The 57,133-nt window shown below is 71.9% G+C and carries 52 protein-coding genes and 5 tRNA genes (2 of these 57 cut by a window edge); 37 read left to right on the top strand and 20 right to left on the bottom strand.

Annotated elements, in window-relative coordinates:
• The 5 genes from ABD347_RS29435 to cimA form a co-directional block, all read left to right on the top strand.
• Positions 1–431, top strand: partial view of an urease subunit alpha gene (locus ABD347_RS29435; RefSeq protein WP_344366888.1) — the end only. The gene continues 1,252 nt to the left of window position 1, outside the view; 431 of the gene's 1,683 nt are visible here — the last part of the coding sequence; the start codon falls outside the window, past its left edge; it ends in the stop codon at positions 429–431.
• A gap of 13 nt (positions 432–444) precedes the next feature.
• On the top strand, positions 445–1,461 hold the full coding sequence (locus ABD347_RS29430) for an agmatine deiminase family protein (RefSeq protein WP_344366886.1): 1,017 nt from the start codon (positions 445–447) through the stop codon (positions 1,459–1,461).
• A gap of 115 nt (positions 1,462–1,576) precedes the next feature.
• Positions 1,577–2,074: a hypothetical protein gene (locus tag ABD347_RS29425; RefSeq protein WP_344366884.1), complete on the top strand. Its 498-nt coding sequence runs from the start codon at positions 1,577–1,579 to the stop codon at positions 2,072–2,074.
• Positions 2,071–2,703: a TetR/AcrR family transcriptional regulator gene (locus tag ABD347_RS29420; RefSeq protein WP_344366883.1), complete on the top strand. Its 633-nt coding sequence runs from the start codon at positions 2,071–2,073 to the stop codon at positions 2,701–2,703. Before ABD347_RS29425 ends, ABD347_RS29420 begins: the two co-directional genes overlap by 4 nt.
• A 281-nt stretch (positions 2,704–2,984) precedes the next feature.
• Positions 2,985–4,619, top strand: a complete 1,635-nt coding sequence (cimA, locus tag ABD347_RS29415; protein WP_344366881.1) for a citramalate synthase — start codon at positions 2,985–2,987, stop codon at positions 4,617–4,619.
• 55 nt (positions 4,620–4,674) lie between these two features.
• Here the strand turns inward: cimA and ABD347_RS29410 are convergent, their stop codons facing one another.
• From ABD347_RS29410 to ABD347_RS29400, 3 genes are read right to left on the bottom strand one after another with little or no spacing between them, the layout of a single operon-like run.
• Positions 4,675–5,010 carry an STAS domain-containing protein gene (locus ABD347_RS29410; RefSeq protein WP_344366879.1) on the bottom strand — a complete coding sequence of 112 codons (336 nt, stop codon included), beginning with the start codon at positions 5,008–5,010 and terminating at the stop codon, positions 4,675–4,677.
• Positions 5,004–6,290: a PP2C family protein-serine/threonine phosphatase gene (locus tag ABD347_RS29405; protein WP_344366877.1), complete on the bottom strand. Its 1,287-nt coding sequence runs from the start codon at positions 6,288–6,290 to the stop codon at positions 5,004–5,006. The genes ABD347_RS29410 and ABD347_RS29405 overlap by 7 nt, the downstream gene beginning before the upstream one ends.
• Positions 6,287–7,093: an alpha/beta fold hydrolase gene (locus ABD347_RS29400; RefSeq protein ID WP_344366875.1), complete on the bottom strand. Its 807-nt coding sequence runs from the start codon at positions 7,091–7,093 to the stop codon at positions 6,287–6,289. Before ABD347_RS29400 ends, ABD347_RS29405 begins: the two co-directional genes overlap by 4 nt.
• A gap of 83 nt (positions 7,094–7,176) precedes the next feature.
• Between ABD347_RS29400 and ABD347_RS29395 the strand changes: the two genes are divergently transcribed.
• On the top strand, positions 7,177–8,520 hold the full coding sequence (locus tag ABD347_RS29395; RefSeq protein WP_344366873.1) for a hypothetical protein: 1,344 nt from the start codon (positions 7,177–7,179) through the stop codon (positions 8,518–8,520).
• A gap of 435 nt (positions 8,521–8,955) precedes the next feature.
• On the opposite strand, the gene ABD347_RS29390 is transcribed toward ABD347_RS29395, so the two are convergent.
• Entirely contained in the window at positions 8,956–9,702 is a 747-nt protein-coding gene (locus ABD347_RS29390; RefSeq protein ID WP_344366872.1) for a transglutaminase domain-containing protein, read from the bottom strand.
• Positions 9,703–9,789: 87 nt separating this feature from the next.
• Between ABD347_RS29390 and ABD347_RS29385 the strand changes: the two genes are divergently transcribed.
• The 3 genes from ABD347_RS29385 (at position 9,790) to ABD347_RS29375 (ending at position 12,837) form a co-directional block, all read left to right on the top strand.
• A complete protein-coding gene (locus ABD347_RS29385) occupies positions 9,790–10,929 on the top strand; it encodes an acyltransferase family protein (RefSeq protein ID WP_344366870.1) in 1,140 nt (379 codons plus the stop codon).
• A 153-nt stretch (positions 10,930–11,082) separates the two neighbouring features.
• Complete coding sequence (locus tag ABD347_RS29380) at positions 11,083–11,943, top strand: D-alanyl-D-alanine carboxypeptidase family protein (RefSeq protein WP_425575792.1); 861 nt, start codon at positions 11,083–11,085, stop codon at positions 11,941–11,943.
• Between the two features lie 120 nt (positions 11,944–12,063).
• Positions 12,064–12,837 (top strand): class I SAM-dependent methyltransferase, encoded by a 774-nt coding sequence (locus ABD347_RS29375; RefSeq protein ID WP_344366868.1) that lies wholly within the window; start codon positions 12,064–12,066, stop codon positions 12,835–12,837.
• Here the strand turns inward: ABD347_RS29375 and ABD347_RS29370 are convergent.
• Positions 12,821–13,423, bottom strand: a complete 603-nt coding sequence (locus tag ABD347_RS29370; RefSeq protein ID WP_344366867.1) for a YceI family protein — start codon at positions 13,421–13,423, stop codon at positions 12,821–12,823. The two genes, ABD347_RS29375 and ABD347_RS29370, sit on opposite strands and share 17 nt — an antisense overlap.
• 209 nt (positions 13,424–13,632) lie before the next feature.
• Between ABD347_RS29370 and ABD347_RS29365 the strand changes: the two genes are divergently transcribed.
• Positions 13,633–14,145 (top strand): hypothetical protein, encoded by a 513-nt coding sequence (locus tag ABD347_RS29365; protein WP_344366866.1) that lies wholly within the window; start codon positions 13,633–13,635, stop codon positions 14,143–14,145.
• A 231-nt stretch (positions 14,146–14,376) separates the two neighbouring features.
• Here the strand turns inward: ABD347_RS29365 and ABD347_RS29360 are convergent, their stop codons facing one another.
• Complete coding sequence (locus ABD347_RS29360; RefSeq protein ID WP_344366865.1) at positions 14,377–15,633, bottom strand: glycoside hydrolase family 64 protein; 1,257 nt, start codon at positions 15,631–15,633, stop codon at positions 14,377–14,379.
• A gap of 394 nt (positions 15,634–16,027) precedes the next feature.
• Between ABD347_RS29360 and ABD347_RS29355 the strand changes: the two genes are divergently transcribed.
• From ABD347_RS29355 to ABD347_RS29340, 4 genes are all read left to right on the top strand, one after another.
• A complete protein-coding gene (locus ABD347_RS29355) occupies positions 16,028–18,436 on the top strand; it encodes a polysaccharide lyase 8 family protein (RefSeq protein WP_344366864.1) in 2,409 nt (802 codons plus the stop codon).
• A gap of 112 nt (positions 18,437–18,548) precedes the next feature.
• On the top strand, positions 18,549–20,900 hold the full coding sequence (locus tag ABD347_RS29350; protein WP_425575791.1) for a polysaccharide lyase 8 family protein: 2,352 nt from the start codon (positions 18,549–18,551) through the stop codon (positions 20,898–20,900).
• Between the two features lie 154 nt (positions 20,901–21,054).
• The gene (locus tag ABD347_RS29345) at positions 21,055–22,638 is read left to right on the top strand and encodes an acyl-CoA carboxylase subunit beta (RefSeq protein ID WP_344366860.1); all 1,584 of its coding nucleotides are present in this window, start codon (positions 21,055–21,057) and stop codon (positions 22,636–22,638) included.
• 12 nt (positions 22,639–22,650) lie between these two features.
• The gene (locus ABD347_RS29340) at positions 22,651–22,848 is read left to right on the top strand and encodes an acyl-CoA carboxylase subunit epsilon (protein WP_344366858.1); all 198 of its coding nucleotides are present in this window, start codon (positions 22,651–22,653) and stop codon (positions 22,846–22,848) included.
• A gap of 156 nt (positions 22,849–23,004) precedes the next feature.
• On the opposite strand, the gene ABD347_RS29335 is transcribed toward ABD347_RS29340, so the two are convergent.
• From ABD347_RS29335 to ABD347_RS29300, 8 genes are all read right to left on the bottom strand, one after another.
• Positions 23,005–23,586, bottom strand: a complete 582-nt coding sequence (locus ABD347_RS29335; protein WP_069978110.1) for a GTP-binding protein — start codon at positions 23,584–23,586, stop codon at positions 23,005–23,007.
• Entirely contained in the window at positions 23,567–24,142 is a 576-nt protein-coding gene (locus ABD347_RS29330; RefSeq protein WP_344366856.1) for a DUF742 domain-containing protein, read from the bottom strand. The genes ABD347_RS29335 and ABD347_RS29330 overlap by 20 nt, the downstream gene beginning before the upstream one ends.
• Positions 24,143–24,239: 97 nt before the next feature.
• On the bottom strand, positions 24,240–24,653 hold the full coding sequence (locus tag ABD347_RS29325; RefSeq protein WP_006127847.1) for a roadblock/LC7 domain-containing protein: 414 nt from the start codon (positions 24,651–24,653) through the stop codon (positions 24,240–24,242).
• Between the two features lie 10 nt (positions 24,654–24,663).
• Positions 24,664–27,882 carry a sensor histidine kinase gene (locus ABD347_RS29320; protein WP_344366854.1) on the bottom strand — a complete coding sequence of 1,073 codons (3,219 nt, stop codon included), beginning with the start codon at positions 27,880–27,882 and terminating at the stop codon, positions 24,664–24,666.
• Between the two features lie 341 nt (positions 27,883–28,223).
• The gene (locus tag ABD347_RS29315; protein WP_344366853.1) at positions 28,224–28,811 is read right to left on the bottom strand and encodes a GTP-binding protein; all 588 of its coding nucleotides are present in this window, start codon (positions 28,809–28,811) and stop codon (positions 28,224–28,226) included.
• Positions 28,792–29,199, bottom strand: coding sequence for a DUF742 domain-containing protein (locus ABD347_RS29310; RefSeq protein WP_344366851.1), 408 nt, complete (start codon positions 29,197–29,199; stop codon positions 28,792–28,794). Before ABD347_RS29310 ends, ABD347_RS29315 begins: the two co-directional genes overlap by 20 nt.
• A 121-nt stretch (positions 29,200–29,320) precedes the next feature.
• Entirely contained in the window at positions 29,321–29,734 is a 414-nt protein-coding gene (locus ABD347_RS29305) for a roadblock/LC7 domain-containing protein (protein ID WP_064070344.1), read from the bottom strand.
• Between the two features lie 9 nt (positions 29,735–29,743).
• On the bottom strand, positions 29,744–33,433 hold the full coding sequence (locus ABD347_RS29300) for a sensor histidine kinase (protein WP_344366849.1): 3,690 nt from the start codon (positions 33,431–33,433) through the stop codon (positions 29,744–29,746).
• 586 nt (positions 33,434–34,019) lie between these two features.
• On the opposite strand from ABD347_RS29300, the gene ABD347_RS29295 reads away from it, so the two are divergent.
• The 9 genes from ABD347_RS29295 (at position 34,020) to ABD347_RS29255 (ending at position 38,310) form a co-directional block, all read left to right on the top strand.
• Positions 34,020–34,202 carry a hypothetical protein gene (locus ABD347_RS29295; protein ID WP_344366847.1) on the top strand — a complete coding sequence of 61 codons (183 nt, stop codon included), beginning with the start codon at positions 34,020–34,022 and terminating at the stop codon, positions 34,200–34,202.
• A gap of 79 nt (positions 34,203–34,281) precedes the next feature.
• Positions 34,282–35,070: a fumarylacetoacetate hydrolase family protein gene (locus tag ABD347_RS29290; RefSeq protein WP_344366845.1), complete on the top strand. Its 789-nt coding sequence runs from the start codon at positions 34,282–34,284 to the stop codon at positions 35,068–35,070.
• Positions 35,063–36,535, top strand: a complete 1,473-nt coding sequence (gltX, locus tag ABD347_RS29285) for a glutamate--tRNA ligase (protein ID WP_344366843.1) — start codon at positions 35,063–35,065, stop codon at positions 36,533–36,535. Before ABD347_RS29290 ends, gltX begins: the two co-directional genes overlap by 8 nt.
• 468 nt (positions 36,536–37,003) lie before the next feature.
• Complete coding sequence (locus tag ABD347_RS29280; protein ID WP_344366842.1) at positions 37,004–37,723, top strand: HAD family hydrolase; 720 nt, start codon at positions 37,004–37,006, stop codon at positions 37,721–37,723.
• A gap of 89 nt (positions 37,724–37,812) precedes the next feature.
• Positions 37,813–37,884 (top strand) — tRNA-Gln (locus ABD347_RS29275).
• A 39-nt stretch (positions 37,885–37,923) separates the two neighbouring features.
• A tRNA-Glu gene (locus ABD347_RS29270) sits at positions 37,924–37,996 on the top strand.
• Positions 37,997–38,056: 60 nt separating this feature from the next.
• Positions 38,057–38,129 (top strand) — tRNA-Glu (locus ABD347_RS29265).
• Positions 38,130–38,145: 16 nt separating this feature from the next.
• Positions 38,146–38,217 (top strand) — tRNA-Gln (locus ABD347_RS29260).
• Positions 38,218–38,237: 20 nt separating this feature from the next.
• A tRNA-Glu gene (locus ABD347_RS29255) sits at positions 38,238–38,310 on the top strand.
• A gap of 137 nt (positions 38,311–38,447) precedes the next feature.
• Here the strand turns inward: ABD347_RS29255 and ndgR are convergent.
• Entirely contained in the window at positions 38,448–39,164 is a 717-nt protein-coding gene (gene ndgR / locus ABD347_RS29250) for an IclR family transcriptional regulator NdgR (RefSeq protein WP_017947593.1), read from the bottom strand.
• Between the two features lie 188 nt (positions 39,165–39,352).
• Here ndgR and leuC point away from each other — a divergent pair, with 188 nt between their 5' ends.
• The 4 genes from leuC (at position 39,353) to ABD347_RS29230 (ending at position 42,820) form a co-directional block, all read left to right on the top strand.
• Complete coding sequence (gene leuC, locus ABD347_RS29245) at positions 39,353–40,777, top strand: 3-isopropylmalate dehydratase large subunit (protein WP_344366839.1); 1,425 nt, start codon at positions 39,353–39,355, stop codon at positions 40,775–40,777.
• Between the two features lie 6 nt (positions 40,778–40,783).
• Positions 40,784–41,377: a 3-isopropylmalate dehydratase small subunit gene (leuD, locus tag ABD347_RS29240; protein WP_344366837.1), complete on the top strand. Its 594-nt coding sequence runs from the start codon at positions 40,784–40,786 to the stop codon at positions 41,375–41,377.
• A gap of 388 nt (positions 41,378–41,765) precedes the next feature.
• Positions 41,766–41,993, top strand: a complete 228-nt coding sequence (locus ABD347_RS29235) for an SCO5555 family protein (protein WP_344366835.1) — start codon at positions 41,766–41,768, stop codon at positions 41,991–41,993.
• Between the two features lie 140 nt (positions 41,994–42,133).
• Positions 42,134–42,820: an HU family DNA-binding protein gene (locus tag ABD347_RS29230; protein WP_344366833.1), complete on the top strand. Its 687-nt coding sequence runs from the start codon at positions 42,134–42,136 to the stop codon at positions 42,818–42,820.
• 86 nt (positions 42,821–42,906) lie between these two features.
• On the opposite strand, the gene ABD347_RS29225 is transcribed toward ABD347_RS29230, so the two are convergent.
• Both ABD347_RS29225 and cofC read right to left on the bottom strand, forming a co-directional pair.
• Positions 42,907–43,110 (bottom strand): hypothetical protein, encoded by a 204-nt coding sequence (locus tag ABD347_RS29225; protein ID WP_344366831.1) that lies wholly within the window; start codon positions 43,108–43,110, stop codon positions 42,907–42,909.
• 10 nt (positions 43,111–43,120) lie between these two features.
• Positions 43,121–43,759 carry a 2-phospho-L-lactate guanylyltransferase gene (gene cofC / locus ABD347_RS29220; protein ID WP_344366920.1) on the bottom strand — a complete coding sequence of 213 codons (639 nt, stop codon included), beginning with the start codon at positions 43,757–43,759 and terminating at the stop codon, positions 43,121–43,123.
• A gap of 273 nt (positions 43,760–44,032) precedes the next feature.
• Between cofC and ABD347_RS29215 the strand changes: the two genes are divergently transcribed.
• From ABD347_RS29215 to ABD347_RS29205, 3 genes are all read left to right on the top strand, one after another.
• On the top strand, positions 44,033–44,785 hold the full coding sequence (locus ABD347_RS29215) for a lysophospholipid acyltransferase family protein (RefSeq protein ID WP_344366829.1): 753 nt from the start codon (positions 44,033–44,035) through the stop codon (positions 44,783–44,785).
• Positions 44,782–45,819, top strand: a complete 1,038-nt coding sequence (locus tag ABD347_RS29210; protein WP_344366827.1) for an NAD(P)H-dependent glycerol-3-phosphate dehydrogenase — start codon at positions 44,782–44,784, stop codon at positions 45,817–45,819. The genes ABD347_RS29215 and ABD347_RS29210 overlap by 4 nt, the downstream gene beginning before the upstream one ends.
• A 65-nt stretch (positions 45,820–45,884) precedes the next feature.
• Positions 45,885–47,033 carry a D-alanine--D-alanine ligase family protein gene (locus ABD347_RS29205; protein WP_344366825.1) on the top strand — a complete coding sequence of 383 codons (1,149 nt, stop codon included), beginning with the start codon at positions 45,885–45,887 and terminating at the stop codon, positions 47,031–47,033.
• A 115-nt stretch (positions 47,034–47,148) separates the two neighbouring features.
• Here ABD347_RS29205 and ABD347_RS29200 read toward each other — a convergent pair whose 3' ends face one another.
• On the bottom strand, positions 47,149–47,640 hold the full coding sequence (locus ABD347_RS29200) for a DUF3515 domain-containing protein (protein ID WP_344366823.1): 492 nt from the start codon (positions 47,638–47,640) through the stop codon (positions 47,149–47,151).
• 20 nt (positions 47,641–47,660) lie between these two features.
• Positions 47,661–47,894 (bottom strand): Lrp/AsnC family transcriptional regulator, encoded by a 234-nt coding sequence (locus ABD347_RS29195; protein WP_028802415.1) that lies wholly within the window; start codon positions 47,892–47,894, stop codon positions 47,661–47,663.
• Between the two features lie 203 nt (positions 47,895–48,097).
• On the opposite strand from ABD347_RS29195, the gene ABD347_RS29190 reads away from it, so the two are divergent.
• Entirely contained in the window at positions 48,098–49,060 is a 963-nt protein-coding gene (locus ABD347_RS29190; protein WP_344366821.1) for a thiamine-phosphate kinase, read from the top strand.
• 20 nt (positions 49,061–49,080) lie between these two features.
• Positions 49,081–49,863, top strand: coding sequence for a bifunctional hydroxymethylpyrimidine kinase/phosphomethylpyrimidine kinase (gene thiD, locus ABD347_RS29185; protein ID WP_344366918.1), 783 nt, complete (start codon positions 49,081–49,083; stop codon positions 49,861–49,863).
• 221 nt (positions 49,864–50,084) lie between these two features.
• Here thiD and rpmB read toward each other — a convergent pair whose 3' ends face one another.
• Positions 50,085–50,270 carry a 50S ribosomal protein L28 gene (rpmB, locus tag ABD347_RS29180; protein ID WP_064070327.1) on the bottom strand — a complete coding sequence of 62 codons (186 nt, stop codon included), beginning with the start codon at positions 50,268–50,270 and terminating at the stop codon, positions 50,085–50,087.
• Between the two features lie 241 nt (positions 50,271–50,511).
• Here rpmB and ABD347_RS29175 point away from each other — a divergent pair, with 241 nt between their 5' ends.
• The 5 genes from ABD347_RS29175 to ABD347_RS29155 all read left to right on the top strand — a co-directional run.
• Positions 50,512–52,101 (top strand): DAK2 domain-containing protein, encoded by a 1,590-nt coding sequence (locus ABD347_RS29175; RefSeq protein ID WP_344366819.1) that lies wholly within the window; start codon positions 50,512–50,514, stop codon positions 52,099–52,101.
• A gap of 124 nt (positions 52,102–52,225) precedes the next feature.
• A complete protein-coding gene (locus ABD347_RS29170; RefSeq protein WP_344366817.1) occupies positions 52,226–55,375 on the top strand; it encodes a helicase-related protein in 3,150 nt (1,049 codons plus the stop codon).
• Positions 55,376–55,444: 69 nt separating this feature from the next.
• Positions 55,445–56,029: a 16S rRNA (guanine(966)-N(2))-methyltransferase RsmD gene (gene rsmD / locus ABD347_RS29165; RefSeq protein ID WP_344366815.1), complete on the top strand. Its 585-nt coding sequence runs from the start codon at positions 55,445–55,447 to the stop codon at positions 56,027–56,029.
• A 26-nt stretch (positions 56,030–56,055) separates the two neighbouring features.
• Positions 56,056–56,535 carry a pantetheine-phosphate adenylyltransferase gene (gene coaD / locus ABD347_RS29160; protein ID WP_344366916.1) on the top strand — a complete coding sequence of 160 codons (480 nt, stop codon included), beginning with the start codon at positions 56,056–56,058 and terminating at the stop codon, positions 56,533–56,535.
• Positions 56,536–56,636: 101 nt separating this feature from the next.
• Positions 56,637–57,133, top strand: the 5' end (the start) of a protein-coding gene (locus ABD347_RS29155) for a F0F1 ATP synthase subunit B (RefSeq protein ID WP_344366813.1). The gene runs 559 nt beyond the window's last position; 497 of the gene's 1,056 nt are visible here — the first part of the coding sequence; it begins with the start codon at positions 56,637–56,639; the stop codon falls past the right edge of the window.

Raw genomic sequence — 57,133 nt, 5'->3', positions numbered from 1 at the left:
CGATCGAGGTCGGCAAGCTCGCCGACATCGTGCTGTGGCGGCCCGAGTTCTTCGGTGCCAAGCCGCAGCTCGTCCTCAAGTCGGGCTTCCCCGCCTACGGGGTCGTGGGCGACCCGAACGCCGCCACCGACACCTGCGAACCGCTCGTCCTCGGACCGCAGTTCGGCGCGTTCGGCGCGACGGCCGCCGACATCTCCGTGGCGTTCGTCTCCGGCGCCGCCGCCCAGGCGGGCAACGACCTGATGCCCACCCGCCGCCGCCGGGTCGCCGTGCGCGGCACGCGCGGCATCGGCCCCGGAGACCTGCTCCGCAACTCGCGCATCGGCCAGGTCGCGGTCGACGGCCGCACCGGACTCGTCACCCTCGACGGCGACCCGGTCCGCTCCGACCCGGCCGACTCCGTCTCCCTCAACCGCCTCTACTTCCTCTGAGGACACCCACCCCATGACGACCTTCCGCATGCCCGCCGAATGGGCCCCGCACGAGCGCACCTGGATGGCCTGGCCGGGGCCGAACCCGACCTTCACCAACGACGGCGAACTGCGCGAGGCCCGCGAGGCATGGGCGTCGGTCGCCCGCGCCGTACGCCGCTTCGAGCCGGTGACCGTCGTCCACGCCCCCGGCGACCAGGACTCCGCCCGTGAACTGCTCGGCCCGGACATCGACCTGGCCGAACGGGACCTGGACGACGCATGGATGCGCGACATCGGCCCCACCTTCGTCACCGACGGCCGGGAACTGGCCGCCGTGGACTGGGTGTTCAACGGCTGGGGCGCGGCGGACTGGGCGCGCTGGGAGCACGACTCGAAGATCGCCCGCCATGTCGCGGACCTCGCCGGAGTTGCCGTGCACAGCTCCCCGCTGGTCAACGAGGGCGGCGCCATCCACGTCGACGGCGAGGGCACGGTCCTGCTCACCGACACCGTCCAGCTCGGCCCCGAGCGCAACCCGGAGTGGACGCGCGAGCAGGTGGAGGCCGAGATCCACGCCAGGCTCGGCACCACCAAGGCGATCTGGCTGCCCCGCGGCCTGACCGGCGACTACGGCATGTACGGCACACGCGGCCACGTCGACATCGTCGCCGCCTTCGCCCGGCCCGGTGTCGTGGTCGCCCACACCCAGCCCGACCCGTCCCACCCCGACCACGAACTGTGCAAGGCCAACGTCGACCTGCTGCGCAAGCAGACCGACGCCAGGGGCCGCCGGCTGGAGGTCGTCGAGGTCCCGGCCCCCACGGTCCTCCAAGAGGACGGCGAGTGGGTCGACTACTCCTACATCAACCACTACCTCTGCAACGGCGGTGTGGTGCTGTGCGCCTTCGACGACCCGCGCGACGAGATCGCCGCGGGCATCTTCCGCCGCCTCTTCCCCGACCGCACGGTCACGCTGGTCGACGCGCGGACGATCTTCGCCGGCGGTGGCGGCATCCACTGCATCACCCAGCAGCAGCCGAAGGTCTGACGCCCCGCGACGCGGCCGGGGGCGCGGCGGCCCGCCCGGCCCCACCCCCGCACCCCGGCCGTCGCGGCTGGACGACCGGCGACCGCGCACAGGACGGATCAGGTAGAACATACGGGTGAACGTACTTCTCTGCGTGGCGTGCGGCCGACGTGTGACCGAGCCGGTCCGGCTCCTGCCCGAGGTCCCGGAACGCCCCGGCTACGACGGAACGCCGGGCGACGACGGCCGCCGGCACGCGCCCGCCACCCTGCCGCGCGGGACGTACGCCGTCGACCCCGAGCCGAGCGGGGCCCCGTTCGTGCCCCGCGAGGACCAGGACGAGGACACGTACGAGGGGGCCTATCCGGGCGGGCCGTGGATGAGCGAGGGGAGCGCGCTCCTCGTCGCCGCCGGCCCCCGGAACACCTACGTGCTCCACCCGGACGACGTCGTGGGGCTGGCCCCGCACCCGGACTCCGACCGCCTCGGCGGCTGCTGCGGCCCCACCGGGCACAACGGCGTCAACCGGGTCTGCGGGTGCGGCGCCGAGGTCGCCACCGACTTCGGCGACTGCTACGGACCGTACGAGATCCACTTCGACCCCGGCGCCGTGCGCCCGGGAGCCGCCGTATGACCCCGGCCGCCCGGCGGCGCAACAGCGCGCCGCCGAGGGAGGAACTGCTCGCCGCCGCCATGGCCACCATCGCCGAGCGCGGGCTCGACGGGCTGACCATGGCCGGGCTCGGCCGTGAGGTCGGGATGAGCAGCGGGCACCTCCTCTACTACTTCCGCACCAAGGACGAGCTGCTGCTCCAGACCCTGGAGTGGAGCGAGGGCCGCCTCGGCGCCGAGCGCAGCGCGCTGCTGTCACGACCGGCACCGGTGCGGGAGCGGCTCGGCGCGTACGTCGACCTGTACGTGCCCGACGGCCCGCGCGACCCCCACTGGACGCTCTGGCTGGAGGTCTGGAACCGCTCGCAGAACGCCGACGCCGACGCCCGCGCCCGCCAGGCCGCCATCGAGGGCGCCTGGCACCGCGACCTGGTCGCCCTCCTCGCCGAGGGCATCTCGCGGGGCGAACTGCGCCACGTGGACCCCGACCGCTTCGCGGCCCGCCTGCGCGCCCTGCTCGACGGCTTCAGCGTCCACGTGGCGGTCGGCATACCGGGTACGGGCCGTGCGGCGGTGCTCACCCACGTACGGGAGTTCATCGAGGACACCCTCGCCCCGACGGCCACCGACCCCGGGCCGCCCGCATCGTGAGACCCGGGTCCGACGGCGCTCCCAATTGTGGCAGACTGCCGGCGTGCTTGCTACCACCATGATTATGGGCAGCAGCGCGCCGGTCCGCAGTGGCCACTGAATCGCGGCAGAACCCCCCGCGGCAGTGGACACCGTGTCTCAGACCCGCGCGCAGACCTCTCGCACCCGCGAGGGGTCTTTTCGTTTTCCGGCCCCACCACGGCCGGGGGCGGCGGCGCGCGAGAATGGGGGCAGGTGGAGCCAGCCTTCCGGAGCCACATCCGACAGGAGCCAACACAGTCATGACCACGGAGACCGACAGTCTTCATACCGTCGCCGACGCCGCCGCCGTCGACGACAGCTTCCACGTCTTCGACACGACGCTGCGGGACGGGGCCCAGCGTGAGGGCATCAACCTCACCGTCGCGGACAAGCTGACCATCGCCCGGCACCTGGACGACTTCGGCGTCGGCTTCATCGAGGGCGGCTGGCCCGGCGCCAACCCGCGCGACACCGAGTTCTTCGCCCGCGCCAAGCAGGAGATCCGCTTCCGCAACGCGCGGCTCGTCGCCTTCGGCTCCACCCGCCGCGCCGGCGCCACCGCCGCCGAGGACCCGCAGGTCAAGGCGCTCCTCGACTCCGGCGCCCCCGTCATCACACTGGTCGCCAAGTCGCACGACCGCCACGTCGAGCTGGCGCTGCGCACCACGCTGGACGAGAACATCGCCATGGTCCGCGACACCGTGACCCACCTGCGCGAGCAGGGCCGGCGCGTCTTCGTCGACTGCGAGCACTTCTTCGACGGCTACCGGGCCAACCCGGAGTACGCCAAGGCCGTCGTCCGCGCCGCCGCCGAGGCCGGTGCCGACGTCGTCATCCTGTGCGACACCAACGGCGGCATGCTCCCCGCCCAGGTCCAGGCCGTCGTGGCCACCGTCCTCGCCGACACCGGGGCCCGCCTCGGCATCCACGCCCAGGACGACACCGGCTGCGCCGTCGCCAACACCCTCGCCGCCGTCGACGCGGGCGCCACCCACGTCCAGTGCACCGCCAACGGCTACGGCGAGCGCGTCGGCAACGCCAACCTCTTCCCCGTCGTCGCCGCCCTGGAGCTCAAGTACGGCAAGAAGGTGCTCCCCGACGGGGCCCTGAAGGAGATGACGCGCATCTCGCACGCCATCGCCGAGGTGGTCAACCTGACCCCCTCCACCCACCAGCCGTACGTCGGTGTCTCCGCCTTCGCGCACAAGGCCGGCCTGCACGCCTCCGCGATCAAGGTCGACCCCGACCTGTACCAGCACATCGACCCCGAGCGCGTCGGCAACACCATGCGGATGCTCGTCTCCGACATGGCCGGCCGCGCCTCCATCGAGCTCAAGGGCAAGGAACTGGGCGTCGATCTCGGCGGCGACCGCGCCCTGGTCTCCCGGGTCGTCGAGCGCGTCAAGGAGCGGGAGCTCAAGGGGTACACGTACGAGGCCGCCGACGCCTCCTTCGAGCTGCTGCTCCGCACCGAGGTCGAGGGCCGCGCCCGCCGCTACTTCCGCACCGAGTCGTGGCGCGCGATCGTCGAGGACCGGCCCGACGGCACCCACGCCAATGAGGCCACCGTCAAGCTGTGGGCCAAGGGCGAGAGGATCGTCGCGACCGCCGAGGGCAACGGCCCGGTCAACGCCCTCGACCTGGCCATGCGGGCGGGCCTGGAGCGGATCTACCCGCAGCTCGCGAAGCTGGAACTGGTGGACTACAAGGTCCGCATCCTGGAGGGAAAGCACGGCACCCAGTCCACGACCCGGGTGCTGATCACCACGTCCGACGGCGAGGGCGAGTGGGCGACGGTCGGCGTGGGGGAGAACGTCATCGCCGCGTCCTGGCAGGCCCTGGAGGACGCGTACACCTACGGACTCCTGCGCGCGGGCGTCGATCCGGCCGAGTAGGCCGCGCCGGGCGCCGGCCGGGCCGGTCGGGCGGCGCCGGGGCGGCGGCGTCCGCTCAGGCGCTGTCCGCCTCGGCCCGCTCCGCCGGCTCGATGACGAAGACCTGGTCGAGTCCGACGATGCGCAGGACGCGGAAGGTGGTCTCCGGCACCCCGGTCAGGGCGACGACCGCCCCGGCAGTGGCGGCGACGTTGCGGGCGACGAGGAAGGCAGTGATGCCGCTGGAGTCGCAGAACCGCAGGCCGGCCAGGTTCAGTTCGAGCCGCTGCCCGGGGGTGAGGGTCAGGCCCTCCAGGGTCTTGCGGAACGCGGGGACCGTGTGGAAGTCCAGGTCCCCGTGGATGTCCAGCACGGGGCCGTCGCTGGTCTGCCGTGTCGTGGTGTTCAGCATGGTGAGGATGTCGAGTTCTCTTCAGCGCGGGCGGGAACGCCCAGGGCGAGTATGGCGGTGTCGTCGTCGAGGCCGCTGCCGAAGCTCTCCAGCAGATCGGTGAGGGCCTTGACGGCGGGTTCCGCGGCTGAGGGGGCCAGGGCGGAGGCGTGGGCGAGGAGCTGCTCGTCACCGTACCGCCCGGCCGGGGTGCGGGCCTCGGTCAGGCCGTCGGTGTACAGCACGAGCGTGTCCCCCGGCTCCAGCCGGGCGCGGACGACCGCGATGGGCGGACTGGGCAGGATCCCGATGAGGACGCCGCCGGGGGTGTGGAGGTACTCGGCGGTGCCGTTGTCCCGCAGCAGCAGGGCGGGCGGGTGCCCGCCGCCGGCGAGGGTGATGTCGACCCCGGCGCCCGCCGGGTCCGCGGCTTCGAGGAGCCCGAAGACGACCGTGCAGTAACGGGGGTCGGCCTCCGCGTACCGCTCGCACAGGACCGAGTTGAGGGTGTGCAGCACGGCCTCGGGGTCGGCGTCGTTCATGGCCGCGGCCCGCAGGGTGTAGCGGGCCAGTGAGGTGACGGCGGCGGCTTCGGGTCCCTTGCCGCACACGTCGCCGAGGCAGAAGGCCCAGCGCCCGCCGCCCAGCGAGAACAGGTCGTAGAAGTCGCCGCCCAGGTGGTCGGGGGAGGCGGTGTGGTAATGGGCGGCGGTGTCCAGGCCGGGCACGAGGGGGAGCGACGGGGGCAGCAGGCTGCGCTGGAGGACGGCGACCACCTCGTGCAGGTGCTCACGGCTGCGTTCCGCCTCCCGGTGCGCCTCCTCGGCGGAGCGGCGGGCGCGCAGCAGCTCCTGCTCGTAGGCGCGGCGGTCGCGGGCGTCGGTGACGGTGGTGCGGATCAGCAGGGGTTCCCCGGCGGCGTCGGTCTTGACGGCGGAGGTGATCAGCACGGGCAGCCGGGCACCGTCGGCCGCCTTCAGCTCCATGGCGATCCCGTGGACCTCGCCCTGCATCTGCAGCAGCGGTGCGAAGTGGGTCTCGTGGTAGAGCTTGCCGCCGATCGTCAGCAGGTCGGCGAAACGCCTGCGGCCGACCAGCTCCTCCCGGCGGTACCCCAGCCAGGACAGCAGGGTGCCGTTGACCTTGGCGAGGGTGCCGTTCATCAAGGTGGACAGGTAGCCGCACGGCGCGTTCTCGTACAGGTCCTCGGCGGAGTCCTCCAGCAGCGGGGCGACCGCGGCGGCCTGCTCCGCGAGGCCCTCGGCGGCTTCGGGAGGCGGGTCCGGTTCCACCGGGCTCATCGCTCCACGTCCCTGACGAAGGAGACGATCGCCTCCACGGTGGCCTCCGGCGCGCTGAGCTGGGGGCAGTGTCCCGTGGCGTCCAGGGTGACCAGGCGGCTGCCGGGGATGGCGGCGTGCACATAGGCGCCCACCTCGCGGGGCGCGATCATGTCCTCGGCGCACTCCACGACCAGCGTCGGCACGGCCACCCGGGCCAGGTCGTCCCTGCTGTCGCTCAGGAACGTGGTGCGGGCGAAGACACGGGCGATGGCCGGGTCCGTACGGCAGAAGGCGTTGGTGAGCTCCTCGCCCAGCTCCGGGCGGTCGGGGTTCCCCATGATCATGGGAGCCATCGCGCCCGACCAGCCCAGGTAGTTCGCGTCCAGGGACTCCAGCAGCTCGTCGATGTCCTCCTTGCTGAACCCTCCCCGGTAGCCGTCGTCGTCGATGTAGCAGGGGGAGGGGGTCAGCAGGACGAGCTTGCCGAACCGCTCGGGTTCCCTGGCCGCGGCCAGCACCCCGGCCATCGCGCTCACGGAGTGGCCGACGAACACGGTGTCGTGCAGGCCGAGCTCGCGGCAGACGTCCAGGACGTCCTCGGCGTACCCGTCGAGGGTCGAGTACCGCTCGGCGCTCCATGCCGTGAGGTCCGACCCGCCCGCGCCCACGTAGTCGAAGAGCACCACGCGGAAGTCCTCGGCCAGCGCGGGCGCCACCAGGCGCCACAGGTTCTGGTCGCAGCCGAACCCATGTGCCAGTACGAGAACCGGGCCGTCCTCGCGGCCGATCACCGAAACGTTGTTCCTCCGACGGATGTCCATGCGAGCATCCTCCCATTCGGCTCGGTTCCATTCCTCCGCGCAGTTATGCCCGCTTTACACTCTTTTGGGGTAGCGTCGATGGTATGAGGACCAGGCCGTTCACCCTCCTGTCGGCCCTGGCGGGGCTGACACTGCTGCTGCTCCTGGCCCTGGCCCCCGGCGCGGGGGCGAGGGCCACAGGGCTCCAGGACGCGGCCGAGGCGCTGAAACAGGGCCCGGTGTACGTCCACCCCGACGCCGCCGACCAGCTGCCGAAGGCAGAGGCCGACGCGCTGGCGGACCGGATCAGAAACGCCGACAAACCGGTCTTCGTGGCGGTCCTGCCCGCCACGGCGGAGTTCCCGCGAGAAGGCCTGCTGCAGAACCTGCGCACCCAGACCGGCATCACCGGCCTGTACGGCGTACGCCTCGGCGACGCCTTCGCCGCCGGCGCCGACCGGTCCGTCATGTCGAACCAGGCCGTGCAGAACGTCGTCCAGTCCGTCCGTCAGCCCGGCGTGGACGCCACCACCGAACTGAACAACTTCGTCGACCAGGCCCTCCCGCAGGTACGCGGTGACGCCCCCGGCACCTGGCCCGGAGTCCCCGGTGAAGGCGCCCCCGTCGCCGGGCTGATCGCCATCGGCGCCCTGGCCGCCGCGGGCGGCGCGACCGCCCTCACCGTCAGCCGCCGCAACCGGCGCCTCCGGGAGGAGCAGGAGCAGGAAGCCCTGGACAGGCTCCGGGTCGTCGTCGACGAGGACATCACCGCGTACGGCGAGGAACTCGACCGGCTCGACTTCCACCCCGCCGAGAAGGGCGCCGACGACGCGATGCGCGCCGACTACGAACGCGCCCTCGACTCGTACGACAGGGCCAAGTCCCTGATGGGCCAGGCCCGGCACCCCCATGACGTGCGGGGCGTGACCGAGGCCATCGAGGACGGCCGGTACGCGCTGGCCGTCCTGTCCGCCCGCCGCGAGGGCCGCCCGCTTCCCGAGCGGCGGGCGCCCTGCTTCTTCGACCCGCGCCACGGCCCGGCCGCCACCGAGGTGGCGTGGGCGCCGTCCGGCGGCGCGGTACGCGAGGTGCCGGTCTGCGCGGCGGACGCCGCACGGCTGGCGCAGGGCGAGGACCCCATGACCCGGACGGTGGAGACCGGGTACGGCCGCCGCCCCTACTGGGAGGCGGGGCCGGCGTACGGCCCGTGGGCGGGCGGCTACTACGGCGGCGGTCTCCTGCCCGGCCTGCTGGTGGGCACCATGCTGGGCTCCATGCTCGCCACCCCGGCGTACGCGACGGAGTACGGCGGCGCGGGGTACGAGGGCGGCGACTTCTCGGGCGGCGACTTCAACGCCTCGGACTTCGGCGGCGGCGGGGGCTTCGGCGGCGGCGACTTCGGTGGCGGCGGGGGCTTCGGCGGCGGCGACTTCGGTGGGGGGTTCTGAGACCGGGCGCCGGAGTGCCGGGGCGCCGGGTCACCAGGCCGCGTCGGACGGCCCGGACGGCCCGGACGGACGGCGCCGGGCGACGGGTCGGCGGGCGCGGTGGCGGAGCGGGCGGGGGCCGTCGCGGCGAACGGCGGCCAACGTCGGCGTACGGCGCCTTATGGCGCCGACCGCGTCCGCGGGAGCCGGCCGCCGGCCGGGCAGGCGCGCCCGTGCCGGGCGTCGCCACCCGCGAGTACCTGAGCGCCCCAGGGGGCGCCCGGCGAACCGCGCCCACCGGCGATGGAGCCGGTGGGCGCGCCGCGCCCGCCGCCCGCGTCCGGGAGTGCCCGGCCGCCGGCCGGGCCGTCCGCGGTGACACGGCACTGTCCACCGGGCGGGTGACGGACGTCTTCCCCCGGCGCGGCGGCCGCCGGCCGGGCGGCCCCGGTCACCTCACGCCGGTGTCAGCCGGCCGAGCACCGCGCCCCCGGCCACCCGGGCGGGCAGGCACAGGGTCTGGCCGTGCGCCGCGAACAGCTCGTCACGGGAGGAGAACCGCCCCAGATCCCGCCGGACCACGGCGGAGAGGTCGTACGACGGGCAGCTGTCCGCGCCGCACACCGAGCCGTCCCAGTCCACGGCGGTCGAGGCCAGGGCCTCGAAGAGGGTCCGCGACCCGGTGTTGGTGAAGCCCTCCGGGCTCCGGGCGGCGAGGACGCCGAGGGGCGCGTACAGCTCGGAGACGCTCACCCACGCGCCGCCGACACGGAACTCGGGCCACGCGAGGACCACCGCGTCCGGCACCAGGCGGCGCAGGCGCGGGAAGCGCGGGTACCAGAACGAGCCGTCGACCAGCAGGCCGCGCACGCGGGTGGGAACACCGGCCGCGCGCGACACGGCCTCCAGGACCGCCAGCCGCTGGCTGCACGAACCACGGCCCCGGGCCAGGGTGCGGGAGGCCGGCCGGGTGTCGTTCATGGCGTAGACCGGGCGGACGCGCTCACCGATGAGGCGGTGCGCCGACAGCAGGAGCGCCCGTTCCCCGTCGCCGGTCGCGGCGGACCGCGCGTCGGCCAGCAGCCGCTGGATCCCGGCGTGGTGCCAGTCGAGGACGCGGGTCGCCGACACCGACCCCTCGGCCCCGTTCCCGGGCGCCGGTGGCCTGCGCCTCCACCACGGCGTCAGCAGGGTGCTCGTCATGGCCGGATGCTACGGCACCCGGCCGGGGGCATCGGCACCGGCCGGGCCCCCCGCCGGGCCCGGACGGCCGGACCGCATAATCACGGGATGCGCGCGCCCTTCTCCACCGACCTGACCAGCAGGGACCGGCTCCCCTCCCTCACCGGACTCCGCTTCTGGGCGGCCCTCCTGGTGGTGCTCTACCACCTGTCCCGGCAGGCGGGGGAGCTGCCCGGCATCAGTGAGGCGGTCTGGTACGGGCGCAGCGGCGTGACGTTCTTCTTCGTCCTGTCCGGGTTCGTGCTGGCCTGGACGTACGACGGGAAACGCGTACCGGCGCGGGTCTTCCTGTGGCGCCGGTTCGCCCGGATCTGGCCACTGCTCGCCGCCACCACGGTGCTGTCCGTGGGCGCCTGGCTCGTGCTGGGCAAGGAGGTGTCGGGGAAGGCGGTGGCCGCGTCCCTGCTCCTGGTCCACGCCTGGATACCGGACCCCGTCGTCCTGCGGGGCGGCAACCCGGCGGCCTGGTCGCTCAGCGACGAGGCGTGGTTCTACCTGGCCTTCCCCCTGCTGATGGCGCTCCCCGCCGTACGTTCCCCGCGCGGACGGCGGTGGATCGCGGGCGGGGTCTGCGTGGCCGTCGTGCTCGTGTGGCTGAGCGGCGCGCTGATCACGGACAGCGGCACGCGCGCGTGGGCGCTGGACTACCTGCCCCTGACGCGGACGGCACAGTTCCTGCTGGGCGTGGTGACCGGCCTGGCGGTGACGCGCGGGTGGCGGCCCCCGGCGGGGCTGTGGACCGCGGTGGCACTGGTGGCCGGCTGGCACCTGGCGCTGGTGCCCTGGTCGTGGGCGGTACCGGACGCCCTCTGGTACAGCCCGTACGCCGCCTCACAGTTGCTCGCCACACCGCTCTTCGCCCTGCTGGTCGCCGCGGCGGCGCGGGCGGACCTCGACGGCCGGCCGACCGGCCTCGGCGGTACGCGCTCGGTACGGCTCGGACACTGGTCGTACGCCTGGTACCTGATCCACGAGATCGTGATCCGCCTGTGGCTGGGCCACTTCGGGAAGCCCGTCGGCCTGATCGACACGGCGCTGGTCTGGCTGCTGGTCCTCGCCGCGAGCCTGACCCTGTCGGCGGCCGCCTACCTGTGGGTCGAACACCCGCTGGAGCGGCGGCTGCGGGCAGTGGGGCCACGGGTCGCGGCCGAGCCGATCGCGGCGGGCCGGCTCCGAACCCCTCGCTAGGCCACGGGCGTTCACTCTTTCGGTTGCTTGGGGCCGTTGGCGCGCATCCCCGGGGCCGGCCGGCGTGTCTTGCCGGTAGCGGTCTTCTCCGGCAGCGGTGCCGCGGCTGCACGTACGGGAGTGTCGACTTTGAACAGCAGGAACATCAGCCGTTTGGGTGCGGTGTACGCGACCGTCTGCGCCGTGTCGGCGGTCGGGGCGGGCTCCGCGCCCGCGCAGGCGGCTCCGGTGAGCCCACCGTCGATCACCGCCAAGGGCGGCTTCGCGATGGACGCCGGTACGGGGGCCGCCCTGTTCGCGAAGGGGGCCGACAGCCGTCTGCCCACCGGATCGACGGCCAAGATCATGACGGCTCAGGTGGTCCTCTCGCAGAAGAACCTGGACCTGGACCGGAAGGTCACCGTCCAGATGGCTTACAGCGACTACATCGTGGCGAAGACCGCCTCGTCGGCGCGGCTGATCGTGGGCGACAAGGTGACGGTCCGGCAACTGCTGTACGGGCTGCTGCTCCCCTCCGGGTGCGACGCCGCGTACGCCCTGGCCGACACCTACGGCAGCGGCTCCACGCGCGCCGCGCGCGTCAAGTCGTTCGTCGGCAAGATGAACGCCGCGGCCACCGGCATGGGCCTGAAGAACACCCACTTCGACTCGTTCGACGGCATCGGCAACGGCAGGAACTACTCGACACCGCGCGACCTGACCACGCTCGCGGCACGGGCGATGAAGAACCCGGTCTTCAGCGCCGTCGTGAAGACCAAGTCGACCAAGCAGAGGGTCACGACGAAGAACGGCGGCTACCGCGACATGGCGTGGACCAACACCAACAAGCTGCTGGGCACGTACCAGGGAGCCCTCGGGGTCAAGACCGGTTCCGGCCCGGAGGCCAAGTACTGCCTGGTCTTCGCCGCCACCCGGGGCGGCAGGACGGTCATCGGCACGGTCCTGGCGTCCTCCTCGGAGGCCAACCGCAACACGGACGCGACCAGGCTGATGAACCACGGGTTCAAGAAGTAGGCCGCCCGGAAGCCCCGGGCACCGGGTCCGGCGCGTGTGTGCGTGCGTGTGTGCGGGCCGACCGACCGGGCGGGCGGAGCTCTGGCACGGTGGTGTGGTGCGAGTTCGTAGAGTGACGTCATGTCACGAACGTTCGATGAACTTGTCGCCGAGGCCGACGCGGTCGACGTCTCCGGGTGGGACTTCTCCTGGCTGGAGGGCCGCGCGACCGAGGAGCGCCCCTCGTGGGGCTACCAGCGACTGATGGGCGAGCGGCTGGCCGGCGCGTCCGCCGGCCTGGACATCCAGACGGGCGGCGGCGAGGTGCTGGCGGGCGCGGCGACGTACCCGCCGGCCATGGTGGCCACCGAGTCCTGGCCGCCGAACGTCGCCAAGGCCACCGCGCTGCTGCACCCGCGCGGCGTGGTGGTGGTCGCGGACCCGGACGAGCCGCCGCTGCCGTTCTCGGACGGGGCGTTCGACCTGGTCACCAGCCGTCACCCGGCGACGGTGTGGTGGACGGAGATCGCCCGGGTGCTCCGGCCGGGCGGGACGTACTTCGCGCAGCACGTCGGTCCGGAGACCGTCTTCGAGCTGATCGAGTTCTTCCTCGGGCCGCTCTCCGGCGAGCTCCGGCGCAAGCGGCACCCCGAGGAGGAGACGGCGGAGGCGCGGGCGGCCGGACTGGAGATCCTGGACGTCCGCATGGAGCGGCTGCGGATGGAGTTCCACGACATCGGCGCGGTCGTCTACTTCCTGCGGAAGGTGATCTGGACCGTACCCGGCTTCACGGTGGACGCGTACCGGGAACGACTGAGGGACCTGCATGACCTCATCGAGGCCGAAGGTCCCTTTGTCGCTCACTCGTGCCGGACGCTCATCGAGGCCCGGAAGCCGGTCACCGGTCGTTCTTGACCGCGGAGATCTCGAACGTCAGCTTGATCTTGTCGCTGACCAGGACACCGCCGGTCTCCAGCGCGGCGTTCCAGGTCAGGCCCCACTCGGAGCGGAGCAGCTCGGCCTTGCCCTCGAAGCCGACGCGCTCGTTGCCGAAGGGGTCCTTGGCGGCGCCGTTGAACTCCAGGTCGATGGTGATCGGCTTGGTGACGTCCTTGATGGTCAGGTCGCCGGTGATGCGGTAGTCCGTGCCACCCAGCGCCTCGGCGCCCGTGGAGCGGAAGGTCATCGCCGGGAACCGCTCGGCGTCGAAGAAGTCGGCGCCGCGCAGGTGGCCGTCGCGGTCGGCGTTGCCGGTGTCGATGGACGCGATCTCGACGTCGATGGAGGCGCTGGAGGCCGCCGGGTCGGTGCCGTCCAGGTTCAGGGCGCCCTCGTACGCGGTGAAGGCGCCCCGCACGTTGGTGACCATGGCGTGGCGGGCGGTGAAGCCGATGCCGCTGTGCGACGGGTCGATGGTGTACATCCCGGTCAGGGCGGCCAGGGCCGGGTCCACGGCGGTGGCCGTCGCGGTGGCGGTGGTGCTGCGGCTGAAGAAACCCATGATGACGTACTCCCTCGTGCGGCTTGGTTGAACCTTCAACGACTTCGACTCTAGACCTATTCCGTTCAAGTTTCAACCACTCTGGCGGGCCAACCGTGCCCGGACGCCCTCTGGCGTACGCGACCGGGGCCCCGGCAGCATCTGCCTGCGGCCACCCGCACGCGCACCGCCTGTTGCCGGCCCCCCGTCCGCATCCGCAGGAGGAACCCATGCGGCACCGCTCCGTGCTCACCGCCCTGACCCTGGTCACCGGGGCGCTCTTCACCCCCGGCTTCGGAGTCGTCGGCGGTGCGACCGACGCCCACGCGGTCACCAAGATCAGCCACGCCACCGCGGCCTCGATGTTCCGCTCGTCCGGCATCACCTGGTCGTCGTCCGGCGGCTGCTCCGACCGCGACAACCCCACCTGCACGTCGTTCGAGCAGCTCAACCTCGCCACCGCGAAGGGCGCCCAGACGCTGAAGAGCGCCAGCGGCTGTGCCCTCAACATCACCGGAGGCACCGAGACCGGCCACGCCGGGGGCACGTACTCGCACGGGAACGGCTACAAACTCGACTACAGCAAGTACACCTGCGTCGGGAACTACATCAAGAACACGTTCACCTGCATCGGCACCCGCCCGGGCGACGGCGCCCCCCAGCGGAGGTCCGGTTCCGGCAACGTCTACGCCGACGAGGGCAACCACTGGGACGTGACGTACTACAACTGCGGCGGTTGCTGACCGTCGCGAGGGCTTTCGCCGCCGCCCGGATCGACGTCGAACTCGATCCACGCGCCGTGCGCCACCGCCACGGCACCGATCTCTTCACCCGCCTCCGCGCGGATCTGCGCCGGCCGGGAGCCCGGCCGCCGACGGCGGGGAACACCTTGCGCGAAGCCGCGGAAGCCGTGGATGCCGCGGAAGCCGTCCTCCTTCGTGTTCCCCTCCGCCGGGCGGGGGCGGTGGCCGGGACTACGACCCCACCGACACCGTGAAGCGGCGCGGGTTGCCGTCGTGTGCGGCGCCCGAGACGTCCGGCCGGCCGTCCGGGCGGACGTCGTCGTAGGGGAAGGCGTACCCGATCGGGGCGTTGGCGTGGACCACCCGCGCGTAGTGGTTGGTTGACGGGTCGCGGTAGTAGTCCGAGGGGGCCGGTCCGTTCGGCTGGTCGGGGTGGGTGAGCAGAGTCGTACGGTTGAAGCCGGCCGACAGGCGGGCGAGCAGCGCCTTGCGGTCGTCGGAGTCGCCGGGGTTGTTGGCGAACGGCCCGTGGTTGCAGGTGAAGACGTCCCTGGAGGTGGGGCGGGTGAAACTGTGGCCACCCGTGAAGGTCAGGACGTCCCCGCTCACCCGGCCCACGCGCACCCCGCGCCCGCCCTGGAGATCGATGCGCAGGTCGGTGGTGCGGTACTTCTGCCACACGCGGTCGATGTAGCCGGTGAAGGCGTCGCGAAGCGGCATCTGGTCCGGGCGGTCGAAGAACGGCGCCATGAGGTTCTGCGGGGAGATCACCCGGAGGACCGAGCCGTCCGAGGCGCGGATGACCAGCTTGTCCCACGGCCGGCCGTCCCGTGCGGTCTGGGCGACGAGCCCGTCCGCGATGCGCTGGAGGGCGCCGGCCGGCAGCGGGGCGACGGTGTGGGTGGCGTCACCGGTGAGAGTCAGGCCGATGGGAAGGGCGGTCACCAGGTCGACGTAGCTGATGTTGGCGTACAGCTGCTGCGGGTTGAACGTGAACTCGGCGAAGGACCAGACGCGGCCGTAGTTGGGGTCGGAGGGCGTGGCGAAGGCCGGCTCGACGAGGGCGGGGCCGGGGTTGAGGAAGAAGTCGAGCCTGTGGTCGCGGACGAAGTACACCCGGGCGCCGTACATCTGAGGAAGCGTCAGCACGACCGGGCCGGCACCCGCCGGGCGCAGGGGTATCGCGCAGTCGACCGGCAGTGGGGTGAGCGGGGCGGCGGGGGACTCGGGGCGGTAGACGCCGCCGCCCGGGCGCAGCAGCACCCAGCGGCCGGTGCCCTGCTCGCGGCCGGTGACGTAGGCGCGGACGGTGCCGGGCAGCGAGCGGTTCTCCAGGGCGAGTTCGCAGGTCGCGGGCGCGGCGGAGGCCGGTGTGCCGCCGCGCGGGCCGAGGGCGGTGCCCGCTGCGACGGCCACCGTTCCGGTGAGCAGGGCGCGGCGGGAGAGGGGGTGGAGGGAGAGGGGGCGGGAGGACGCGTGGGACGCCATGTACGTACTCCTGAGGGGGGTGGGGGGTGGGTGCCGCCCACTCTCGCGTCACTCGGAAGGGGCGTCAAGGGATGCGGCTGAGAGCGCTCTCAATTTTTGTTTTCCTCCATAACTTGGTTGCTGCGGGCGGGACTTGGACCGACCGGGTGGCCGTTGCGCGTTCGCCTTCCCCGGCCTGCTGGGCACCCTCGAGGTGGACACCCGGTTCACCGTCTCCGGCCGGACCACCACCTCCTGGTGGCCACCGAGCGACCCCGGCGCGTGATCGAACGATCAACTCGCGGTGGCCGTGTGCGATTCATTGACTGTTTGCGCGTTCTTGTGAGACAAACCGCTCACCCCTGTGGGGCCGGTCTCCCCGACCCGCCCCGGTTCCCCCGGAGGTCCTTCCGCCATGCCTCCTCCCCCCTCCCGCCGCACGGTCCTCGTCGCCGCCGTTTCCGCGCTCGCCCTGTCGGCGCCGGCGCCACCCGCCCACGCCACCACGGCCGACGCCTACGACACCCTCCGCCTCACCTGGCGCGACCTGCTGCTCGGCACCGGCTTCAGCCCCACCACCGAGCCGTACGCCGCCAAGCTCGCCGCCCTCGGCGCCACCGCCCGGGACCTCCGCGCCACGATGGCCCCCACGGGCGGCTCCCTGTGGCCGGACCTTCCCTACGCCGACCCCGACCCCGACACGGACGCGGAGTCGTACACCTACTCCGGCAACCTCGGCACCAGCTACCACCGGCTGCGCACCATGGCCGAGGCGTACGCCCAGCCCGGCACCGGACTCACCGGCGACACCGCCCTGCGCACCGGGATCCTCACCGGCCTCGACCACCTCCACGGCCAGGCGTACAACGCCTCCAGGGCCCGCTACGGCAACTGGTACAACTGGCAGATCGGCATCCCGCAGGCCCTCCTCGACATCGACGTCCTGCTGTACGACCACCTCGGCGCCACCCGCGTCGCCGACCACTGCGCCGCCGTCGACCACTTCGTCCCCGACAGCGCGGTCGCGAGCTACACCGGCACCTCCACCGGGGCCAACCGCGTCGACCTGTGCCGCGTCCTCGCCCTCCGGGGCGTCATCGGCAGGAGTCCCGCCAAGCTCGCCCTCGCCCGTGACGCGCTCTCGCCCGTCTTCCCGTACGTCACGTCCGGCGACGGGCTCCACGCCGACGGCAGCTTCATCCAGCACCGCCACGTCCCCTACGCGGGGTCGTACGGCGCCGTGATGCTCGGCGGCCTGTCGCTGCTGTTCGCCCTGCTCAAAGGGTCGCCGTGGGAGGTCACGGACAGCGGCCGGCAGATCGTGCTCGACTCGGTGGAGAAGGCGTACGCCCCCTTCGTCCTCAACGGCCTGGCCATGGACGGCGTTTCGGGGCGGGCCGTCAGCCGGGGCGTACAGAAGGCGGACACACGCGGGATCCGCCAGGACGACCACCTGCGCGGACACGGGATCATCGCCTGCGTCGCGCTGCTCGCGCGGAGCGCGTCCGCCGCCGAGAAGGCCCGCTGGGACGGCATGGTCAAGGGCTGGATCGCCCGTGACCACTACAGCCCGGTCCTCAGCAGCCCGGCCCTGGGCGTCGCCGCTCTCGCCCGTCTCAAGGCCGTCGCCGACGGCGCCTCCCCGGCGCTCGCCGAACCGGTCGGCCACCGCCTCTTCCCCGGCATGGACCGGGCCGTCCACCGCCGTCCGGGCTGGGCGGCCGCCCTGTCCATGGCGTCGAAACGGATCACGTACTACGAGAACGGCAACGGCGAGAACCTCCGCGCCTGGCACAGCGGCTCCGGAATGCTCTACTGGTGGGGCGGCGACTTCGCCAACGGCCAGTACAGCGACTCCTTCTGGCCGACCGTCGACCCCTACCGGCTGCCGGGCACCACCGCCTCGAGCAAGGCGCTCGCGGACGGCGAGGGCGGGGCGTGGGGCGCGGCGCGGCCCGATGTGCGGTGGGTCGGCGGGGCGACGGACGGGACGTACGCGGCGGTCGGCCAGTACCTGAGGGGGCTGTCCTCCACGCTGCTGGCCAAGAAGTCCTGGTTCTTCCTGGACGACGCCGTGGTCTGCCTCGGTGCCGGTATCCACGGCCGCGACGGTACGGGCGTCGAGTCGGTCGTCGACAACCGCAACCTGGGCGCGTCCGGTGTGCACGCCTTCACCGTCGACGGCGCGCCCCAGCCGGTCACGCCCGGCTGGAGCGCCACGCTGGCCGGCGCGCGGTGGGCGCACCTGGCGGGGCACGCCGGGTACGTCTTCCCGGGCGGGGCCACCGTCAAGGCGCTGCGGCAGGCCCGGACGGGCGCCTGGTCGGACATCAACAGGGGCGCCGCGAGCGATCCGGTCACTCGCCGGTACCTGACCCTGTGGTTCGACCACGGCACCGATCCGACGTGGGCCACGTACGCGTACGTCCTGATGCCGGGCGCGAGCGCCGCGCGGACCTCCGCGCGGGCCGCCGACACCGGCTGGCTCACCGTCCTCGCCAACACGGCCGATCAGCAGGGCGTGCGCGTCCCGTCCCTGGGCCTGACGGGGGTGAACTTCTGGTTCGGCGGCACGGTCGGCGCGGTGACCGTCTCGGTGCCCGCGAGCGTGATGATCCGCGAGAGCGGCGGCACGGCCACCGTCTGTGTCTCCGGGCCCCTGCGGGACGGCGCCGCCATCGAGCTGACGTGGAGCCGTCCGGTGTCCTCCGTGCTGGCCGCCGACCCCTCCGTACAGGTGACGGCGACCGGGTCTGCGCTGAAGCTGCGCGTCACGCCGGGCACCCTGGGTGCGGTCCACAAGGCGGTGGTACGGCTCCCCTGAGTGTCATGTCTACTGCAAGGCCTGCCGTCGCCGAGCCTCCGGGAGGTTCTCCGTGTCACCGACGTCACCGAACCCACCGACGCCACCGACGCCACCGACTCAACCTACCCCGCTGACCTCACCCACCCCGCCGACAGCATCCGCCTGGTCCCGCCGCGCCTTCCTCGCCGCCACCTCCACCGCGGCCCTGGGACTCGCCGTGCCCGCACAGGCATCGACCGCCCGCGACGACTTCGAGACGCTGCGGCTCCGCTGGCTCGACCTCCAGCTCGGCACCGGCTACGACCCGGCCGCCGAACCGTACGCCTCCCGTCTGGCCCGGACCGGCGACCTCGCCGCCCGCCACCGCGCCTCCATGGCCCCCACCGCCACCTCCCTGTGGCCCGGGTACGCCTTCGACCCGCCCTCCGGCATCACCCAGAGCCACCACCGTCTGTGGACCATGACCCAGGCGTACGCCCAGCAAGGCACCGGCCACACCGGGGACCCCGGCCTCCTGGCCGACGTGCTGCGCGGCCTCGACCACCTCTCCGAGCGGGTCTACAACCCCTCCACCACCCGCTACGGCAACTGGTGGGAGTGGCAGATCGGCACCCCCCGCCTCCTCATGGACATCGTCGCCACCCTGTACGACTCCGTCGGCCCCGCCCGTGTCGAGGCCGCCTGCGCCGCCGTCGACCACTTCGTCCCCGACGCCATGCTCGGCGACTACAGCGGCACGTCCACCGGCGCCAACCGCGTCGACCTGTGCCGCTCCGTCGCCCTGCGCGGCGTCCTCGGGCGGAACCCCGCGAAACTCGCACTCGCGCGGGACGCCCTGTCACCGGTCTTCCCGTACGTCACCAAGGGCGACGGGCTCTACGCCGACGGCTCGTTCGTCCAGCACACCTGGGTCGCGTACTCCGGTACGTACGGGCAGGTCCTCCTCGACGGACTGGGGCGGCTCTTCGCCCTGCTCGCCGGGTCACCCTGGGCCGTCACCGACCCCGGCCGGCAGACCGTCCTCGACAGCGTCGAACACGCCTACGCGCCCCTCCTCCACAACGGCCTGATGATGGACAGCGTCAACGGCCGCGCCATCAGCCGGGGCATCCTGCGCAACGACCCGCACGGCACCCTGCGCGGCGACCACTTCCACGGCCAGGGGATCATCGCCGCCATCGCGCTCCTCGCCGGCGGCGCCTCGGCCGCCGAGCGCGACCGGTGGCACGCGCGCGTGAAGGGCTGGATCGAGCGGGACACCGTGAGCCCGGTCCTCACCGCTCCCCAGTTCGGCGTCGCCGACCTCGCCCGGCTCCACGCCGTGGCCGCCTCGCCCGTGCCGGCCGCGCCCGAACCGGTCGGCCACACGCTGTTCGCCGCCATGGACCGGGCCGTGCACCGCCGCCCCGGGTGGGCCGCCAACATCGCCATGGCGTCGGAGCGGATCGCCCACTACGAGTGCGGCAACGGCGAGAACCCGCGCGGCTGGCACACCGGCGCCGGAATGCTCTACTGGTGGGGCCCCGGCCCCCGCGCCGACGCCCAGTACACCGACTGGTTCTGGCCGACCGTCGACCCCTACCGGCTGCCCGGCACGACCGTGTCGACCAGGCGGCTGCCCGACCGGGCGGGCGGGGAGTGGGGCGTCCCGAAGCCGGCCGTGGCGTGGGTCGGGGGAGTGACGGACGGCGAGTTCGCCGCCGTCGGGCAGCACCTGAAGGGCCTCGGCTCCACCCTGGAGGCGCGCAAGTCCTGGTTCTGCGCCGCCGACACGGTCATCTGCCTCGGCGCGGGCATCGGTTGCGCCGACGGGGTCCCCGTCGAGACCGTCGTCGACAACCGGAACCTGGGGGAGGCGGGCGAGGGGCGGTTCACCACCGGTCCGGGAGCGCGCTGGGCACACCTGGAGGGGCACGGGGGGTGGGTGTTCCCCGGCGGTACGGAGGACCTGCGCACCCTGCGGGAGGACCGGACCGGCGCCTGGCGGGACATCAACACCACGTCCACCACCGAGCGCCGCACCCGCCGGTACCAGACCCTCTGGCTCGACCACGGCACGGACCCGGCGGACGCCTCGTACGCCTACCTCCTCATGCCGGGAGCTCCCCGCCGGACCGTCGCGGCCCGCGCGTACGACCCCCGCTGGCTGGAGATCCTCGACAACACCGTCGACCGCCAGGCCGTCACCGTGCCCTCGCTGGGCCTGACCGCCGCCAACTTCTGGCGGCCCGGTACGGTGGGGCCCCTCACCACCGACGCGCCGGCGAGTCTCCTCGTCCGCGCGAAGGGGCGCACGGTGACGGTCCGCGTCAGCGAGCCGCCGCGCACCGGACGGCCCCTGGAGATCACCTGGCACCACCCGGTGCGGCACGTGGTCGCGCACGACCCCTCCGTGGAGGTCCTCGGGACGGGCCGCGCGCTCCGGCTTCGCGTCACCCCCGGTACCGCGTGCGCCGGACACGGCTGCACGGTCGGCATCTGACCCTATTGTGGGATCTCCATAACGCCTGGGGGTCCTGGGCTGGCACTTCGGCTGCACCGCGGAGCGGTTCTGTCCAGGGCTCACAGGAGATGGGTCAGGAGACTGTGCAGAGTCGACGGCGGGTTTTTCTTGGTCGACTTCGTAGGGTCGATGCATGACCGTTGTGGACGAAACCCAGGGCGAGCCGACCGATGCCCGTGGGCGTGTGGCAGAGCTGCACGCCCTGCGCGAGGAGGCCCTGCGCGGCCCGAGTGACCGGGCGACCGAAGCCCAGCACGCCAAGGGCAAGCTGACCGCCCGTGAGCGCATCGAGCTCCTGCTCGACCCGGGCTCGTTCCAGGAGGTCGAGCAGCTCCGCCGGCACCGCGCGACCGGTTTCGGCCTGGAGGGCAAGCGGCCGTACACGGACGGTGTGATCACCGGCTGGGGCACGGTCGAGGGCCGGACCGTCTTCGTCTACGCGCACGACTTCCGGATCTTCGGCGGCGCGCTGGGCGAGGCCCACGCCACCAAGATCCACAAGATCATGGACATGGCCATCGCGGCCGGAGCGCCGCTGGTGTCCCTGAACGACGGCGCCGGCGCCCGTATCCAGGAGGGCGTCTCCGCGCTCGCCGGCTACGGCGGCATCTTCCAGCGCAACACGCGCGCCTCGGGCGTCATCCCGCAGATCAGCGTGATGCTCGGCCCGTGCGCGGGCGGCGCCGCCTACAGCCCGGCGCTGACGGACTTCGTCTTCATGGTCCGCGACACCTCGCAGATGTTCATCACCGGCCCGGACGTCGTCAAGGCGGTCACCGGTGAGGAGATCACCCAGAACGGCCTGGGCGGCGCGGACGTGCACGCCGAGACCTCGGGCGTGGCGCACTTCGCGTACGACGACGAGGAGACCTGCATCGCGGAGGTCCGCTACCTCCTGTCGATGCTGCCGTCCAACAACCGCGAGAACCCGCCCGCCCACCCCAGCGACGACCCGGCCGACCGCCGTTCGGACGTCCTGCTGGACCTGGTCCCGGCGGACGGCAACCGGCCCTACGACATGGCCAAGGTCATCGAGGAACTCGTCGACGACGGCGACTACCTGGAGGTCCACGAGCGCTGGGCCCGCAACATCATCTGCGCCCTGGCCCGCCTGGACGGCCAGGTCGTCGGCATCGTCGCCAACCAGCCGCAGACGCTGGCCGGCGTGCTGGACATCGAGGCGAGCGAGAAGGCCGCCCGCTTCGTTCAGATGTGCGATGCTTTCAACATCCCGATCGTCACGCTGCTGGACGTGCCGGGCTTCCTGCCGGGCGTGGACCAGGAGCACGGCGGGATCATCCGGCACGGCGCGAAGCTGCTGTACGCGTACTGCAACGCCACCGTGCCGCGCATCAGCCTCATCCTCCGCAAGGCCTACGGCGGCGCGTACATCGTCATGGACTCCCAGTCCATCGGCGCGGACCTCACCTACGCCTGGCCGACCAACGAGATCGCCGTGATGGGCGCCGAGGGCGCCGCCAACGTCATCTTCCGCCGTCAGATCGCCGACGCCGAGGACCCGGAGGCCATGCGCGCCCGCATGGTCAAGGAGTACAAGGCCGAGCTGATGCACCCGTACTACGCCGCGGAGCGCGGCCTGGTCGACGACGTCATCGACCCGTCCGAGACCCGCTCCGTGCTCATCGCCTCCCTGGCGATGCTCCGCACGAAGCACGCCGACCTGCCGTCCCGCAAGCACGGCAACCCGCCCCAGTAAAGGGAGCCTCACGTGACCGACTCCAACCTGCTCCGCGTGGAGAAGGGCCAGGCCGACCCGGAGGAACTCGCGGCCATCACCGCCGTCCTCCTCGCCCGCGCCTCGGCCCGTCCCGCCGCCACCCCGGCCCGCCGCGTCCGCTCCACCGCAGGCTGGCGGCGCCTGGAGCGCCGTCCCGGCTTCAGCGCTCCCCACTCCTGGCAGGGCTGAACCCGGGCCACAAAGGGCCCCGCACCACTCACGGTGCGGGGCCCTTCGCCGTCCCCGACGCTCCCGGCACCCGCCGCGGCGCATGGCGGAAGGCCCGCACACCCTGGGGTGTACGGGCCTTCCGCGTGTCACGGGACCTACCTACCGGAGGCGGGCCTACCGGAGGCGGGCCATCAGGGCGTGTTCCACGAGCGTGATGAGGGCGCTCTTGGCGTCGGCGCGGTGGCGGGCGTCGGTGGTGATGATCGGGGTGTCGGGCCCGATCTGCAGCGCCTCGCGGACCTCGTCCGGCGTGTACGGCTGGTGGCCGTCGAAACCGTTCAGCGCGATCACGAAGGGCAGGCCGCTGTTCTCGAAGTAGTCGACGGCGGGGAAGCAGTCGGCGAGACGGCGGGTGTCGACGAGGACGACCGCGCCGATGGCGCCGCGGACCAGGTCGTCCCACATGAACCAGAAACGGTCCTGCCCGGGCGTACCGAAGAGGTACAGGATCAGGTCCTGGTCCAGGGTGATGCGGCCGAAGTCCATGGCGACCGTGGTGGTCGTCTTGTCACCGGTGTGGGTGAGGTCGTCGATGCCCGCGGACGCAGACGTCATGACGGCCTCGGTACGCAGCGGGTTGATCTCCGAGACGGCGCCGACGAACGTGGTCTTGCCCACGCCGAATCCGCCCGCCACCACGATCTTCGCGCTGGTGGTTGAGCGGGCTGCACCGCCGCTAGAGCTTGCGAAGTCCACTGAGCACCCTTTCGAGCAGTGTCACGTCTGGCTGGCCGCCGGCGGACTCGTCGCCGCCGGGCTGGTGGATGGCGACAAGTCCGGCCTCCGCCAGGTCGGCGACGAGGATCCGGGCAACGCCGAGGGGGATGGAGAGGAGTGCCGAGATCTCGGCGACCGACTTGATCTCGATGCACAGCCGGCAGATCCGCTGGTGCTCGGGCAACTGCCCTTGCAACCGTGACGGATCGGCCGTGGTGGACACCAGCGCCTCGATGGCGAGCTGGTAACGCGGCCTCGTCCGGCCGCCGGTCATGGCGTACGGACGGACCAGCGGGTTGTGGTTGCCCGACGTGGGCGCGGGCTCCGGACGCCGCCGCTGCTGCCCCGGCTGGATGCGCGGTGCCTGCGGCTGGACGTACGAGGGACCGGGCTGCGGCTGCTGGTAGGGCTGCGGCTGCTGCGTGCCGCCCTGACCGCTCGGCGTGGAAGGGAAGTTGAAGCGGTTCTGGGCGTTCTCACCCTGCGACTGGTGCGCACCGTCGTATGGGTGGTGTCCGCCTGGGGGTGTTGCCACTTTTCCTCCTCCGACTGCCGTTCACCGGATCCATGTCCCTGTGGAGCCGCGCCACCGCACCCTATGGTGCGGTGGCGAGAAACGCACGGTCCGTCTGCTAGTTGAGAAGACTTCCCTGGAGCTCGGCGCGGAGGTCCGGGGTGAGGACACTGCCCGCTCGATCCACCAGCAGGGCCATCTCGTAGCCGACCAGACCGATGTCGGCGTCCGGGTGGGCGAGGACGGCCAGCGAGGAGCCGTCCGAGATCGACATGATGAAGAGGAAGCCGCGCTCCATCTCCACCACCGTCTGGTTGACCGCGCCACCCTCGAAGATCCGGGACGCCCCGGCCGTCAGCGACGTCAGTCCCGACGCCACCGCCGCGAGCTGGTCGGCGCGGTCCCGGGGGAAACCCTCGGACATCGCCAGCAGGAGTCCGTCGGCGGAGACCACCACCGTGTGGGACACCCCGGGGGTGTTGTCCACGAAGTTGGTGATCAACCAGTTCAGATTCTGCGCCGCCTGGCTCATCGGGCTCACACTAACGCTCCTGGTTGTAGGTACTACCCGGGCCGAGGCCCGATCCGTTCGTGTCCGTTCCCGCGTTGCGCCCCTGCTGGACACCGCGCCGCAGGTTGCTCAACCTGCCACGCACGTCCTCCGGGGCGCGGGAGACCTGTGGGCCGCCCTGCGGGGTCTGCTCCGCCGTGCCCTCGACCAGGTTGGCCTTGGGAACGCGCCGCGGGAGTCCGGACGGGGTGACCCCGCCGGCCTTCGGCTCGCGGAGCTTCTCGGCCCGCTGCCAGCGCTCGTCGTTGGTCGAGCGCCAGCCCTCGGGACCGTTGTCCTCGCTGCTGCTCTGCGAGACCCGCTGGACCGGCCGCGTCTGTTCCGCCTGAGGAACCTGCTGCTGCTGCGGGGCCGGAGCCTGCTGCTGGCTGCCGCGGCGCGGCAGACCGGCGTCGGTCAGCTCGTGACCGGTGCTCGGGGTGGGGCCCGAGGAGAAGCCTACGCGTTCCCGGCCGTTCGTGGGAGCGCCCTGGGAAGATTCCGATTCCGCCGCGTACCCGGACTCGTAACCGCTCTCGTAGGAGTGCTGTTCCGGCCACTCGCCCTGGTGGGACTGGGGTTCGAACTGGTTGTCGTACTGCGGCTGCTGCGGCTCCTGAGCCGGAAAACCCGATTCCGCATATGCCGGTTCGGCGTACTCGCCGGTCGCGTACTCACCGCTCGCGTACTCGCCCGTCGCGTACTCACCGCCACCGTACTGCTGCTGGTAGCCGTCGTAGCCGTCCTGGGCGTACCCGTTCCGCTGCTCGTACTGCTGCTGCTCGTAGCCGTACTGCTCCTGGCCGCCCTGTTCCTCGTACGCGGGGGCCTGCCGCTCCTGGGCCGCCTCGTCGCGGAACGCGCTGCGCTCGGCCTCGGAGCCACCCTGGAGCTGTGCGCCCAGCGCCGCACGGCGCTCCTCGCGCATCCGGGAGCGGCCCACCGGGTCCAGCGAGTTGCCGTCGCCCGACGCGGTCTGGTCGTACTGGGAGTCGTCGAAGCCGAGCTCCGCGGCCGTCCGCAGCGGCGCCGCCTCGAACGCCTGCTGCTCCGGGATGATCTGGGAGACGGTGAAGTCGTCCTCCATGGCCGGGTCGCCGCCACCACCGTGGGTGATCGCGTCCGGAAGCATGACCAGCGACGTCGTACCGGCCTGCTCCCCCGAGGGGCGCAGCTGGACGCGGATGCCGTGCCGGTCGGCGAGGCGGCCGACCACGAACAGGCCCATGCGTTGCGAGATCGCGGCGTCCACGGTCGGCGGGTTGGCCAGCTTGTGGTTGATGTCGGCGAAGTCCTCGGCGGTCAGGCCGATGCCCTTGTCGTGGATCTCGACCATCACGCGGCCGTCGGGGAGACGGGTCGCGGTGACCCGGACCTTGGTCTGCGGCGAGGAGAACGTCGTGGCGTTCTCCAGCAGCTCGGCCAGCAGGTGCACGAGGTCGGTCACGGCCTGGCCGTGGATCTCCGACTCCGGTACGCCGGTGAGCTCGATGCGCTCGTACTGCTCCACCTCGGAGGAGGCGGCGCGCAGCACGTCCACCAGCGGGACGGGCTGGTTCCAGCGGCGGCCGGGCTCCTCGCCGGCGAGGATGAGGAGGTTCTCGCCGTTGCGGCGCATACGGGTGGCCAGGTGGTCCAGGCGGAAGAGGTTCTCCAGCTGGTCCGGGTCGGCCTCGTTGTTCTCCAGCTCGGTGATCAGGGTCAGCTGGCCCTCGATCAGCGACTGGTTGCGCTGCGACAGGTTGGTGAAGATCGCGTTGACGTTGCCCCGCAGCAGGGCCTGCTCGGCGGCGAGCCGGACGGCCTCGCGGTGCACCTGGTCGAAGGCGCGGGCGACCTCGCCGATCTCGTCCTGGGAGTCGATCGGGATGGGCTGTACGCGGGTGTCGACACGGCCCGGGTCGGTACGGGAGAGCTGGTCGACCAGCATCGGCAGGCGCTGCTCGGCGATGTTGAAGGCGGCGGTGCGCAGGCGGCTCATCGACGTGCTCATCTGCCGGGCCATCATCCCGGCCAGGATGAACGCGGTGAGCAGGGCGATCACGACGATGGCGCCGATGACGATGGCGTCGGTCTTGGCGTCGGAGGAGATCTCGGCGGCCTCGTCCACGGCCTTGTTCACGAGCTCGGTGCTGACCTCGCCGTAACCGTCGAACTTGGAGGTGGAGGCGCCGATCCAGGTGCGGGGCACGATGCCCTTGGCCGCGAGCTCCTCGATCGCCTCGGCGTCCTCGGCCGCGCCGATGGCCTGCGCCATGGGCGCGAGGACCGAGCCGTTCTCCTTCGGCAGGCTGATGCCCGCGGCCTGCAGCTGCTTGTCACCCTCGGCGGCCCTGCGCTCCATGACCGCCCGGAGCTTGTCGACGTCCTCCTCGGTACCACCAGAGTTGTACTCGCCGAGGGCGATCTGCTCCAGGTAGTTGTACGAGCTGAACGCCCTGCTCTGCGCGGCGAACGTCGCGTCGTCCTTGCTCGGCCGGATCAACAGGTGCGTGCCGATCGAGCGCTGGAGCGACTGGGCCGCCTGGGCGAGCTGGATGGCGTAGACCATGCGGCCGTAGGAGGTGACGTTTCCGGTGCCGAGGCCGAGTTCGTTGGCGAACTCCATCAGGTAGTGCTGGACCTTGGTGTAGTCCTCTTCGGTCTTCACCGGGTCCTGCGCCTTGCTGTAGGCGCTCTCGCGAAGCGCCTCGAGCTCCGGCTCCGCCTTCCTGAAGAGGTCCAGCCGGCGCTCCAGGCCCTGGCCGGACGGCATGTCCCGGACGGCCTCGTCGAACTTCTTCTTGGCGGTCTCCGTCGCGGCGCGCGTCTTGGTGACCTGCGGGGCGTTCTCGCCCTCCCCGGTGAGCAGCGGTTCGGCGGTGAGGTCACGCTCGTTGAGCAGCGCCTGGCCGTACTCCGAGGCGGCGCGCACGATGAGCGCCGTCTTCTCGGCGTCCTGCGCCTCCTGCCAGGTGTCGATGGCGGACTTGACCTGGAAGCCGCCCATGACGAGACCGACGAGCACGGGTATGAGGAGGATGGCGTTCAGGCGGGTTCCCACACGCCAGTTGCGCGGGGACAGCTTGCTGGAGCTGCCCGTACCACCACTGCCGCCGGAGGCGGCCGACGACGTTCCGGGCGTATCGGCAGGCGGCACCGCTGTGCGGGCGGGCGGGGTGAAGTTGCCCCGCGCCTGCTGCTCTGCGGCGCTTTTCGTGCTTCGCCTCACTCGACCAACAACCTCTCGGCGCCGGCACCTACGGTGTGCCGTTTTTCTGTTTCAGGGCCGTACTACTCGGGAGTTCGTCGCATTGCAGCACGTAAAGCCGCCGCGTTCCAAACCCCCCGATCGGGTCGTTATCAGTGGTCCAGACCTCAGATAAAACGGGCATAAAGAACGAGCCCCGCCAAAAGGCGGGGCTCATGTGAGCACAGCGGCACCATACGGATGCGTCTCGTGTTGGACGCCCCGCAATTCTCTGTCGAAACGTTATGAACCCCGGGGCCGACCGTGTCAAAGGACACACTCGGCCCCGGAACGCCGCTACGACAACTGCCGTACGGCGACGTCTACTTGAGGCGGGCCATCAGGGCGTGTTCCACGAGCGTGATGAGGGCGCTCTTGGCGTCGGCGCGGTGGCGGGCGTCGGTGGTGATGATCGGGGTGTCGGGTCCGATCTGCAGCGCCTCGCGGACCTCGTCCGGCGTGTAGGGCTGGTGCCCCTCGAAGCCGTTGAGGGCGACGACGAAGGGCAGGCCGCTGTTCTCGAAGTAGTCGACGGCCGGGAAGCAGTCGGCGAGTCTTCTGGTGTCGACGAGGACGACCGCGCCGATGGCGCCGCGGACCAGGTCGTCCCACATGAACCAGAAACGGTCCTGCCCGGGCGTACCGAAGAGGTACAGGATCAGGTCCTGGTCCAGGGTGATGCGGCCGAAGTCCATGGCGACCGTGGTGGTCTTCTTGTCGCCGGTGTGGGTGAGGTCGTCGATGCCCGCGGAGGCGGACGTCATGACGGCCTCGGTACGCAGCGGGTTGATCTCCGAGACGGCGCCGACGAACGTGGTCTTGCCCACGCCGAATCCACCCGCCACCACGATCTTCGCGGAGGTGGTCGAACGACCGCCTCCCGAACCGCCGCTAGATCTTTCGAAGTCCACTGAGCACCCTTTCGAGCAGTGTCACATCCGGCGTTCCGCCGGCCTCTCCATTGCCCGGCTGGTGGATCGCCACCATGCCCGCCTCCGCCAGGTCGGCGACGAGGATCCGGGCGACGCCCAGCGGCATCGACAGCAGTGCCGACACCTCCGCCACCGACTTCACCTCACGGCAGAGGTGGCAGATCCGCTGGTGCTCGGGAAGCAGGCTTCCCAGGTGGGCCGGGTCGGCCGTGGTACTGACCAGCGCTTCTATGGCGAGCTGGTAGCGCGGCCGGGTCCGGCCGCCGGTCATGGCGTACGGCCGGACCAGCGGCTGATCGCCCTCATCCCCGTAACCGGCGTCCGTGGGGACACCGTACGGATCGTGAGAGGCGGGGGGCGGGGTCATTGATCCTCCAGTGACAGCAGGTGGTCTGCCTGTCGTCTGACTGGCCGGTGGGGGGCCGGAGGGGGCGGCCGACGGTGAACAAGACGAGAGGTGGGGGAGGTACGGATTGGGGCGTACCGCCTCAGTGGAGCAGGCTGCCCTGCAGTTCCGCGCGCAGGTCAGGGGTGAGGACGCTGCCCGCACGGTCGACGAGCAGTGCCATCTCGTACCCGACGAGGCCGATGTCGGCGTCCGGGTGCGCGAGCACGGCCAGCGAGGAGCCGTCCGAGATCGACATCAGGAAGAGGAAGCCGCGCTCCATCTCCACCACGGTCTGGGCGACGGCGCCGCCCTCGAAGATCCGGGACGCCCCCGCGGTCAGCGAGGTCAGTCCGGACGCCACGGCCGCGAGCTGGTCGGCGCGGTCGCGGGGGAACCCTTCGGACATGGCCAGCAGGAGTCCGTCGGCGGAGACCACCACCGTGTGGGACACCCCGGGGGTGTTGTCCACGAAGTTGGTGATCAGCCAATTCAGGTTCTGGGCCGCTTGGCTCATCGGTCTCAACTAACGCTCCTGCTGGTGTGTGGGGCCGATATGGAAACCGCCCGTGGTGGAGCTGCCTGCCTGACGCCCCTGCTGGATGCCGCGGCGGAGGTTGGTCAGGCGGCCGCGTACGTCATCAGGCGCACGCGAGACCTGCGGACCGGACTGGTGGGCCGACTCCTGCGCGGTCCCCGGCACCAGATTGGCGCGCGGGACCCGGCGGGGAAGGCCGGAGGTGGTGACGCCGCCGGCGGCGGGCTTGCGGACCCGCTCGGCCTGGCGCACCAGCTCGTCGTTGGGGGAGGTGCGCCACGTCCCGGTCGTGGCGGCCGGGTCGGTGCCCTGGCCACCAGCGACACCCTGGCCGGCGCCCTGGCCGTCGCGGCGGGGCGGCAGCGACGGTGCGGGCCGCGTGGGCGTCGGCCGCGTGGACCGCGGCGCCGCCTGCTGCGGTACGGCCGGGGTCGGCATGGTCTGGTCGTGGACCGGGTACTGGGACCCGTCGTCGCGCGGCCGCTCCTGCTGCTGGTGCGGCTGCTGGGTCTGACCGTTCTGGTGGAACCAGTTGGTCTCCAGCGTGTCGTACAGCGGAGTACGGCCGTCCCCGGCGCCGGTCGCGGGCGGCAGCGCCTCGGGCTGCTGCGGGCGCCCGGCGCTGTGGTCCGGGCGCGCGAACTGCTCCGTGGACGCGGGGTCCTGACGGTCGGCCGACGGGCGGGCGTACTGCCCGGTGGCCTCCGGCTCCTCGTGGCCGCGCGGCACGTCCGCGCCCCAGCTGGTGGTCTGCGGGCGCTGGGGGCGCTGCTGCGCGGGCTGCTGCTGGACCGGCTGCTGCGGCTGCTGTCGGCGCGGCGGCTGCTGGTGCTGCGACTGCTGGGCGGCGCCGGGGAGTTCGGCGCGCGGACCGCCGGAGGGCGGCAGTTGCTGCTTGCCGGACCGGGGCCCCTGCTCGGAGGGGCCGTTCTGCCAGACGTCCGAACGGGTCGGGATGCCGTTGTCCCGCGTACCCCGGCCACCGCCGGGACCGCCGAAGGCGTCCGCGACACCGGCACCCTGACGCTGCGGGTCCTGCTGGTGCTGGGGCTGCGGCTGTCCGGCCGGAGCCCCCTGGCCCTGTCCCTGGCCGGGCCGGCCATGACGACCCGGCTGACCGCCCTGCGGTCCGCCCGGCCGCGCGGCCGCGTCGTCCCGGCCGGGCAGCGCGGGCCGGGGCCCGGCTCCCGTGCCGACCTGGCCACGCGCACCACCGGCACCGGCGCCCGCGCCGAGACCACTCCGGCCCGCGGGCGCACCCGCCGGACCTCCCGGACCGCCCGCGCCACCGGGGCCGCCGGCCAGACCGGGCCGGGAGCCACCGGCCGCGCCGGGTCCACCGGTCAGCCGGCCACCGGAGCCTGCCGGGCCCTGCGGCATGGCGCCCTGACCGCCGGGACCGCCCTGGCCGGGCTTGCCGGGCAGCTTCTTGCCGCCCTGGGCGACGTCCACCGGGAGCATGACCAGCGCGGTCGTACCGCCCGAGTCGGAGGGGCGCAGCTGGATGCGGATGCCGTGTCGCAGGGACAGGCGGCCGACCACGAACAGACCCATGCGCCGGGACACCGACACGTCCACGGTGGGCGGCGACGCGAGGCGCTCGTTGATCGCGGCCAGGTCCTCGGGGGACAGGCCGATTCCGGTGTCGTGGATCTCGACGAGCACCCGCCCGTCGGGCAGCGCGTGACCGGTGACACGCACCTTGGTCTGCGGCGACGAGAACGACGTGGCGTTCTCCAGCAGCTCGGCGAGCAGGTGCACGAGGTCGTTGACGACGCGGCCCGCGACCTCGGTCGCCGGTACGGAGGCGAGCTCGATGCGCTCGTACTGCTCCACCTCGGAGGCGGCGGCACGGAGCACGTCGACGAGCGGGACGGGCCGGGTCCACCGGCGCCCCGGCTCCTCACCGGCGAGGACCAGCAGGTTCTCACCGTTACGGCGCATACGGGTGGCGAGGTGGTCCAGCTTGAACAGGGAGGACAGCTGGTCCGGGTCGGCCTCGCGGGACTCGAGCTCGGAGATCAGCGACAGCTGCCGCTGGATGAGGCCCTGGGAGCGGCGCGAGAGGTTGGTGAACATCGCGTTGACGTTGCCCCGCAGCAGGGCCTGCTCGGCGGCGAGGCGGACCGCCTCGCGGTGCACGTCGTCGAAGGCCGCGGCCACCTGGCCGATCTCGTCCCGGGAGTACACGCCCACCGACTCCACGGACGTGTCGACGTCCTGCGGGTCGGCCTCGGACAGCTGCTTGACCAGCTCGGGCAGTCGCTCCTGGGCGACCCTGGTGGCCGTGTCCTGGAGCCGCCGCAGCGACCGGATCATGGAGCGGGCCACCACGAAGGCGCCGACCAGCGAGACACCGAGCACGAGCAGGATCAGCGCACCGTTGATGATCGCGTCGCGCTGCTCCTCCTGGCGCAGCTCACGGGCGGTGGTGTCCATGTCGCCCAGCAGGGACGCCTCGATGGTGTCCATCACCTGGATCTTGGTGGTGTAGGCGTCGGTCCAGTCCAGGTAGTTCCGCGCGTCCTGCTGCTTCATCCCCTCGTTGTTGCGCAGCACGAGGTCCGCGTAGTTGTCGGCCTGGGCGATGGAGGGGTTGTTCGGGCCGAGGGGGGCCAGCAGCTCCGTCGGGTCTCCGCCCAGCGAGCTGTAGATGCGCTCGAAGGACTCCCGCGCCACCCTCTCGTTCTCCCGGGCGGCCGCGCCGTACTCGCGGTCGTTGGGGTCCATCGACCGCTTTTCCTGGCTGGTCGCGGGCAGGGCGGCGGCGATGATCGCACGCTGGATGGAGGCGTACTCCTTGGCGGACGAGAACGCGGCGAGCGCGCGGGTCCGCTTGATCATCTCGGGGTTGCTGGTCGCCTGCGCCATGTCCTGGGACAGGGTGAGCAGCGAGTTGATCAGGCGGTTGTAGCGTTCGACGGTCTGGAAGTCCTGCGAGCTGTCCTTGTACGCGCCGCTGCGGATGTTGCCGAGGGTCAGGACCTGCCTGGCGATCGACGACACGTTGGCGTGGATGCTCTGCAGGGCCTCGTCGCCCTGTGTGTCACCGATGTCGTTGGTGGCGTCGAGGAAGGCGTCCCGCATCCGGTCGGCCTTCTTCTGCCGCTCGGTGATCTTGAGGTTGTTGGGGGCGACGCCGTTGGACAGGGGGCCGGCCGTCAGGTCGCGCTCCTCCTGGAGCGCGCGGGCGAGGTTGGTCGCCTCCTGGGTCAGCTTGGTGAGCAGCTGCATGTGATCCAGCTGCTCCATGTCGTTCATGGACTCGTTGATACGGATGCCGCCCAGGGTGGTCGCGGCGACCACGGGGAGGGCGAGCAGCGAGACCAGACGCGTGCTGATGCGCCAGTTGCGCAGGGCTATTCGCGAGCCGACGTCGGTGGGGCTCTTGTCCGACGGCGCGGCCTTCGCGGCCTTCGTGCCCTTGCCGCCCTTTCCGCCCTTGCCCGTCCTGGACCTGCCGGGCTCCGCGGACGCGGCGTCGCCGCCCTGTCCGGTGCCCGGGCGTCCCGCACGGTCACCACCGTCGCCGGCTGCGGCCGGACCCGGGGCCTGGGTGTGCTGGGGGGAGGAGCCGCGGTCGGTCCCGCCGAGCGGCTCGTGCTCCGCAGCAGCTTCCCCTCGGCCCTGGCGGGCCTGGGGAGACCCGTTGCCATCCCTCTTGAAACGTCCCTGCACTAGCGTCGCAACCTCTGGACCAGGCGTCCCGCCGCGCGAACGGACAGGACGGTGTCGGCGTCGTGGAGCGCGAGCGCGCTCCAGTGGTGGTCGTGAGTGACCGGCGCAGATCCCCCTTTCTCACCGCCGCCCGGCGCTGTGTTGCGCCCCAGCGCGCCGGTCTGGAATCGCGGCGGTGCCTGGAATTCCAGCACAGTGCCGGATCTCCAACAAGGCCGACGGGTCGCACCCGCAAGGGGGTCACGCCACGTGAGGGGTGGATCACCGGCCGTAGGAACGAATCAGGGAGGAATCGGATGTTCGCGTACGAGTCGCTGGTGGGACCCCGGGGGGTGGGGGGTGTCCCAGTCGCGATGATCAGCAGCGGAATGCTGCATTCAGGTACGCAATGTCCGGTTGATGGACCCCTGCCGTCCGTCCGGTATGTCTGGATTGACGGCAGCTGCGTGAGCAAACTCACATATAGATCGTTGTCATCTACCGCCATTGGCGGGGAATCCCATGTTTAGCCTGACGCTTTACGAAGAAGAAGAAACCGTCAACCAGGCGCGACGACGCCGCCCGAACCCCGAGGTCGACACCACCGATGAAGACGACGATGACCATGCGCAGCATCGCCAACCCCCGCCGCACCACCCTGATGCACCTGGCCGACGCCGGTCAGCTGGACCAGGGGGCGCGCCCGGAGCAGTCGGTCGTCCTCCCCGCCAGCACCGCAAACCCGCGCCGTACGACCCTGATGGACGCCCCCGCCCCCGCCGGGCGCTGACCCGGCGAGCCGGGTGCGCCGACCGCGTTAGCCTGGAGCGTCAGACTTCAGCCAGCGGAAGTAAGGGGCACGGCATCCCGTGCGCATCGCCAGGTTCTCCATCGACGGCAACGTCGCCTTCGGCGCGGTCGAGGGCGGCACCGCCCCCGGCGAAGAGGGCGCCCTCGTCCTCGACATCATCAAGGGTATTCCGTACGCCGACTTCGAACTCAGCGGGACCAAGGTCCCGCTGAGCAAGGTCCGGCTGCTGCCGCCCGTCCTGCCCAACAAGGTCGTGGCCATCGCCCGCAACTACGCGGAGCACGCCGCGGAGCTCGGCAACGAGGTCCCGGACGCGCCCGTGACGTTCTTCAAGCCCACCACCTCGGTGATCGGCTCCGGCGACGCCATCGAGTACCCCTCCTTCTCGAACGAGCTGCACCACGAGGCGGAACTCGCCGTGGTGATCGGCCGGATGTGCCGCGAGGTCCCGCGCGAGCGCGTCAAGGACGTCATCCTCGGCTACACCTGCGCCAACGACGTATCGGCCCGGGACGCGCAGCGGCACGAGAAGCAGTGGGCGCGCGCCAAGGGCTTCGACACCTCCTGCCCGCTGGGCCCCTGGGTGGAGACCGAGCTCGACCCCGCCGACGTCACGATCCAGTGCACGGTCAACGGCGAGCAGCGCCAGCTGGGCCGTACGAGCGACATGATCCGCTCCGTGGAGGACCTGGTCGTCCACATCACCGAGGCCATGACGCTGCTCCCGGGCGATGTGATCCTCACCGGAACCCCGGCCGGAGTCGGACCGCTCAACGTCGGCGACGAGGTCGCCGTCACCATCGAAGGCATCGGCACTCTCACCAACAAGGTGATCAAGCGTGGCTAACGCGATCCGCGTACGTTTCTGTCCCTCGCCGACCGGCAACCCCCACGTGGGTCTGGTCCGCACCGCCCTGTTCAACTGGGCCTTCGCCCGGCACAACCAGGGCACCATGGTCTTCCGCATCGAGGACACCGACGCGGCCCGCGACTCGGAGGAGTCCTACCAGCAGCTCCTCGACTCGCTGCGCTGGCTCGGCCTCGACTGGGACGAGGGCCCCGAGGTCGGCGGTCCGCACGCCCCGTACCGCCAGTCGCAGCGCATGGACATCTACCGGGACGTCGCCGGCAAACTGCTGGCCGGCGGCTACGCGTACCGCTGCTACTGCACCGCCACCGAGCTCGACGAGCGCCGCGAGGCCGCCCGCGCCGCCGGCCGGCCCTCCGGCTACGACGGGAAGTGCCGCGACCTGACCGCCGAGCAGAGGACGGCGTACGAGGCGGAGGGCCGCGAGTCGATCGTCCGTTTCCGGATGCCCGACGAGCCCATCACCTTCACCGACCTGGTCCGCGGCGAGCTCACCTTCACTCCGGACAACGTCCCCGACTACGGCATCGTCCGTGCCAACGGCGCCCCCCTCTACACGCTCGTCAACCCCGTCGACGACGCGCTGATGGAGATCACGCACGTCCTGCGCGGCGAGGACCTGCTGTCCTCCACCCCGCGCCAGATCGCCCTCTACAAGGCGCTGATCGAGCTGGGCGTGGCCAAGGTCATCCCCGCCTTCGGCCACCTGCCCTACGTCATGGGCGAGGGCAACAAGAAGCTCTCCAAGCGCGACCCGCAGGCCTCCCTCAACCTCTACCGGGAGCGCGGCTTCCTCCCGGAGGGCCTGCTCAACTACCTGTCCCTGCTCGGCTGGTCCTTCTCCGCCGACCAGGACGTCTTCACCATCCCCGAGATGATCGCGAAGTTCGACGTCGCGGACGTCAACGCCAACCCGGCCCGCTTCGACCTCAAGAAGGCCGAGGCGATCAACGCCGACCACATCCGCATGCTGGACGTGAAGGCGTTCGCCGCCGCCTGCGAGCCGTGGCTGAGGGCCCCGCACGCCCCATGGGCGCCGGAGGACTTCGACCAGGCGGCCTGGGAGGCCATCGCCCCGCACGCCCAGACCCGCCTGACCGTCCTCTCCGACATCACGGCCAATGTCGACTTCCTGTTCCTCAAGGAGCCGGTCGAGGACGAGGCGTCCTGGCAGAAGGCCATGAAGGAGGGCTCCGACGCCCTGCTGCGCACGGCCCGCGCCAAGCTGGAGGCCGCGGACTGGACCAGCCCCGAGTCGCTGAAGAACGCGGTCCTCGCCGCCGGCGAGGAGCACGGGCTGAAGCTCGGCAAGGCCCAGGCCCCCGTCCGCGTCGCGGTCACCGGCCGCACGGTCGGCCTGCCGCTCTTCGAGTCCCTGGAGATCCTGGGCAAGGAGCGCACCCTGGCCCGCGTCGACGCCGCGCTGGCGAAGCTCGCGGCGTAGCGCCCGGCGTACGCGGGAGGGGGCGGCGGCCACGACGGCCGCCGCCCCCTCCCGCGTGGGCGGCGGCGGCCGAGTGCTCCGCCCGCCTCCCGGCTCTCGTCGGCGGCGCGCTCCTCGCGTGCGGGGGCGGACGCCGCCACCGGCCGTCACCGGGGCGCCGCGTACGACGGGCCTTCCCGGACCGCCGGGCCTTCCCCGACCGCCGGGCCTTCGCCGACTGCCGGGTCCCGGACCGCCGGGCCGGCGACGGCCCCTGCCGGGACGCGTCCGGCGCGGGCGACGGCCCCCGCCCCGGTCCCCACGCCGTCTCCGCCCCCGGCCACAACCTGATCACTCATGCCCGGCCGTCGATGACGGCCGGCCCCACGAGGGCGGGCCGCGACGCCTCGGGCCGTGTGACGTGCCTCGTCACCGACTTCTTCGTCGTACCGGACGAGCCGGAGGCGGCGGCCACGTAGGCTCGGGGCCATGCCGATCCGCGCGATCCTGTGGGACATCGACGACACGATCTTCGACTACGCGAGCGCCGACCGCGCGGGCATGCTGTGCCATCTGCGGGCCGAGGGCCTGGCCGACGCGTACGACTCCGTCGACGGTGCCCTGACCCGCTGGAAGGAGCTCACGGCCCTCCACTGGCGCCGCTTCGAGGCCGGTGGCGTGGGCTTCGAGGAGCAGCGGCGCGACCGGGTGCGGGACTTCCTGGGGGCCGGGCTGACCGATGACGAGGCGGACGCCTGGTTCCAGCGGTACCTGAAGCACTACGAGGCCGCCTGGGAGCTCTTCCCCGACACCCTGCCCGTCCTGGAGCTGCTGGCCGCCGACTACCGGCACGCCGCCCTGTCGAACTCCTCCGTCCACAACCAGGAGCGCAAGCTGCGTGTCCTGGGCGTACGGGACCGGTTCGAGGTGCTGCTCTGCGCCGCCGAGCTGGGGGTGGCCAAGCCCGACCCGGCGGCCTTCCACGCCGCCTGCGACGCCCTCCGGCTGCGCCCGGCGGACGTCGCGTACGTCGGTGACCAGCCGGACATCGACGCCCGGGGCGCCGTCGAGGCGGGGCTCACCGGCATCTGGCTGGACCGGGCCGGGACGGGCGGCAGGCCCGAGCTGACCAGGATCACGGGGCTCGACCAGCTGCCGGGGCTGCTGCGCGGCGATACCCGTTTTGGAGCCCCGGACTCCTTCGGGTAATGTTCTTCCTGCGCCGAGGGGAGCAGGCCGAAAGGCCGGAACCCGGAAGCGCAACCCGAACAAAATCCCCATCGGGGGTTGCGTTTTGGTGGCCTATGGTGTAATTGGCAGCACGACTGATTCTGGTTCAGTTAGTCTAGGTTCGAGTCCTGGTAGGCCAGCTCGCAGAGCTTATCTGCGTCGCGGATCTCTTCCGCAAAGCCCCCGTTGTGTAGCGGCCTAGCACGCCGCCCTCTCAAGGCGGTAGCGCCGGTTCGAATCCGGTCGGGGGTACAGATCCTTCCCGCGAGATCGTCTGGGTCGCACCCATGATCTCGATGCAGGATCGCTAGGGCCCCCGTTGTGTAGCGGCCTAGCACGCCGCCCTCTCAAGGCGGTAGCGCCGGTTCGAATCCGGTCGGGGGTACTGGTCTAAACCACCATGGGCTATGGTGTAATTGGCAGCACGAGTGATTCTGGTTCATTTAGTCTAGGTTCGAGTCCTGGTAGCCCAGCGCGTCGCATCAGGATGCATGCCCCCGTTGTGTAGCGGCCTAGCACGCCGCCCTCTCAAGGCGGTAGCGCCGGTTCGAATCCGGTCGGGGGTACGTACGGAAGAAGCCCTCCCCAGCAGGGGAGGGCTTCTTCCTGTTCGGGAGCGGAGGCCGGGCCGGGGAGAGACAACTCCGGCCAACCGCTGCGGCGTTGAAGCGGTGGGCCGGTAGTCGGCAGCGGGAACGGGGAATCAGCCGGAGCGCCGCAGCGCGTCCGACAGCCGGGCGGCGGCGTCGATGACCGCCTGGGCGTGCATCCGTCCGGGGTGGCGGGTCAGGCGCTCGATCGGTCCCGAGACCGACACGGCGGCCACCACGCGGTTGGACGGGCCCCGCACGGGCGCGGAGACCGAGGCCACGCCCGGCTCGCGCTCACCGATCGACTGGGCCCAGCCGCGGCGCCGTACGCCCGACAGCGCCGTCGCCGTGAAGCGGGCCCCCTGAAGGCCCCGGTGCAGCCGCTCCGGCTCCTCCCAGGCCATCAGGATCTGGGCCGACGAGCCGGCCTTCATGGTGAGCGTGGAGCCGACCGGCACGGTGTCCCGCAGGCCGGACAGCCGCTCGGCCGCGGCGACGCAGATGCGCATGTCGCCCTGGCGCCGGTAGAGCTGCGCGCTCTCGCCGGTGACGTCACGCAGATGTGTCAGTACCGGTCCGGCCGTGGCCAGCAGGCGGTCCTCGCCGGCCGCGGCGGCGAGCTCCGCCAGCCGCGGGCCCAGGATGAACCGGCCCTGCATGTCCCTCGCCACCATCCGGTGGTGTTCCAGTGCCACGGCAAGGCGATGTGCCGTGGGTCGTGCGAGCCCTGTCGCCGCGACCAGCCCGGCGAGGGTGGCCGGACCGGACTCCAGGGCGCTCAATACCAGAGCTGCCTTGTCGAGAACGCCGACGCCGCTAGAGTTGTCCATGCAACGATATTCACGTCTCACTCTGTGAAACGCAAGTTCAATTTCTCCAGGAACTTGCCACCCTGTACGTACGACCCGACGACCATCGGGTCCGATGTCGACGTCCAGCACGTGCAACGTGGGTTCACGGGCGTGGGCCCACTGATCTCTAGAGGTGCCGGCACACCACGCCGGCCGGAGGGAAAGCGATGGGTAGGACTCTCGCGGAGAAGGTCTGGGACGATCATGTCGTCCGGCGCGCCGAAGGCGAGCCCGATCTCCTCTTCATCGATCTGCACCTGCTGCACGAGGTGACCAGCCCCCAGGCCTTCGACGGCCTGCGCAAGAGCGGCCGGCAGGTGCGGCGCCTCGACCTCACCATCGCGACCGAGGACCACAACACCCCCACCCTCGACATCGACAAGCCGATCGCCGACCCGGTCTCCCGGGTACAGCTGGAGACGCTGCGCAAGAACTGCGCCGACTTCGGTGTCCGCCTGCACCCGCTGGGCGACGTCGAGCAGGGCGTCGTCCACGTCGTGGGACCGCAGCTGGGCCTGACCCAGCCCGGTACGACCGTGGTCTGCGGTGACTCCCACACCTCCACGCACGGCGCCTTCGGCGCGCTCGCCTTCGGCATCGGCACCTCCCAGGTCGAGCACGTCCTGGCCACCCAGACGCTCCCCATGGCCCGCCCCAAGACCATGGCGATCACGGTCGACGGCGAGCTGCCCGAGGACGTCACCGCCAAGGACCTCATCCTGGCGATCATCGCGAAGATCGGTACGGGCGGCGGCCAGGGATACGTCCTGGAGTACCGCGGTTCCGCCATCGAGAAACTCTCGATGGAAGCCCGCATGACCATCTGCAACATGTCGATCGAGGCCGGTGCCCGCGCGGGCATGATCGCCCCCGACCAGACCACCTTCGACTACCTCGAGGGCCGCGCCCACGCGCCCGAGGGCGAGGACTGGGACGCGGCGGTCGCCTACTGGAAGACCCTGAGGACGGACGAGGACGCGGTCTTCGACGCCGAGGTCGTCATCGACGCCTCCGAGCTGGCCCCCTTCGTCACCTGGGGCACCAACCCCGGCCAGGGGGCGCCGCTTTCGGCGTCCGTCCCCGACCCGGCTTCGTACGAAGACGCTTCGGAGCGCATGGCCGCCGAGAACGCCCTGAAGTACATGGGGCTGGCCGCCGGGCAGCCGCTGCGCGACATCAAGGTCGACACCGTCTTCGTGGGCTCCTGCACCAACGGCCGCATCGAGGACCTGCGCTCCGCCGCCGGCATCCTGGACGGCCGCAAAGTCGCCGACGGCGTACGGATGCTGGTCGTGCCGGGCTCGGTCCGCGTCGCCCTGCAGGCGGTCGAGGAGGGCCTGGACAAGGTCTTCAAGGAGGCCGGGGCCGAATGGCGGCACGCCGGCTGCTCGATGTGCCTGGGCATGAACCCCGACCAACTCGCCCCCGGCGAGCGTTCCGCCTCCACCTCCAACCGCAACTTCGAGGGCAGGCAGGGCAAGGGCGGCCGCACCCACCTGGTGTCGCCCCAGGTCGCCGCCGCCACCGCGGTGCTGGGCCATCTGGCCTCGCCCGCCGACCTGTCCGAAGCCCCCGCGACCGCCGGAGTCTGAGCAACCATGGAAGCTTTCACCACCCACACCGGCCGGGCCGTCCCGCTGCGCCGCAGCAACGTCGACACCGACCAGATCATCCCGGCCCACTGGCTGAAGAAGGTCACCCGCGACGGCTTCGAGGACGGCCTGTTCGAGGCCTGGCGCAAGGACCCCGAGTTCGTCCTCAACCGCCCCGAGCGGCAGGGCGCCACGGTCCTGGTCGCGGGCCCCGACTTCGGCACCGGCTCCTCGCGCGAGCACGCCGTATGGGCGCTGCAGAACTACGGCTTCAAAGCCGTCATCTCCTCCCGCTTCGCCGACATCTTCCGCGGCAACTCGCTGAAGAACGGCCTGCTCACCGTCGTGCTCGACCAGCGGGTCGTGGACGCGCTGTGGGAGCTGACCGAGGCCGACCCGCAGGCGGAGATCACCGTCGACCTCGAGGCGCGTGAGGTCCGTGCCGAGGGCATCACCGCCGCCTTCGAGCTCGACGAGAACGCCCGCTGGCGGCTGCTCAACGGCCTGGACGACATCAGCATCACCCTCCAGAACGAGGCGGACATCGCCGCGTACGAGGCGAAGCGCCCCTCCTACAAGCCGCGCACCCTCCAGATCTGAGCCCTCAGCCACCCCGCGCGTCACCCTCCGGTGCCCCCGGCCGATCCACGGCCGGGGGCACCGTCGTATGTGCCGGCGGCCCGGATTCCCGAGGGGCACTCAACTCCGCCGCGCGAACCGTGGAGACGATGGCCGAAAGTGTCCTTGCCCACCGGATGGCGGGGCCTTCGGGGGGCCATCCGGCTGATGCCGTCGCCCTGTCCCCGTGCGCCGTCCCCAAGCCCCCGGACGGTAGGGAAACAGGCCTCAACACCGCTACATCAAGGGGGAATTGCTGGGTAGGCGCCGATCGGCAGGAGTGCCGGCCGACCGGCCGTGAAATGCCGCCGGAGCAGGCCAGTTACCCCCTACGGAGGCGACAACTCGCCCCAGATGGCACAATCGGCGCATGGAACGCGACAGCCAACTCCAGCTCTATCAGGCCGTCGCAGCCCGACTGAAAGAAGCGCACACCCGAGTGCGCGAACTGCAAGTCCCGGAGGGCGTAAGGATGGCGCTGTCCCGGAAGCTGCTGGCTGTCACGGCCGTGGCGAAGCACGATCTCGCAGGCGCGGCAAGGCGGCTCGACCGGTTGATGAAGGACCTCGATGAGGGCCGATTCCCTGAAGGGGACTGACACTCGAACTCCGCGGCGGCCGACTTCATTGCGGCACTAGGGTGATTAGCCCGTTTCGTGTTTGATTTGCGGTATATATCTGCCTAACGTGCGAAAAGCTTGAACACTTTCGTTCCGGCAATGTCTCCGAAGGGGAAGACGTGAACAAGGCGCAGCTCGTAGAAGCGATTGCCGACAAGATGGGCGGCCGCCAGCAGGCCGCCGATGCCGTCGACGCGGTACTCGACGCGATCGTCCGTGCCGTGGTGGCCGGTGACCGTGTCTCGGTCACCGGCTTCGGCTCGTTCGAGAAGGTCGACCGTCCGGCCCGTTACGCCCGTAACCCGCAGACCGGTGAGCGCGTACGGGTCAAGAAGACCTCCGTTCCGCGCTTCCGTGCCGGTCAGGGCTTCAAGGACCTGGTCAGCGGCTCGAAGAAGCTCCCGAAGGGCGGCGAGGTCGCCGTCAAGAAGGCGCCCAAGGGCAGCCTTTCGGGCCCGCCGCCCACCATCGCCAAGGCCGCGGGCAAGAAGGCGGCCGCCAAGAAGACCTCGGCCGCCGCCGCGAAGAAGGCGACGACCGCGAAGAAGGCCACCCCGGCCAAGAAGACCTCGGCCGCCGCCACGAAGAAGGCGACGACCGCGAAGAAGACCGCGCCGGCCAAGAAGACCTCGGCCACCGCCGCGAAGAAGGCCACGCCGGCCAAGAAGACCACCACCGCGGCGGCGAAGAAGACCACCGCGAAGAAGACCGCGCCGGCGAAGAAGGCCACGGCGAAGAAGGCGCCCGCCAAGAAGACCACGGCGCGCAAGACCACCGCCAAGAAGACCGCCTCGCGCAGCAAGTAAGCGGCACGAGGCCCCAGGGCCACTCACACGCCGGGCCGGGCTCCCGAGAGGGAGCCCGGCCCGCGGTGCGCCGGGGACGCCGGGGGTCAGAACGTCTGGAGCGTCACCAGGGTGATGCGCAGGGCGTCGCCCTGTCCTTCGGTCTCGATCCGGACCCGCTGCCCCGGCCGCAGCAACCGGAGGCCGCCCGCGTCGAAGGCCGCGGCGGGAAAGTCCACCGGGGTGCCGTCGTCGAGCAGCACACTCCCGCTGCGGGAATCCGGGTCGTACGTGTACGCGGTCGCCTGCATGAACGGCAGCTTATCCGGCCGCCCCGCCGGCCGCGCGGACGTCCACCGCCCACCGCTCGGCCGTGCGCGGCCCCACTCCCAGCTCCACGGCGGCCCGCAGGTCGTCACCGGTGTCCACGTCCTGCCGCACCGAGCGGACGCCGTCCAGCCGGATTTCCGCCGCGCCCGACAACAAATGCCGGCGCCGCGACGCGCCGCCGAAAGCGGGACGCAATTCCACCCCGGGTGCCGCCGACAGCAATGTCGTACCGATTTCTGCGGCATCCGGGAGAAAAGCCCGCGGGAATTCCGCGGCGACGGCCAGCACCCGTGAGAGTTCCGCCGGCCGCAGTGCCGGAAGGTCGGCGTTCAGGGTCGCGACGGGGGCGCCGGGACGCCGCGCGCGCACCGCCCGCGCGCCATGCGCCAGTGCGGCGTTCAGACCCGCGGCCGGACGGTCCGGCACGATCCTCGCCCCCAGCGCGCCGAGCGTGAGCGCCGCCACCGGGTCGTCCGTGACGACGGACACATCCCGCACCGCGCGGCTGGCCAGCGCCGCCGCCACCGTGTCCTGCGCGAAGGCCAGCGCCAGCCGTGGCCGCGCGAGAGGGCCCGCGTGCCCGGCGAGCCTGCTCTTGGCCAGGGCGAGGGGCTTCAGGGGAACGACCAGGGACCAGGAGCCGGTCGGGTCCGCGTTCGTGGCGTGCTCTCCTTTCCGTACGACGGCCGTGCCGAGGACATCGCCGGGGCCGCTCCGGGGCCGCCGCGACGACACCGCCGCGGCGGGGCGGGGTGCCGTGCCCGCCCGGCCCCATTGTGGCGCGGCACCGGCGCGACCCGGAGCGGAGGTCTCCGGGGCGGGGCGTACGGTGTTCTCGACAGACCAGGGGGCCGGGGCGACACTTGACCCCCGGCGAGCCCAGTCCCAGAGGAGGGTGTCCGAGTGTCCCGCCGCAGAATCGGCTTCTGGTACCGCCTTGCGGCGGTCATCGCAAAACCACCGCTGGTGGTTCTGTTCAAGCGGGACTGGCGGGGAACGGAGCACATTCCGGTCGACGGCGGATTCATCACCGCGGTCAACCACAACTCGTATCTCGACCCTCTGTCGTACGCGCACTACCAGTACAACACGGGACGGGTCCCGCGCTTTCTGGCGAAAGCGGCCCTGTTCAAGGGCTCGTTCGTCGGAATGATGCTGCGCGGCACCGGGCAGATCCCCGTCTACCGGGAGACCACCGACGCGCTGGACGCCTTCCGCGCGGCCGTCGCCGCCATCGAGCGGGGCGAGTGCGTCGCCTTCTACCCCGAGGGCACCCTCACCCGCGACCCCGACATGTGGCCCATGGCGGGCAAGACCGGCGCCGCCCGCGTCGCCCTGCTCACCAAGGCGCCGGTCATTCCGGTCGCCCAGTGGGGCGCCAACCTGGCGATGCCGCCGTACGCCAAGGAGGACAAGATCCGCCTCTTCCCGCGCAAGACCCTGATCGTGCAGGCCGGCCCTCCCGTCGACCTCAGCCGGTTCTACGACACGGAACCCACGCCCGAGGTGCTGCGCGAGGCGACCGAGGACATCATGGCCGCGATCACCTCCCTTCTGGAGGAGGTCCGGGGCGAGAAGGCCCCCGCCACACCGTACGACCACCGCATGGCCCGCCTGGAACAGCGGCGCAAGGCCGCAGGGGAGGAAGCGAAGTGACACGCCCCGACACGGCGGGCCGGGCGGCCCGGCCCGTCAAGGCAGCCGTATTCGGCACCGGATCCTGGGGGACGGCCTTCGGCATGGTGCTCGCCGACGCGGGCTGCGAGGTGACCCTCTGGGGCCGCCGCCAGGAGGTCGCCGACGCCATCAACACCACCCGTACCAACCCCGACTACTTCCCCGGCACCCGGCTGCCCGAGTCGGTACGCGCCACCACCGACCCCGCCGAGGCCGCGCACGACGCCGACTTCACCGTGCTCGCCATCCCCTCACAGACGCTCCGCGGCAACCTCGCCGAGTGGGCGCCGAAGCTGGCCGCGGGCACGGTCCTGGTCTCCCTGATGAAGGGGATCGAACTGGGCACCGCCAAGCGGATGAGCGAGGTCGTCCAGGAGGTCGCCGGGGTACCCGGGAGCCGCGTCGCCGTGGTCACCGGTCCCAACCTCGCCAAGGAGATCGTCGCCCGCATGCCCGCCGCGGCCGTCGTGGCCTGCCGGGACGAGGCCGTCGCCCAGCGGCTCCAGGCCGCCTGCCACACCCCGTACTTCCGCCCGTACACCAACACCGACGTCGTCGGCTGCGAGCTGGGCGGCGCCGTGAAGAACGTCATCGGGCTGGCCGTCGGCATCGCGGACGGCATGGGCCTCGGCGACAACGCCAAGGGCTCGCTCATCACGCGCGGACTGGCCGAAACCACCCGGCTCGGCCTCGCGATGGGCGCCGACCCGCTGACGTTCTCCGGGCTCGCCGGCCTCGGCGACCTGGTCGCCACCTGTTCCTCGCCGCTCTCCCGCAACCACACCTTCGGCACCAACCTCGGCAGGGGCATGACCCTCCAGGAGACCATCGCGGTCACCAAGCAGACCGCCGAGGGCGTCAAGTCCTGTGAGTCGGTACTCGATCTGGCCCGCCGGCACGGCGTCGACATGCCCATCACGGAGACCGTCGTCGGCATCGTCCACGAGGGCAAGCCGCCGATGGTGGCGCTCAAGGAGCTGATGTCGCGCGCCGCGAAGCCCGAGCGGCGCTGACCACCGGACAGGCGGGCCACACGGTCGCTGACGCCACCGGAGCGAGCAGGTACGCTCATCGCGATATGAGCAGCGAGAACCTCCCCACCAGCACTGGGCGCAAGCCGCGCGTGGCCGTCGTCTTCGGCGGCCGCAGCTCCGAGCACGCCATCTCCGTCGTCACGGCCGGCGCCGTCCTGCGCGCCATCGACCGGGACAAGTACGACGTGCTGCCCATCGGCATCACGACCGACGGCCGCTGGGCGCTGACCGTCGACGAACCGGAGCGGATGGCCATCGCCGACCGCGCGCTGCCGACCGTCGACGACCTCACCGAGTCCGACGAGGGCGGCGTCGTCCTGTCCGTCGACCCCGGCAACCGCGAGGTCGTCTACACCGAGCCCGGCGCGGTCCCCAAGGTGCTGGGCGACGTCGACGTGGTCTTCCCCATGCTGCACGGCCCCTACGGCGAGGACGGCACCCTCCAGGGCCTCCTGGAGCTCGCCGGCGTGCCCTACGTGGGCGCCGGTGTGCTCTCCTCGGCCGTCGGCCAGGACAAGGAGTACATGAAGCGCGTCTTCGTCTCCTTCGGTCTGCCGGTCGGACCGTACGAGGTGATCCGCCCCCGCGAGTGGGAACAGAATCCTTCCGCCGCCCGGGAGAGGATCGTGGGCTTCGCCGCCGAGCACGGCTGGCCGCTCTTCGTGAAGCCGGCGCGTGGCGGCTCCTCGATGGGCATCACCAAGGTCGACGACCTCTCCGGACTGGAGGACGCGATCGAGGAGGCCCGGCGCCACGACCCCAAGGTCATCGTGGAGTCACTGCTCAGCGGCCGCGAGATCGAGTGCGGCGTGCTGGAGTTCGAGGACGGTCCGCGCGCGTCCGTACCGGCCTGGATCCCGCCCGTCACCGACCACGACTTCTACGACTTCGAGGCCAAGTACATCGACTCGGCCTCCGGTGTCGTCCCCGCCCCGATCACCCCGGAGCAGACCGCCGAGATCCAGCGGCTGGCCGTCGCCGCGTTCGAGGCGGCGTCCTGCGAGGGCCTGGTCCGCGCGGACTTCTTCCTCACCGACGACGGCGAGTTCGTCATCAACGAGATCAACACGATGCCGGGCTTCACCCCGATCTCCATGTACCCGCGCATGTGGCAGGAGAGCGGCGTCGGCTACTCCGAGCTCGTCGACCGGCTCATCCAGGCCGCGCTGCGCCGCCCGACCGGGCTGCGCTGAACCCGGCCGGGCCGCGCCGGCACCGGCGGGGCCGCGCCGACCCGTGGGGCCGCCGCCCCCTGCCGGGGCGGCGCGGGGGCGCGGCAGGGCCCGGGGGAGACCGTGAAGGCGCCCCCTAGAGGCTCGGGGGGACCGTCTTCTTCACTGCGGGGGCGATGTCCATGAGCGGGGTGGCGTCGTGCGCGAACCGCTCGTCCAGCGACACCTCCACGTACGTCTTGCGGTACGTGGAGGTGAAGCGGGGTCCGTCGCCCTCGCGCAGCTCCGTCAGCCACTCCACACCGCCGACCTCGGCGCCCAGTGATTCCGCGTCGCTCATCGCGGGGGGCCGGGGGACACCGCAGCGCAGTACGATCGCCCCGTCCCCCCAACCGGCGGTCAGATCGGAACGCGGCTCCGGATCACTCCGGCCGAGTCCCGCGACGGTCTCCGGGAGCTCCTTGTACAGCGCGCCGCAGAGAGCGGCCTCTTCCGACGGCGGACCGGGAACCGTGACGGATGCCTGCGCGTCCGTCGAGGAGCAGCCCGCGGCCGCCGACAGGGCAGCGGCGGCCACGACGGCGACGGGCAGGGCGGACAGGCGGCGAAGCCGGTGCGAAGACGTCACCGGCCCAGGGTAGACGGGGGCTACAGGTGTACGACCGGGCAGGTCAGGGTCCGTGTGATCCCGTCCACTTGCTGGACCTTGGCGACCACCATGCGGCCGAGCTCGTCGACCGTGTCGGCCTGGGCTCGCACGATCACGTCGTACGGACCCGTGACGTCCTCGGCCTGGATCACCCCCGGGATCTTGGAGATGGTCTCGGCGACGGTCGACGCCTTGCCCACCTCGGTCTGAATGAGGATGTACGCCTGTACCACGGAACCTCCAGGGCGGCCACGAGGATCTTGTGGGGAAGAAAGGGACGCCACGGTACCGCGTCGTCGCGGGCGGCGGGGAGACCCGCGCGGCCGGTGGCGTGCGAGGCCGCCGCACGAAGCACCGAGTTGACGGTCTACTTGACGGTACCTACAGCAGTGACGGGTCGCGACCGCAACCGCACTGGGGCAGAAGGGGCACAGCGATGAAGGGCACTGTCGGCGAGTTGGGGGAGTTCGGGCTGATCAGGGAGCTCACCTCCCGGCTCACCTCCACCCCGGCGGTACGGGTCGGGCCCGGCGACGACGCCGCGGTCGTGGCCGCACCCGACCGGCGCGTGGTGGCCAGCACGGACATCCTGCTGGAGGGACGGCACTTCCGCCGCGACTGGTCCACCGCGTACGACGTCGGCCGCAAGGCCGCCGCGCAGAACCTCGCGGACATCGCCGCCATGGGCGCCGTCCCCACCGCACTGCTGCTCGGCCTGGTCGTCCCCGCCGAACTCCCGGTCACCTGGCCCACGGAGCTGATGGACGGCCTGCGCGACGAGTGCCAGGTCGCGGGCGCGGCCGTGGTCGGCGGCGACGTCGTACGCGGCGACACGATCACCGTGGCCATCACCGCGCTGGGCGACCTGCGCAACCACGAACCGGTCACCCGGGGCGGGGCGCAGCCCGGTGACGTGGTCGCGTACACCGGCTGGCTGGGCTGGTCGGCGGCCGGGTACGCGGTCCTCTCGCGCGGGTTCCGTTCGCCGCGCGCCTTCGTGGAGGCCCACCGGCGGCCCGAACCGCCCTACCACGCGGGCCCCGCGGCCGCCGGGCTGGGCGCGACCGCCATGTGCGACGTCAGCGACGGGCTGATCGCCGACCTCGGGCACATCGCCGAGGCCAGCAAGGTCCGTATCGACCTGCGCTCCGGACTCATCGACATCCCGACCCAGATGAACGACATCGGGCAGGCCGTCGGCGTCGACCCCATGCAGTGGGTCCTCACCGGGGGCGAGGACCACGCGATCGTCGCGACCTTCCCGCCGGACGTGAAGCTCCCCGCCCGCTGGAAGGTCATCGGCGAGGTGCTCAACCCCTCCGCCCTGCCCCAGGTGACCGTCGACGGCGCCCCCTGGCACACCCAGGGCGGCTGGGACCACTTCGGGGAGGGCGAGTGAGCGCCCGCGTGACGCCCCGCGTGCTGCCGAACGTCCTGACCGTCGCCGGATCCGACTCCGGCGGCGGCGCGGGCGTCCAGGCCGACCTGAAGACCATGCTGGCGCTCGGCGTCCACGGCATGAGCGTGGTCACCGCCGTCACCGCGCAGAACTCGCTGGGCGTCCAGGGTGCCTGGGAGCTGCCCGTGGAGGCGGTACGGGCCCAGTACCGCAGCGTCGTCGACGACATCGGCGTACAGGCCGTGAAGACCGGCATGCTGGCGTCGGCGCCGCTCGTGGAGGCGGTCGCCGAGCTGCTGGCCGGGACGGACGCGCCCGTGGTCGTCGACCCCGTCGGGGTGTCCAAGCACGGCGACGCGCTCCTGGCGGCCTCCGCGCTCGACTCCGTGCGCCGGCTGCTGCTGCCGGTGGCCACCGTGGCGACGCCGAACCTGGACGAGGTGGCACAGCTCACCGGCGTGCAGGTGGAGTCCGAGGCCGATCTGCGGCGGGCCGCCGCAGCGGTGCTGGAGTACGGGCCGCGCTGGGCGCTCATCAAGGGCGGGCACCTGGCGGGGGACGCGGTGGACCTGCTGACGGACGGCACGCGGGAGCACTGGCTGCGCGCCCCCCGCCACGACAACCGGCACACCCACGGGACGGGCTGCACGCTCGCCTCGGCGGTCGCGGCGGGCCTCGGCAAGGGCCTCGCCGTCCCGGAGGCCGTACGCGAGGCCAAGGAGTACGTGACCGGGGCGATCGAGGCCGGGTTCGCCCTGGGCGGCGGGATCGGCCCGGTGGACCACGGCTGGCGCTTCCGCTAGCCCGCCGCCGCTCCCGTCAGCGGGCTCCCGCGGGCGGGAGCGGGCCGGTGGCCGGTGTCACGGGCGGCGGCTCCCGGTACGTCCGCAGGGCGGGAACGGCCCCATGGAGGCGGGGCGTGGTCCCGCGGGCGGAGGCGGGCACGGCGAGAAGCCGGCCCACCGAGGTGGACCGGCTTCCAAGGCAACCGCAGAGGCTGCGCTACGACGAAACGTCGTCGGCGTTAGCGCGAGACCTTGCCGGCCTTGATGCACGAGGTGCAGGCGTTGAGCCGCTTCGGCGTCCCACTGACCACGGCACGCACGCGCTGGATGTTCGGGTTCCAGCGACGGGACGTACGGCGGTGCGAGTGCGAGATGTTGTTGCCGAAGCCCGGCCCCTTGCCGCAGACGTCGCAGTTGGCAGCCACGGGTCACTCCAAAGACTTCAGATGCACTTACAGTGAAATCCGGCGAGCCGGAATCAGATCGGGTGACTGAAGTGGCGTTGCCGGGGGAATGGCCCGACTTTCATCGGGCAACCGGAGCAGCATACAACGACTGTCCCGGTGCAACGAAACTACCACGGTTCGCCCGGCCCCCGCCCAGGGCTCCCGTCCCGCCCGGGGTCTACGCTGCGGTGCAGTCAGCGCTGCTCGAGGAGGACACCAGGTGCCGCAGACCCTGCCGCAGGCGCTCGATCCCGCAGTGGTCCGTAGCTGGTGCTCCCTGGCGCTGGAGGCGCTCGGCCGGGAGCGCGAGGAGATCGACTCGATCAACGTCTACCCGGTCGCGGACGGGGACACCGGCACCAACCTCTACCTGACGGTCGAGTCCGCCTCCCAGGCGGTGGAGGCCGTCTTCGCCGCGATCACGGCCCCCGACTTCGCCGACACCGTCCGCGCCATGGCGCACGGCGCCCTCCTCGGCGCCCGCGGGAACTCCGGCACCATCCTGTCCCAGCTGCTGCGCGGCATGAGCGAGGTGCTCGCAGAAGGCCGTGACGGGGACCACCTGGCCAGGGCGTTGCGCAGGGCGTCCGTGTCCGCCCGGGAAGCGGTCGCCCACCCCGTCGAGGGCACGATCCTGAGCGTCGCCGCGGCGGCCGCGTCCGCCGCGGCCGGGGGCGACGACGTCGCGGCGGTCGCCCGCGCCGCGTACGCCGGAGCCCGGGCGGCCCTGGAGGCCACACCCACCCAGCTCGCCGTCCTGGAGCGGGCCGGCGTGGTCGACGCGGGCGGACGCGGGCTCGTCACGGTGCTGGGCGCGCTGGTGCAGGCGGTGTCGGGGCAGGCGCCCGCGCGGGCACCGCGAGCCCCCCGTGGCGCGGCGCCCGTCGTCGAGCCCTGCCCGGAGGCCGGGCCCGCCTACGAGGTCATCTACCTGCTGGAGGCCGACCACGCGGCCGTGACCCGGCTCCGCCACCGGCTCGACGCGCTCGGCGACTCCCTGGTCGTGGTGGGCGGCGACGGACTGTGGAACGTCCACGTGCACGTGGACGACCCCGGCGCGGCCGTGGAGGCGGGCATCGAGGCCGGGCGCCCGCACCGGATCCGGATCACGCACTTCGGTACGGAGGTACCGGCGCCCGAGGAACGCGCGGGGCGCGCCGTCGTGGCCGTCCTGCCCGGCGAGGGGCTCGCCCACCTGTGCGCCGAGGCGGGCGCGACGACGGTGCTGGCCCGCCCCGGCGAGCCGCCGGCCAGCGGGGAGCTGGTCGACGCCATCCGGCGCGCCCACGCGCGGGAGGTCGTCCTGCTGCCGAACGACGCCGCGCTGCGGCACACCGCGGCGGCCGCGGCGGAACAGGCCAGGGCGGAAGGCATCCGGGTGGCCCTCGTCCCCACGCGCGCCGCCGTCCAGGGCATCGCCGCCCTCGCCGTCCACGAACCGGACCGGCGCTTCGACGAGGACGTCGTCGCCATGACCGCGGCGGCGGGCGCCACGCGCTACGGCGAACTGGCCGTGGCCGAGCGCCAGTCGTTCACCTCGGCGGGCGTCTGCCAGGCCGGTGACGTCCTCGGCCTGATCGACGGGGACATCGCCGTGATCGGTCACGACGTGGCGGCCACGGCCGTGACGGTCCTGGACCGGATGGTCTCGGCGGGCGGTGAACTGGTCACGCTGGTCCTCGCCGAGGACGCCCCGGAGGGCCTGGCGGCCCGCCTGGAGGCCCACGTACGCGAGACCCACCTCGCGGTGGACACGGTCGTCTACGCCGGAGGCCCGCAGGCGCCGCTGCTGCTGATCGGCGTCGAGTAACCGGGCACGCCCCGCGCGGGGACCGGTCCCGGCGTCCCCCAGGGCCGGTGGGGCGGGTTCTCCCGGTGGCGGCAACGGGCGTGGCGTCCACAGGTGGGCGCGCCTGTCAGTGGCGTGGTGTGCAATGGGAGACGTGTCAGCTCTCGACGAACCACTGAAGAAGCAGCTCGGCGCCGCCACCGCCAAGGTGATGGCCGAGCACCTCGATCTGCACACCGTCGGCGATCTGTTGCACCACTACCCGCGGCGGTACGCGGAGCGCGGTGAGCTCACCGCGCTCGCCGACCTGCCGCTGGACGAGCACGTCACGGTGGTGGCCCGGGTCGCGGACGCGCGCGTGCTGACGTTCAACAGCGCCAAGGGGCGCGGCCAGCGCCTGGAGGTGACCATCACCGACGGCAGCGGGCGGCTCCAACTGGTCTTCTTCGGCAAGGGCGTGCACAAGCCGCACAAGGACCTGCTGCCCGGCACGCGCGCGATGTTCGCCGGCAAGGTGTCCGTCTTCAACCGCAAGACGCAGCTCGCCCACCCCGCGTACGAGCTGCTGCGCGGCGAGGACGGGGAAACGGCCGTGGACAGCTGGGCGGGGGCCCTCATCCCGATCTACCCGGCCACCACCAAGCTGGAGTCCTGGAAGATCGCCAAGGCGGTCGACGCGGTGCTCCCCAGCGCGGTGGACGCCGTCGACCCGCTGCCGCCCGCCCTGCGCGAGGGCCGCGGCCTGACCGACCTCCCGGACGCCCTGCGCAAGATCCACCGCCCGCGCACCAAGGCCGACATCGCCGACGCCCGGGAGCGGCTCAAGTGGGACGAGGCGTTCGTCCTCCAGGTGGCGCTGGCCCGGCGGCGGTTCGCCGACACCCAACTGCCCGCGGTGGCACGCGAACCGGTCCCCGGCGGGCTGCTGGACGCCTTCGACGCCCGGCTGCCGTTCACCCTCACCGAGGGCCAGGAGAAGGTGTCGAGGGAGATCTTCGACGACCTGGCCACCGAGCACCCGATGCACCGTCTCCTCCAGGGCGAGGTCGGCTCGGGCAAGGCGCAGCCGCTCGACGCCCTGGTCCTGACCCCGTGCGGGTACCGGCGGATGGGTGACATCGCCCCGGGGGAGGAGGTCGTCGTGCCGACGGGGGAGGTCGCCGTCGTGGACGGAGTCTTCCCCCAGGGCGAGCGCGACGTCTGGCGCCTTGTGCTCTCGGACGGCACTTCCGTGGAATGCGACGACGAACATCTGTGGATCGTCGGCACGAGCTCCGCCTGGCACCGCGGCCGGCAGCCCGGGGTGATGACCACCCGGGAGATCAGAGAAGACACGCTCGAAGCCGATGGTTCGCCCAAGTGGCACCTGCCGACCGCCGTCCCGGTGGACCTCGGCGGCGATGCCGATGTCGCGCTCGACCCCTACGTACTGGGTGTGCTCCTGGGAGGCGGATCACTCCGGCACGACCTCGGACTCTCCGGCATCGACGAGGAGGTCCTCGGCCACGTCAGGGCCGCCCTCGGCCCTGAGCGCCCGGGAGGGGGGACCCTCGGCGATCCGGTGATCGAGACGCTGCGCGACCTCGGGCTGTGGGGGCTCACCCCGCACGAGAAGTTCGTCCCCGACCCGTACAAGAACGCCCCGGTGAAGAACCGGCTGGCGGTGCTGCGGGGGCTCATGGACGCGGCCGGCACCGTGCCCGCGGACGGCTTCGGCGTCCGCTTCCGCAGCGCTTCCCGGCGGCTGGCCCACGACGTGGCCTGGCTGGTGCGCTCCCTGGGGGGCAGCGCGCGAGTCGCGCCGAGGGACGAGGCCTTCGACGTCTCCGCGGTACTGCCGGACGACTGCGCGCCCTTCGGAGTGTCCCGCACAGCGGCCCGCCTGCGCCCCCGGCCGCAGGACCACACCTTCCGCAGGGGGGTTCAGGCCGTCGAGTACGTCGGCAGGAAGCCGGTCCAGTGCATCAGCGTCGCCCACCCGAGCCGCGCCTATGTCACCGACAACTTCACTGTCACGCACAACACCATGGTCGCCCTGCGGGCGATGCTCGCCGTGGTCGACGCGGGCGGGCAGGCCGCGATGCTCGCGCCCACCGAGGTCCTCGCCCAGCAGCACCACCGGTCCGTCACCGAGATGATGGGCGAGCTCGCCGAGGGAGGGATGCTCGGCGGTACCGAGCACGCCACCAAGGTGGTGCTCCTGACCGGGTCGATGGGGGCCGCCGCGCGGCGGCGGGCGCTGCTCGACCTGGTGACCGGCGAGGCCGGCATCGTCATCGGGACGCACGCGCTGATCGAGGACAAGGTCCGCTTCCACGACCTGGGCCTGGTGGTCGTCGACGAGCAGCACCGCTTCGGTGTGGAACAGCGCGACGCCCTGCGCGGCAAGGGGAAGCAACCGCCGCACCTGCTGGTCATGACCGCCACGCCCATCCCCCGCACGGTCGCGATGACCGTCTTCGGCGACCTGGAGACCTCCGTCCTCGACCAGCTCCCCGCCGGCCGCTCGCCGATCGCCAGCCATGTCGTCCCGGCCGCCGACAAGCCGCACTTCCTGGCGCGCGCCTGGGAGCGGGTCCGCGAGGAGGTGGAGAACGGCCACCAGGCGTACGTGGTCTGCCCCCGCATCGGTGACGAGGAGGACGAGAAGAAGAAGGCCAAGGAGGACGACGCGGACAAGCGGCCCCCGCTCGCCGTCCTGGACGTCGCCGACCAGCTCGCCAAGGGCCCGCTCGCGGGCCTGCGCGTCGAGGTGCTGCACGGCAGGATGGCCCCGGACGACAAGGACGCCGTGATGCGCCGCTTCGCCGCGGGCGACGCCGACGTCCTGGTCGCGACGACCGTCATCGAGGTCGGCGTCAACGTCCCCAACGCCACCGCCATGGTGATCATGGACGCGGACCGGTTCGGCGTCTCCCAGCTGCACCAGCTCCGCGGCCGCGTGGGCCGCGGCTCCGCCCCGGGACTGTGCCTGCTGGTCACCGAGATGCCCGAGGCGAGCCCCGCGCGGCAGCGTCTCGCCGCCGTCGCCTCCACCCTCGACGGCTTCGAGCTCTCCCGCATCGACCTCGAACAGCGCCGCGAGGGCGACGTCCTCGGCCAGGCCCAGTCCGGCGTCCGCTCCAGCCTCCGCATGCTCACCGTCATCGACGACGAGGAGGTCATCGCGGCCGCCCGCGAGGAGGCGGTGGCCGTCGTCGCCGCCGACCCGGAGCTGGAGCGCCTCCCGGAGCTGCGCACGGCCCTGGACGCGCTGCTCGACAAGGAGCGGGAGCAGTACCTGGAGAAGGGCTGAGCCGTGCGCATCTCCCGGGAGCCCATATCGTGGACTCACCAGCATCCACAGGACGGCTAAGGACCTCAGATGACCCGCGTGATCGCCGGTGCGGCCGGCGGACGCCGCCTGGCAGTGCCGCCGGGCAACGGCACCCGCCCCACCTCCGACCGGGCGCGTGAGGGGCTGTTCTCCACCTGGGAGGCGCTCCTCGGCACGCTCGACGGCATCCGGATCGCCGACCTGTACGCCGGATCCGGCGCCGTCGGCCTGGAGGCGCTCTCCCGGGGCGCCGCCCACGCCCTGCTCGTCGAGGCCGACCAGCGGGCCGCCCGCACGGTCCGCGAGAACGTCCGGGCGCTCGGCCTGCCCGGCGCCGAGGTCCGCGCCGGCAAGGCCGAGCAGATCGTGACGGGCGCGCCGCCGGCCGCCCCGTACGACGTCGTCTTCCTCGACCCGCCGTACGCGGTCTCCGACGACGATCTTGGCGAGATACTCCTCACACTCCGCGCCAAAGGCTGGCTCGCCGGCGATGCGCTCGTCACCGTGGAGCGCAGCACCAGGGGCGGAGAATTCAGCTGGCCGGACGGTTTCGAACCGCTGCGGGCCCGCCGCTACGGCGAGGGAACGTTTTGGTACGGTCGCGCCGCCTCTACGTGCGAAGACGCACGATGACCGGTTCGGAGAGCGAGGGAATCCAGTTGCGCCGCGCAGTCTGTCCGGGGTCGTTCGACCCCATCACCAACGGGCACCTCGACATCATCGCCCGCGCCTCCAAGCTGTACGACGTCGTCCACGTCGCGGTGATGGTCAACCAGTCCAAGAAGGGGCTGTTCACCGTCGACGAGCGGATGGAGCTCATCCGCCAGGTCACCGCCGACTACGGCAACGTCAAGGTGGAGTCGCACCACGGCCTGCTCGTCGACTTCTGCAAGGAGCGCGAGATCCCCGCCATCGTCAAGGGGCTGCGCGCGGTCAGCGACTTCGACTACGAGCTCCAGATGGCCCAGATGAACAACGGCCTCTCCGGTGTCGAGACGCTCTTCGTCCCGACCAACCCCACCTACAGCTTCCTGTCCTCCTCCCTGGTCAAGGAGGTCGCCGCCTGGGGCGGTGACGTCTCGCACCTGCTCCCGCCCGTGGTCCACGAGGCCCTCGTGAAGCGCCTGGGCGAGAAGTGAGCGCCTGACGGCCCGTCAGCCGCTGTCGGGACGCCACCGACTGGCCTTACAGTCGTCCCGTCCGTCTCCAATCCGGCTGTAGAGAGTGGCGAGCACACACGGTGGACGTGCAGAAGAAGCTCGACGAGATCGTCGAGACGGTCGCGAGCGCCCGTTCCATGCCCATGTCGGCCTCCTGCGTGGTCAACCGCGCCGATCTGCTCGCGATGCTCGACGAGCTGCGCCAGGCCCTGCCGGGCTCGCTGGCCCAGGCGCAGGAGCTGATCGGCGGCCGTGAGCAGCTGGTCGAGCAGGCTCGCCAGGAGGCCGAGCGGATCATCGAGGCCGCCCACGCCGAGCGCGGTTCGCTGATCTCCGACACCCAGGTCGCCCGCCGGTCCCAGGAGGAGGCCGACCGCATCCTCACCGAGGCCCGCCGGGAGGCCGAGGAGATCCGTGCCGAGGCCGACGACTACGTCGACTCCAAGCTCGCCAACTTCGAGGTCGTCCTCACCAAGACCATCGGCTCGGTCGACCGCGGCCGCGAGAAGCTCCTCGGCCGGGGCCCCGGCCTCGACGACCAGGGGTACGCCGACGAGGACGCCCCCGAGCACAGCGC

Origin of the sequence: Streptomyces gobitricini (assembly GCF_039532985.1) — a bacterium.
Classification (GTDB): Bacteria; Actinomycetota; Actinomycetes; order Streptomycetales; family Streptomycetaceae; genus Streptomyces; species Streptomyces gobitricini.
This window is presented reverse-complemented; position numbering and strand designations above follow the sequence as displayed.

Excerpts from the sequence above, each read along its gene's own strand:
- ABD347_RS29385 (WP_344366870.1), top strand. The coding sequence starts at position 9,790 with ATGCGCGCGCCCTTCTCCACCGACCTGACCAGCAGGGACCGGCTCCCC.
- ABD347_RS29370 (WP_344366867.1), bottom strand. The coding sequence starts at position 13,423 with ATGGGTTTCTTCAGCCGCAGCACCACCGCCACCGCGACGGCCACCGCC.
- ABD347_RS29430 (WP_344366886.1), top strand. The coding sequence starts at position 445 with ATGACGACCTTCCGCATGCCCGCCGAATGGGCCCCGCACGAGCGCACC.
- ABD347_RS29295 (WP_344366847.1), top strand. The coding sequence starts at position 34,020 with ATGAAGACGACGATGACCATGCGCAGCATCGCCAACCCCCGCCGCACC.
- ABD347_RS29280 (WP_344366842.1), top strand. The coding sequence starts at position 37,004 with ATGCCGATCCGCGCGATCCTGTGGGACATCGACGACACGATCTTCGAC.
- cimA (WP_344366881.1), top strand. The coding sequence starts at position 2,985 with ATGACCACGGAGACCGACAGTCTTCATACCGTCGCCGACGCCGCCGCC.
- ABD347_RS29405 (WP_344366877.1), bottom strand. The coding sequence starts at position 6,290 with ATGAGCCCGGTGGAACCGGACCCGCCTCCCGAAGCCGCCGAGGGCCTC.
- ABD347_RS29345 (WP_344366860.1), top strand. The coding sequence starts at position 21,055 with ATGACCGTTGTGGACGAAACCCAGGGCGAGCCGACCGATGCCCGTGGG.
- ABD347_RS29235 (WP_344366835.1), top strand. The coding sequence starts at position 41,766 with ATGGAACGCGACAGCCAACTCCAGCTCTATCAGGCCGTCGCAGCCCGA.
- ABD347_RS29410 (WP_344366879.1), bottom strand. The coding sequence starts at position 5,010 with ATGCTGAACACCACGACACGGCAGACCAGCGACGGCCCCGTGCTGGAC.
- ndgR (WP_017947593.1), bottom strand. The coding sequence starts at position 39,164 with ATGGACAACTCTAGCGGCGTCGGCGTTCTCGACAAGGCAGCTCTGGTA.
- ABD347_RS29170 (WP_344366817.1), top strand. The coding sequence starts at position 52,226 with ATGGGAGACGTGTCAGCTCTCGACGAACCACTGAAGAAGCAGCTCGGC.
- ABD347_RS29375 (WP_344366868.1), top strand. The coding sequence starts at position 12,064 with ATGTCACGAACGTTCGATGAACTTGTCGCCGAGGCCGACGCGGTCGAC.
- ABD347_RS29190 (WP_344366821.1), top strand. The coding sequence starts at position 48,098 with ATGAAGGGCACTGTCGGCGAGTTGGGGGAGTTCGGGCTGATCAGGGAG.
- rsmD (WP_344366815.1), top strand. The coding sequence starts at position 55,445 with ATGACCCGCGTGATCGCCGGTGCGGCCGGCGGACGCCGCCTGGCAGTG.
- ABD347_RS29420 (WP_344366883.1), top strand. The coding sequence starts at position 2,071 with ATGACCCCGGCCGCCCGGCGGCGCAACAGCGCGCCGCCGAGGGAGGAA.
- ABD347_RS29325 (WP_006127847.1), bottom strand. The coding sequence starts at position 24,653 with ATGAGCCAGGCGGCGCAGAATCTGAACTGGTTGATCACCAACTTCGTG.
- ABD347_RS29355 (WP_344366864.1), top strand. The coding sequence starts at position 16,028 with ATGCCTCCTCCCCCCTCCCGCCGCACGGTCCTCGTCGCCGCCGTTTCC.
- ABD347_RS29205 (WP_344366825.1), top strand. The coding sequence starts at position 45,885 with ATGAGCAGCGAGAACCTCCCCACCAGCACTGGGCGCAAGCCGCGCGTG.
- leuD (WP_344366837.1), top strand. The coding sequence starts at position 40,784 with ATGGAAGCTTTCACCACCCACACCGGCCGGGCCGTCCCGCTGCGCCGC.
- ABD347_RS29365 (WP_344366866.1), top strand. The coding sequence starts at position 13,633 with ATGCGGCACCGCTCCGTGCTCACCGCCCTGACCCTGGTCACCGGGGCG.
- ABD347_RS29360 (WP_344366865.1), bottom strand. The coding sequence starts at position 15,633 with ATGGCGTCCCACGCGTCCTCCCGCCCCCTCTCCCTCCACCCCCTCTCC.
- ABD347_RS29305 (WP_064070344.1), bottom strand. The coding sequence starts at position 29,734 with ATGAGCCAAGCGGCCCAGAACCTGAATTGGCTGATCACCAACTTCGTG.
- leuC (WP_344366839.1), top strand. The coding sequence starts at position 39,353 with ATGGGTAGGACTCTCGCGGAGAAGGTCTGGGACGATCATGTCGTCCGG.
- ABD347_RS29310 (WP_344366851.1), bottom strand. The coding sequence starts at position 29,199 with ATGACCCCGCCCCCCGCCTCTCACGATCCGTACGGTGTCCCCACGGAC.
- ABD347_RS29225 (WP_344366831.1), bottom strand. The coding sequence starts at position 43,110 with ATGCAGGCGACCGCGTACACGTACGACCCGGATTCCCGCAGCGGGAGT.
- ABD347_RS29400 (WP_344366875.1), bottom strand. The coding sequence starts at position 7,093 with ATGGACATCCGTCGGAGGAACAACGTTTCGGTGATCGGCCGCGAGGAC.
- ABD347_RS29395 (WP_344366873.1), top strand. The coding sequence starts at position 7,177 with ATGAGGACCAGGCCGTTCACCCTCCTGTCGGCCCTGGCGGGGCTGACA.
- ABD347_RS29390 (WP_344366872.1), bottom strand. The coding sequence starts at position 9,702 with ATGACGAGCACCCTGCTGACGCCGTGGTGGAGGCGCAGGCCACCGGCG.